The sequence below is a fragment of the Methanomicrobia archaeon genome (genome assembly GCA_011049045.1).
Classification (GTDB): Archaea; Halobacteriota; Syntropharchaeia; order Alkanophagales; family Methanospirareceae; genus JACGMN01.
Genome location: DSCO01000022.1, coordinates 1 through 56,070 on the forward strand (window position 1 = coordinate 1; position 56,070 = coordinate 56,070).

General features: G+C 57.1%; 62 protein-coding genes, 1 tRNA gene and 1 pseudogene (1 of these 64 only partly in view). 30 read left to right on the forward strand and 34 right to left on the reverse strand.

The window, feature by feature from the left end; genetic code table 11:
* Positions 1-55: 55 nt before the first annotated feature.
* From ENN68_01870 to ENN68_01920, 11 genes and pseudogenes are all read right to left on the reverse strand, one after another.
* A complete protein-coding gene (locus tag ENN68_01870; protein ID HDS44838.1) occupies positions 56-1,222 on the reverse strand; it encodes a radical SAM protein in 1,167 nt (388 codons plus the stop codon).
* Positions 1,223-1,225: 3 nt separating this feature from the next.
* A pseudogene (locus ENN68_01875) lies at positions 1,226-2,277 on the reverse strand (FAD-binding protein).
* A gap of 7 nt (positions 2,278-2,284) precedes the next feature.
* A complete protein-coding gene (locus ENN68_01880) occupies positions 2,285-2,926 on the reverse strand; it encodes a glutaredoxin (protein HDS44839.1) in 642 nt (213 codons plus the stop codon).
* Between the two features lie 151 nt (positions 2,927-3,077).
* Entirely contained in the window at positions 3,078-4,184 is a 1,107-nt protein-coding gene (locus ENN68_01885) for a radical SAM protein (GenBank protein HDS44840.1), read from the reverse strand.
* Positions 4,185-4,296: 112 nt separating this feature from the next.
* Positions 4,297-5,106: an ABC transporter substrate-binding protein gene (locus tag ENN68_01890; GenBank protein ID HDS44841.1), complete on the reverse strand. Its 810-nt coding sequence runs from the start codon at positions 5,104-5,106 to the stop codon at positions 4,297-4,299.
* A gap of 71 nt (positions 5,107-5,177) precedes the next feature.
* Positions 5,178-6,257: a dehypoxanthine futalosine cyclase gene (mqnC, locus tag ENN68_01895; protein ID HDS44842.1), complete on the reverse strand. Its 1,080-nt coding sequence runs from the start codon at positions 6,255-6,257 to the stop codon at positions 5,178-5,180.
* Positions 6,238-6,999 carry a futalosine synthase gene (locus tag ENN68_01900; GenBank protein ID HDS44843.1) on the reverse strand — a complete coding sequence of 254 codons (762 nt, stop codon included), beginning with the start codon at positions 6,997-6,999 and terminating at the stop codon, positions 6,238-6,240. Before ENN68_01900 ends, mqnC begins: the two co-directional genes overlap by 20 nt.
* Complete coding sequence (locus ENN68_01905; protein HDS44844.1) at positions 6,986-8,056, reverse strand: CofH family radical SAM protein; 1,071 nt, start codon at positions 8,054-8,056, stop codon at positions 6,986-6,988. Before ENN68_01905 ends, ENN68_01900 begins: the two co-directional genes overlap by 14 nt.
* Positions 8,057-8,216: 160 nt before the next feature.
* Positions 8,217-8,969, reverse strand: a complete 753-nt coding sequence (locus ENN68_01910) for an ABC transporter permease (protein ID HDS44845.1) — start codon at positions 8,967-8,969, stop codon at positions 8,217-8,219.
* The gene (locus tag ENN68_01915; protein HDS44846.1) at positions 8,927-9,667 is read right to left on the reverse strand and encodes an ABC transporter ATP-binding protein; all 741 of its coding nucleotides are present in this window, start codon (positions 9,665-9,667) and stop codon (positions 8,927-8,929) included. The genes ENN68_01910 and ENN68_01915 overlap by 43 nt, the downstream gene beginning before the upstream one ends.
* A gap of 10 nt (positions 9,668-9,677) precedes the next feature.
* On the reverse strand, positions 9,678-10,625 hold the full coding sequence (locus ENN68_01920; GenBank protein ID HDS44847.1) for a thiamine biosynthesis protein: 948 nt from the start codon (positions 10,623-10,625) through the stop codon (positions 9,678-9,680).
* Between the two features lie 73 nt (positions 10,626-10,698).
* On the opposite strand from ENN68_01920, the gene ENN68_01925 reads away from it, so the two are divergent.
* Positions 10,699-11,319, forward strand: coding sequence for a hypothetical protein (locus ENN68_01925; protein HDS44848.1), 621 nt, complete (start codon positions 10,699-10,701; stop codon positions 11,317-11,319).
* Positions 11,320-11,336: 17 nt separating this feature from the next.
* Here ENN68_01925 and ENN68_01930 read toward each other — a convergent pair whose 3' ends face one another.
* The gene (locus ENN68_01930) at positions 11,337-11,897 is read right to left on the reverse strand and encodes an HD domain-containing protein (GenBank protein ID HDS44849.1); all 561 of its coding nucleotides are present in this window, start codon (positions 11,895-11,897) and stop codon (positions 11,337-11,339) included.
* Between the two features lie 62 nt (positions 11,898-11,959).
* Between ENN68_01930 and ENN68_01935 the strand changes: the two genes are divergently transcribed.
* Positions 11,960-12,538: a uracil-DNA glycosylase gene (locus ENN68_01935; protein HDS44850.1), complete on the forward strand. Its 579-nt coding sequence runs from the start codon at positions 11,960-11,962 to the stop codon at positions 12,536-12,538.
* A gap of 124 nt (positions 12,539-12,662) precedes the next feature.
* On the opposite strand, the gene ENN68_01940 is transcribed toward ENN68_01935, so the two are convergent.
* Positions 12,663-14,063 carry a V-type ATP synthase subunit B gene (locus tag ENN68_01940; GenBank protein ID HDS44851.1) on the reverse strand — a complete coding sequence of 467 codons (1,401 nt, stop codon included), beginning with the start codon at positions 14,061-14,063 and terminating at the stop codon, positions 12,663-12,665.
* Positions 14,064-14,104: 41 nt separating this feature from the next.
* A complete protein-coding gene (locus ENN68_01945) occupies positions 14,105-15,886 on the reverse strand; it encodes a V-type ATP synthase subunit A (GenBank protein ID HDS44852.1) in 1,782 nt (593 codons plus the stop codon).
* A 288-nt stretch (positions 15,887-16,174) separates the two neighbouring features.
* On the opposite strand from ENN68_01945, the gene ENN68_01950 reads away from it, so the two are divergent.
* From ENN68_01950 to ENN68_01975, 6 genes are all read left to right on the forward strand, one after another.
* Positions 16,175-16,510 (forward strand): DUF4870 domain-containing protein, encoded by a 336-nt coding sequence (locus tag ENN68_01950; protein HDS44853.1) that lies wholly within the window; start codon positions 16,175-16,177, stop codon positions 16,508-16,510.
* 362 nt (positions 16,511-16,872) lie between these two features.
* Complete coding sequence (locus tag ENN68_01955; GenBank protein ID HDS44854.1) at positions 16,873-18,501, forward strand: methionine--tRNA ligase; 1,629 nt, start codon at positions 16,873-16,875, stop codon at positions 18,499-18,501.
* A 240-nt stretch (positions 18,502-18,741) separates the two neighbouring features.
* A complete protein-coding gene (locus ENN68_01960) occupies positions 18,742-19,233 on the forward strand; it encodes an amino acid-binding protein (GenBank protein ID HDS44855.1) in 492 nt (163 codons plus the stop codon).
* Between the two features lie 52 nt (positions 19,234-19,285).
* Entirely contained in the window at positions 19,286-20,287 is a 1,002-nt protein-coding gene (locus tag ENN68_01965) for a homoserine dehydrogenase (protein HDS44856.1), read from the forward strand.
* Between the two features lie 113 nt (positions 20,288-20,400).
* Positions 20,401-21,198: a hypothetical protein gene (locus ENN68_01970; protein HDS44857.1), complete on the forward strand. Its 798-nt coding sequence runs from the start codon at positions 20,401-20,403 to the stop codon at positions 21,196-21,198.
* Positions 21,199-21,253: 55 nt separating this feature from the next.
* Complete coding sequence (locus tag ENN68_01975; protein ID HDS44858.1) at positions 21,254-21,865, forward strand: Hsp20/alpha crystallin family protein; 612 nt, start codon at positions 21,254-21,256, stop codon at positions 21,863-21,865.
* A gap of 65 nt (positions 21,866-21,930) precedes the next feature.
* Here the strand turns inward: ENN68_01975 and ENN68_01980 are convergent, their stop codons facing one another.
* The 6 genes from ENN68_01980 to ENN68_02005 form a co-directional block, all read right to left on the reverse strand.
* The gene (locus tag ENN68_01980) at positions 21,931-22,686 is read right to left on the reverse strand and encodes an ABC transporter ATP-binding protein (protein ID HDS44859.1); all 756 of its coding nucleotides are present in this window, start codon (positions 22,684-22,686) and stop codon (positions 21,931-21,933) included.
* A 1-nt stretch (position 22,687) separates the two neighbouring features.
* A complete protein-coding gene (locus ENN68_01985) occupies positions 22,688-23,467 on the reverse strand; it encodes an ABC transporter permease (GenBank protein ID HDS44860.1) in 780 nt (259 codons plus the stop codon).
* A 17-nt stretch (positions 23,468-23,484) separates the two neighbouring features.
* Complete coding sequence (locus ENN68_01990) at positions 23,485-24,501, reverse strand: ABC transporter substrate-binding protein (GenBank protein HDS44861.1); 1,017 nt, start codon at positions 24,499-24,501, stop codon at positions 23,485-23,487.
* 160 nt (positions 24,502-24,661) lie between these two features.
* The gene (comD, locus tag ENN68_01995) at positions 24,662-25,801 is read right to left on the reverse strand and encodes a sulfopyruvate decarboxylase subunit alpha (protein HDS44862.1); all 1,140 of its coding nucleotides are present in this window, start codon (positions 25,799-25,801) and stop codon (positions 24,662-24,664) included.
* 136 nt (positions 25,802-25,937) lie between these two features.
* Complete coding sequence (locus ENN68_02000; protein HDS44863.1) at positions 25,938-27,221, reverse strand: cysteate synthase; 1,284 nt, start codon at positions 27,219-27,221, stop codon at positions 25,938-25,940.
* Positions 27,222-27,233: 12 nt separating this feature from the next.
* On the reverse strand, positions 27,234-28,511 hold the full coding sequence (locus ENN68_02005; GenBank protein HDS44864.1) for a methanogenesis marker 16 metalloprotein: 1,278 nt from the start codon (positions 28,509-28,511) through the stop codon (positions 27,234-27,236).
* A 197-nt stretch (positions 28,512-28,708) separates the two neighbouring features.
* On the opposite strand from ENN68_02005, the gene ENN68_02010 reads away from it, so the two are divergent.
* On the forward strand, positions 28,709-29,239 hold the full coding sequence (locus ENN68_02010; protein ID HDS44865.1) for a helix-turn-helix domain-containing protein: 531 nt from the start codon (positions 28,709-28,711) through the stop codon (positions 29,237-29,239).
* 26 nt (positions 29,240-29,265) lie between these two features.
* On the opposite strand, the gene phoU is transcribed toward ENN68_02010, so the two are convergent.
* The 9 genes from phoU to rdgB form a co-directional block, all read right to left on the reverse strand.
* Entirely contained in the window at positions 29,266-29,922 is a 657-nt protein-coding gene (phoU, locus tag ENN68_02015) for a phosphate signaling complex protein PhoU (protein HDS44866.1), read from the reverse strand.
* Positions 29,923-29,930: 8 nt separating this feature from the next.
* Positions 29,931-30,680, reverse strand: a complete 750-nt coding sequence (pstB, locus tag ENN68_02020; protein HDS44867.1) for a phosphate ABC transporter ATP-binding protein — start codon at positions 30,678-30,680, stop codon at positions 29,931-29,933.
* A 34-nt stretch (positions 30,681-30,714) separates the two neighbouring features.
* Positions 30,715-31,566, reverse strand: coding sequence for a phosphate ABC transporter permease PstA (gene pstA / locus ENN68_02025; GenBank protein ID HDS44868.1), 852 nt, complete (start codon positions 31,564-31,566; stop codon positions 30,715-30,717).
* On the reverse strand, positions 31,563-32,438 hold the full coding sequence (gene pstC, locus ENN68_02030; GenBank protein HDS44869.1) for a phosphate ABC transporter permease subunit PstC: 876 nt from the start codon (positions 32,436-32,438) through the stop codon (positions 31,563-31,565). The genes pstA and pstC overlap by 4 nt, the downstream gene beginning before the upstream one ends.
* A 37-nt stretch (positions 32,439-32,475) precedes the next feature.
* Positions 32,476-33,228 carry a metallophosphoesterase gene (locus ENN68_02035; GenBank protein HDS44870.1) on the reverse strand — a complete coding sequence of 251 codons (753 nt, stop codon included), beginning with the start codon at positions 33,226-33,228 and terminating at the stop codon, positions 32,476-32,478.
* A gap of 146 nt (positions 33,229-33,374) precedes the next feature.
* Positions 33,375-34,403, reverse strand: coding sequence for a phosphate ABC transporter substrate-binding protein (locus ENN68_02040; GenBank protein ID HDS44871.1), 1,029 nt, complete (start codon positions 34,401-34,403; stop codon positions 33,375-33,377).
* A gap of 133 nt (positions 34,404-34,536) precedes the next feature.
* A complete protein-coding gene (locus ENN68_02045; GenBank protein HDS44872.1) occupies positions 34,537-35,571 on the reverse strand; it encodes an inorganic phosphate transporter in 1,035 nt (344 codons plus the stop codon).
* 4 nt (positions 35,572-35,575) lie between these two features.
* Positions 35,576-36,382 carry a DUF47 family protein gene (locus ENN68_02050; GenBank protein ID HDS44873.1) on the reverse strand — a complete coding sequence of 269 codons (807 nt, stop codon included), beginning with the start codon at positions 36,380-36,382 and terminating at the stop codon, positions 35,576-35,578.
* 121 nt (positions 36,383-36,503) lie between these two features.
* Positions 36,504-37,079, reverse strand: coding sequence for an RdgB/HAM1 family non-canonical purine NTP pyrophosphatase (gene rdgB, locus ENN68_02055; protein ID HDS44874.1), 576 nt, complete (start codon positions 37,077-37,079; stop codon positions 36,504-36,506).
* Positions 37,080-37,151: 72 nt separating this feature from the next.
* Between rdgB and hypE the strand changes: the two genes are divergently transcribed.
* Positions 37,152-38,240, forward strand: coding sequence for a hydrogenase expression/formation protein HypE (gene hypE, locus ENN68_02060; GenBank protein HDS44875.1), 1,089 nt, complete (start codon positions 37,152-37,154; stop codon positions 38,238-38,240).
* Between the two features lie 99 nt (positions 38,241-38,339).
* Here the strand turns inward: hypE and ENN68_02065 are convergent, their stop codons facing one another.
* On the reverse strand, positions 38,340-39,083 hold the full coding sequence (locus ENN68_02065; protein ID HDS44876.1) for an ATP-binding protein: 744 nt from the start codon (positions 39,081-39,083) through the stop codon (positions 38,340-38,342).
* A gap of 21 nt (positions 39,084-39,104) precedes the next feature.
* On the reverse strand, positions 39,105-39,512 hold the full coding sequence (gene hypA, locus ENN68_02070) for a hydrogenase nickel incorporation protein HypA (protein HDS44877.1): 408 nt from the start codon (positions 39,510-39,512) through the stop codon (positions 39,105-39,107).
* A 555-nt stretch (positions 39,513-40,067) separates the two neighbouring features.
* Between hypA and ENN68_02075 the strand changes: the two genes are divergently transcribed.
* On the forward strand, positions 40,068-41,816 hold the full coding sequence (locus ENN68_02075; GenBank protein ID HDS44878.1) for an aldehyde ferredoxin oxidoreductase: 1,749 nt from the start codon (positions 40,068-40,070) through the stop codon (positions 41,814-41,816).
* A gap of 51 nt (positions 41,817-41,867) precedes the next feature.
* On the opposite strand, the gene ENN68_02080 is transcribed toward ENN68_02075, so the two are convergent.
* A complete protein-coding gene (locus ENN68_02080; protein HDS44879.1) occupies positions 41,868-43,034 on the reverse strand; it encodes an amino acid ABC transporter substrate-binding protein in 1,167 nt (388 codons plus the stop codon).
* Positions 43,035-43,096: 62 nt separating this feature from the next.
* The gene (locus tag ENN68_02085; GenBank protein ID HDS44880.1) at positions 43,097-43,939 is read right to left on the reverse strand and encodes a glutaminyl-peptide cyclotransferase; all 843 of its coding nucleotides are present in this window, start codon (positions 43,937-43,939) and stop codon (positions 43,097-43,099) included.
* A 179-nt stretch (positions 43,940-44,118) separates the two neighbouring features.
* Here ENN68_02085 and ENN68_02090 point away from each other — a divergent pair, with 179 nt between their 5' ends.
* From ENN68_02090 to ENN68_02115, 6 genes are all read left to right on the forward strand, one after another.
* Positions 44,119-44,541: a hypothetical protein gene (locus ENN68_02090; GenBank protein HDS44881.1), complete on the forward strand. Its 423-nt coding sequence runs from the start codon at positions 44,119-44,121 to the stop codon at positions 44,539-44,541.
* A 21-nt stretch (positions 44,542-44,562) separates the two neighbouring features.
* On the forward strand, positions 44,563-45,141 hold the full coding sequence (locus tag ENN68_02095; GenBank protein ID HDS44882.1) for a HEAT repeat domain-containing protein: 579 nt from the start codon (positions 44,563-44,565) through the stop codon (positions 45,139-45,141).
* A 47-nt stretch (positions 45,142-45,188) separates the two neighbouring features.
* Positions 45,189-45,752: an aldolase gene (locus ENN68_02100; GenBank protein ID HDS44883.1), complete on the forward strand. Its 564-nt coding sequence runs from the start codon at positions 45,189-45,191 to the stop codon at positions 45,750-45,752.
* 275 nt (positions 45,753-46,027) lie between these two features.
* Positions 46,028-46,327 carry a hypothetical protein gene (locus ENN68_02105; GenBank protein ID HDS44884.1) on the forward strand — a complete coding sequence of 100 codons (300 nt, stop codon included), beginning with the start codon at positions 46,028-46,030 and terminating at the stop codon, positions 46,325-46,327.
* Between the two features lie 113 nt (positions 46,328-46,440).
* The gene (locus ENN68_02110; GenBank protein ID HDS44885.1) at positions 46,441-48,159 is read left to right on the forward strand and encodes an ABC transporter ATP-binding protein; all 1,719 of its coding nucleotides are present in this window, start codon (positions 46,441-46,443) and stop codon (positions 48,157-48,159) included.
* 128 nt (positions 48,160-48,287) lie between these two features.
* Positions 48,288-48,362: transfer RNA gene (locus tag ENN68_02115), tRNA-Glu, on the forward strand.
* A gap of 54 nt (positions 48,363-48,416) precedes the next feature.
* On the opposite strand, the gene ENN68_02120 is transcribed toward ENN68_02115, so the two are convergent.
* Entirely contained in the window at positions 48,417-48,779 is a 363-nt protein-coding gene (locus ENN68_02120; GenBank protein HDS44886.1) for a hypothetical protein, read from the reverse strand.
* 200 nt (positions 48,780-48,979) lie between these two features.
* Here ENN68_02120 and ENN68_02125 point away from each other — a divergent pair, with 200 nt between their 5' ends.
* The 13 genes from ENN68_02125 to ENN68_02185 all read left to right on the forward strand — a co-directional run.
* Positions 48,980-49,252, forward strand: a complete 273-nt coding sequence (locus tag ENN68_02125; protein ID HDS44887.1) for a hypothetical protein — start codon at positions 48,980-48,982, stop codon at positions 49,250-49,252.
* Positions 49,249-49,539: a hypothetical protein gene (locus tag ENN68_02130; protein HDS44888.1), complete on the forward strand. Its 291-nt coding sequence runs from the start codon at positions 49,249-49,251 to the stop codon at positions 49,537-49,539. The genes ENN68_02125 and ENN68_02130 overlap by 4 nt, the downstream gene beginning before the upstream one ends.
* Positions 49,540-49,697: 158 nt before the next feature.
* Positions 49,698-50,045 (forward strand): hypothetical protein, encoded by a 348-nt coding sequence (locus tag ENN68_02135; GenBank protein ID HDS44889.1) that lies wholly within the window; start codon positions 49,698-49,700, stop codon positions 50,043-50,045.
* A gap of 5 nt (positions 50,046-50,050) precedes the next feature.
* A complete protein-coding gene (locus ENN68_02140; GenBank protein ID HDS44890.1) occupies positions 50,051-50,362 on the forward strand; it encodes a hypothetical protein in 312 nt (103 codons plus the stop codon).
* Between the two features lie 64 nt (positions 50,363-50,426).
* Positions 50,427-51,662, forward strand: a complete 1,236-nt coding sequence (locus tag ENN68_02145) for an ArsR family transcriptional regulator (GenBank protein HDS44891.1) — start codon at positions 50,427-50,429, stop codon at positions 51,660-51,662.
* Positions 51,656-51,871, forward strand: a complete 216-nt coding sequence (locus ENN68_02150) for a hypothetical protein (GenBank protein HDS44892.1) — start codon at positions 51,656-51,658, stop codon at positions 51,869-51,871. The genes ENN68_02145 and ENN68_02150 overlap by 7 nt, the downstream gene beginning before the upstream one ends.
* A 79-nt stretch (positions 51,872-51,950) precedes the next feature.
* Entirely contained in the window at positions 51,951-52,547 is a 597-nt protein-coding gene (locus ENN68_02155; GenBank protein ID HDS44893.1) for an ArsR family transcriptional regulator, read from the forward strand.
* Positions 52,548-52,639: 92 nt separating this feature from the next.
* Positions 52,640-52,864, forward strand: a complete 225-nt coding sequence (locus ENN68_02160; protein HDS44894.1) for a hypothetical protein — start codon at positions 52,640-52,642, stop codon at positions 52,862-52,864.
* Positions 52,865-53,015: 151 nt separating this feature from the next.
* Entirely contained in the window at positions 53,016-53,393 is a 378-nt protein-coding gene (locus ENN68_02165; GenBank protein ID HDS44895.1) for a DUF523 domain-containing protein, read from the forward strand.
* Between the two features lie 117 nt (positions 53,394-53,510).
* Positions 53,511-53,819, forward strand: a complete 309-nt coding sequence (locus ENN68_02170; GenBank protein ID HDS44896.1) for a hypothetical protein — start codon at positions 53,511-53,513, stop codon at positions 53,817-53,819.
* Between the two features lie 10 nt (positions 53,820-53,829).
* Positions 53,830-54,297 carry a DUF2628 domain-containing protein gene (locus tag ENN68_02175; GenBank protein ID HDS44897.1) on the forward strand — a complete coding sequence of 156 codons (468 nt, stop codon included), beginning with the start codon at positions 53,830-53,832 and terminating at the stop codon, positions 54,295-54,297.
* Between the two features lie 86 nt (positions 54,298-54,383).
* Positions 54,384-54,878, forward strand: a complete 495-nt coding sequence (locus ENN68_02180) for a DUF1670 domain-containing protein (GenBank protein HDS44898.1) — start codon at positions 54,384-54,386, stop codon at positions 54,876-54,878.
* A gap of 287 nt (positions 54,879-55,165) precedes the next feature.
* Positions 55,166-56,070, forward strand: the 5' portion of a protein-coding gene (locus tag ENN68_02185) for a prenyltransferase (GenBank protein HDS44899.1). Its footprint extends 28 nt past the window's final position; only the first 905 of its 933 coding nucleotides appear in the window; its start codon is at positions 55,166-55,168; its stop codon lies off the right edge, out of view.

Consider the following 56,070-nt stretch of genomic DNA (forward strand, 5'->3'; position numbering starts at 1 on the left):
AAAAGAAGAGTTTAGGTAATTAAGTAACGCTGTAGCTGATTTTTACCCTACCCTTCTAAACGAGGTCAAAAAACACCGCACCACACAGCGGATCTTCACCCATGTAATCGCCCGAGTTAATATAAGCACGCACGCGACAGCCGCCGCAGAGGTCTCTGAACGTGCAGCTGCCGCACCGGCCCTGTACCTCACGACTTTGCAATCGCGTGAACACCTCAGACGCGAGAATCTCGCGCAGACGCTGCTCCCGCACGTTCCCGGCCTTCACCTCTAACAGCGGGCAGGGCACGACATCGCCGTTCGGCTTGATCGAGAGCATACCGATACCTGCCCTGCAGCCCGGGACTTCGTGGACATAAAACTCAGGCACTGGTCGTCCAGCGTCAGCCATCCGTTTCAACACCACCCAGTACTGGCAGGCCTGCGTCGTGCAGATCTCCAGGTTATCCCGCCGCGTCTGCTCCTCGTACAACTGCTGCACGTTCCGCGCGTATTCCTCAAGTTCGAGTTCCGCATCGGGGATTTCAGCCGCGCCGCGACCCAGGGCGATATAATGGAACAGCCGCGCCTGTCGCGCACCCAACTCTTCCGCGAGATCGAGTATCTGAGTGGTCTCACGCTCGTTCTGCTTCATGATGCACGGATCGATCACGAGCCCCAGTCCGGCAGCTTTGCACGCTCTTGCGCCCTTAACCGTGCGCTCGAAGACGCCCTGGCCTCGTATGGAATCATGCGTCTGCTGCATGCCGTCGATCGCGATAATAACCTCCGCAATGCCCGCGTCCTTGAGGCGCTTCGCAACCGCGTCAGTGAGCGCGATACCGTTCGAGGCAAGCACGAGACTCAGCCCACGTTCCGTGCCATACCCGATGATCTCGAACACGTCTGAGCGCACCAGCGGCTCGCCACCGCCCAGCGTGACCCGTACGTTATCGCTAAAGGTCGCCACGATATCGTCAATCAGTGCAAACGCCTCGTCGGTGCTGAGTTCGTCAGGCAGTGGGGAGGCGGCATCATAGTAGCAGTGCTTGCATCGCAGGTTGCAGGCGCGTGTGACGTTCCAGTTGATGTTGAATTTCGGCATCCTCGTGCTCTCTCGCTTGTTCACTCCGCACTGAAGTGAAGTGAAGTAAGAACCGGCAAGGATAAATAAACCCGCGCGTTTGATCAGTTTTAGTGCAGGCGACTGGATTGAGCTGTCCCTATGGACGTAATCGCGCATCGGTCAGTCTTTGTGCACCCTGACAAGGTAGCGGTACGCACTCAACGCGGCTTTCGCGCCCTCGCCGGCAGCCACAATGATCTGCTTCTCGGGCGCATTGGTCACGTCGCCGGCGGCAAAGATGCCCGGGACATTCGTCTTACACTCACAGTCCACTTCTATCTCCTTACGCTCGTTAAGCCGCAGGATTGGTAATAATTGAAAATGGCATAAAGGCGGTGGTGGTCCACTTCTATCTCCTTACGCTCGTTAAGCCGCAGGAGCTCCCGGGCGAAATCGCTATTGGGCATAGCGCCGATCTCGACGAAGACGCCGCCCAGCGGCAGATCAACCACCTTACCTTCCGCCAAATGACGAAGCACGAGACCCTCCACACGATTCGTGCCTCTGATCTCATCGACCGCGTAGCCCGAGCAGAATTCAACCTTACCCGTTTTTTTCGCCCGATCCACCAGCACCGGATCCGCCTTCACCCTGCCACGAACGATACTGTAAACCGTGTGTGCGTAGCTGGAGAGTTCATTAACTGCAGTGAGCGCGGGATTGCCGCTACCGATCACGGCCACATCCTTATCACGAAAGAGTGGCGCATCACAGGTTGCACAGTAGCTCACGCCCCGTCCGATCAGCGTTTTTTCCCCCGGCACGTTCAACGCACGTGCTCGACGACCCGATGCAATGATCACCGCTTTACTCGTGTATCGCTTACCACCTGAGGTGCGAATGGCGAACTGCAGGTCCTCAGCAACCAGGTTCGTAACTTCATCACCGAGAGCGAAGGCGATCGGGAACTGTCGTACCTGCTCCTCAAATTTCTGCATCAATTCCGCACCGGAGACGTACTGAAACCCCATGTAGGTCTCCACGCCCGCAGCGAGCAGTGTCTGCCCTCCCACGTCCCTGCTAACTACCAGTGTCTCGAGCTTCTTCCGGGCTCCATAAACCGCAGCAGTCAGTCCTGCGGGACCAGCACCGATAATGAGCAGGTCGTAGCACTGTTCCTCATCCACCTTTTTCTCTGCTCGCGGCTCAGGATCAAGTTCTTCAACTACCATTTCATCGCTACACTCCCGCCTTCATGACGTGCGCTAGAAATTCTGCTTCCGACACCGCGCCCACAAAGGCTTCCCGCTCATTGATGATCACCTTGGGCACCACGAAGATCCGGTATTTCAGACTCAACTGCGGGAACTCCGCCGCTTCCACCACGTCGGTCGTAACAAGCTCGCTTTCTATCGCCATCTGCTGCGCCGTCTGCACCGCCTCGACACAGTACGGACAGGGCGGGGTGACGAAGACCTGCAGGTGAACCGGTTTGGTCAACGTTTTGAGTTGTTCACACGTCGAAGTCGTCAGCATCGAATCGCCCAGGGACACCAGCCGCAGTGCTTCGAGCAGTGCCGCGAATTCATAACCGCTTGGCAGGCCGAAGAATCGGATACCGTAGTCTTTCTGCCCTTCTACTACCGTCGCTGGCACCTTATCGATCCGGTAATCGTCTCGTTTCGCTGTGTCCACGGCCACATCGTAGAACTCGACATATACCTGGTCAGAGGTTAGGGCAAGCTCCTCCATTAACGCACGAGTCTCTTCACCGGTCGGTGAACCGGAATCGTGCGTAAATACGACCAGATTCACGGGCGCGGTCAGCCCCTGTAACTTCTCACGCACCCGCTGCGTGACCTCTCCGGATAATACTGGCATCGTGCTATATACACCTCAGTGATTTCACGTGTCTTCGCCATAAAGGGGGCGTTTTATACTATAATCCGGTCAACCGTAAACCAGTTTTTTTCCTCGCTCCCTGCTCAATACGGTGGGCTGTCTTACCATTTTAGCGTCCTGAACGGTTTATTCAGGCAGAAGGATCTCTAGTGCCACCTACCAGCGGACAGAGGGGATCCTCGCCCAGCACGTCACCGGTGAGCGCGTATGCACGTGACCGACACCCGCCGCAGATGGTCTTATACCTGCAGCTCGCACACGCACCCTTCAAAGCGCGTGCCCGCATCGCCTTGAACATCTCGGCATGCTCGATGATCTCCAAAAAGCTCCGCTCCTTTACGTTGCCCGCGGCGACGGGAAGATACGCACAGGGCGTAACATCACCATTGGGGAAGATATGGAACCGCGTGATACCCGCGGTGCAGCCGGTGAAGTGCAGACCGTCTCCACGCTCCATCAGCCCACGGTCCGTCAGGTACGCCCAGTATTGCGGGTTACAGATCGGTTTCAGCCAGGTCTTTGCATCCTTCTGGAGTGTGATCATGTCCTCGAAGAGCTGCCCGTTCTCCGCCGTGGTGAGGCACACGTCGGCAATCTGCTTGCCGCGGCCGACGGCGACCAGATAAATGAGATAGACGCGCCACTGCTCCAACTCATCGGCGAGCTTGATGATCTTCGGGAGCTCGTGGTAATTCGTCCGTGAAACGGTGGTGAAGAACTGCGTGGCCACGCCTTCTGCTTCACAGGCCTTCATGCCCCGCATCGTCGCTTTGAACGCGCCTTCCACGCCCCGGAAATCATCATGCGTGCTCCCGATCGCATCGACGCTCATCGCTGCACGCTCCAGTCCCGCCTTACGCAACTTCCGGGCCACCGCCCTCGTGATCAGCGTCCCGTTCGTCGCCATCACGATCTGCATATCGAATGATGATGCGTATTCGATGAGCTCGAAGATATCCTCGCGCAGCAGTGGCTCGCCACCGGTGAACCCGAACTTGACCGGCCCGAGCCTCGCAGCGTCCTCGATGAGCGCGAACCCCTGCTCGGTACTCAGCTCTTCAGGATCCTCCTCACTGATCGAGCAATGCTTGCACTTGAGATTGCACCGCTTCGTCACGGCCCAGATGATCTCGCCGGGTAAATAACTGAAACAGCCCGTGCCAACCGCGTCATTCGCGAAGATCTCGTTCTTATGGGCTTGTAGCCACGACTTCAGCTCCTCGTCTGACATGTACATCCATCCATTCCTTTCCGCTCAGGCAATAAAAAACCTGTTCGTATCTGTTCATATCAGCCCCTGTCTATGCATGCGCTCGTGCCGCTGAAGGTAGCTAGCCCGTCAAGCACCGTCACGGAAAAAGGATGTCCAGGGGCGGTGGCGTGAAAAAGCCGCGCAGCTCCGCCAGCCGGTAGAGTTCCGCGTGCGCCCGCACGACGGTTTCGGGCATGTCATAGGTGTATTCATTGACATACATCAAGGCGAACTGCTTCACGAGCGCCGCGTCCGCACCCCGTGCATACGTCATCGCGTGCTGCATCGCCTCCTCGACATGTTCCAGCGCGTATCGCACACTCGCACGCATGGCGGCCAGAAACGCCTGCTGGGTCTCTTCGGGGAGCTCCCGCTTGATGACGTTGATCCCGAGCGGCAGCGGCAGCCCTGTTCGCCCGTACCACCACGCCCACAGGTCAAGAACCTTCGCCAGCCCGTGCTGCGCATAGGTGATCTGCCCCTCATGGATCAGGAGGCCGGCATCGACCTCGCCCCGCGTTACTGCCGGTATGATCTGGTCAAATCGCATCTCCACTGGCTGGAACTCCGCGAGCGCTAACTTCAGTAACAGGTTCGCGGTGGTATACCGTCCGGGCACGGCTATACGCTTCCCCGCAAGAGCTTGCTCCGATCGTGCGACCACTACCGGGCCGTAGCCATCACCCACGCTCGCGCCCGTTGCTAAGATCCGGTACTTCTTGTGCAGAAAGGCGTAGGCGTGCGATGAGAGCGCGGTGACGTCCAGTTCACCCGCAAAAGCGCGCTTGTTCAGCGTTTCTATGTCCTCGACCAGCTGCTCTATCTCCAGTCTCGTCTGGATTCTCCCCTGGAAGAGTCCGTAAAACATGAATGCATCGTCTGCATCGGGCGTATGTGCAACGATCATGAATGAGAAATGAGGGAGCGAGCTAAAGAACGTTCTGAATACCGACGAAGCACGCTGAGCTTGCTCAGCAGTCAAGCAACCAGCTCGTACAGCGTATTCCGCTGCGCTACGGGTCTGCCCACCGACGTCACCGCCCTCCGGATGGCCGCTACGGTCGCCGGTGTGTGTTCCTTTCCCGCTGCCGTGACCACGTTCTCCTCAAGGATCGTGCCCCCAAAGTCGTTCGCACCGAAGAAGAGCGCGAGCTTGTCGACCTCAAAGTCCTGCGTGAGCCACGAAGCCTGGATATTTCGAATGGGATGGAGCACAATGCGCGAGATCGCCAGGACCTGCAAATAGCGCGTTACTGAAACCGGCTGCTTCACCCGCTCGTAAAGGGCCGTGTGCTGTGGCTGGAAGGTCCAGGGAATGAATGCCGTGAAGCCGCCCGTTCTCGTCTGCAGATCCCGTATCGTGAAGAGGTGCTCAATGATCTCAGGGTCACGCTCTATGTGACCGAACATCATAGTTGCAGTTGTGCGCATGCCGATGCTATGCGCGCTCTCCATCACCGTGAGCCAGTCGTGCGCGCTGAGCTTACCCGGACTGAGTTCGTTACGTACACGGTCACAGAGGATCTCCGCGCCACCGCCCGGGAGCGAATCGAGTCCCGCAGCTCTGAGCCGTGCGAGCGTCTCCGTTATGCTCAATCCTTCATGCCGCGCGATGAAGGCGATCTCAGGCGGGGAAAGGCTGTGAAGTTGAACGCTCGGGAAATGCCGTTTTATTTCAGTGAACAACTCTTCGAACCATGCCATGCCGAGTTCCGGGTTGAGGCCGCCTTGCATCAGGATTTGTGTTCCGCCAGCGCGGACGGTCTCGGCGACCTTCCGCAGTATTTCAGCGGTGCTCAAGACGTAGCTCTCTTCGTCATGTTTGGCGTAAAAGGCGCAGAATTTACACCGCGCCACGCAGCGATTGGTATAACTGATGTTCCGGTCAACCACGAACGTTACGAGCTCGCCGCAGCGCTCGTGCCTGATCCGGTCTGCTATGCCGCCCAGAACCGGCAAGGGCAGCTCAAAGAGCAGCTCCGCGTCCTCAAAGCTCAAATCCTCGCCTGCCAGGTTCCGTGCACCATAGCGCTCCCAGTCAGAGTATCCCGTATTCATGGCACTTCTCCTCGAAGCGAGCAAGCCCCCGGCGCTCTCGCTCGCCCATCTGGTAGGTGAGCGCGTTAAAATAGCACTCGAGGAACTCTTCGGGCAACCCGAACTGCTCATGCGCCGCTCCAATAATCACGTCCACGTGTTCCTTCCCCCACACGACGGATTCCTGAAGGGCTGCGCTCACCCCGGCCATATCACGCCCTTTCCGCGCTACCGCTATACCGAAGACCATGGGCAAGCCGGTTACATCCAGCCATGCCTCTCCCAGATCCATGACCACCCGGTATCGCTGCCGCGCCCTGATCGCAGCGTCACCAATGACGAGCGCGTACGGACAGTGCTCCAGTAATGCCGTGGCGGTACTTTCGTTCACGGGCACAATCTGGTGTCTGAGCCCGCGTTCTTGAAGAATGATCTCCAGCAGCTTGGCTGAGGTGGTGGTCTGGTTCGTCACCGCGATAGAGCCGCCATTCTCTCCTAATGGCGCGCCTTTCGAGACCAGAATGACGCTCCAAACACTTCGCGCAGCCGCGATACAGAACTCATAGCGCTGCAGGGTCGCCTTGTTCTTGAGGTAGTAGACCGAAGGGACCGGGCTGAAATCAATCTCCCCGCGTTCGAGCATACCAGCGAGCGTCTTCGGCATCGCTCGAATGACGCGGAACCCGTCCTGTTCAAGCCGGTAATAGGGTAAATAGCTGTTCAGAAGGCTAAACTTGCCGATTCGCTCGCTATCGCTCGTCATCTGAATGCACCTGTAGTATGTGATAATAAGTATCCCGTTCAGCGGGTATTTTATGTGCACCGCGCACAAGGGCCAGAATGGTCTCCTTCGGAAGCCTGAGTGGCGTATGAGCGCCAGCTGCATGCGTAACCCGCTCCTCCATTATCGTGCCGTCCAGATCGTTCGCTCCATACTGCAATGCAACCTGGGCAAGCTTCTCGCCGAGCGCAACCCAGTACGCTCTGATACTCTTGAAATTCCGCAGCACGATACGGGCAATCGCAATGGTTCTCAGCACATCGATTGGATCCGTGCGGTCTTCGACGAGCCCCCGTGCCCTGAGTTCCGTGTTCTCCGGATGGAAGAGGAGCGGAACAAAGGAGATAAAACCGCCGGTCTTTTGTTGCAACGCCCAGAGTTTATAAAGATGAACTGCACGGTCTTTTGGCGTTTCCAGATGTCCAAAGAGCATGGTGGCATTACTCCTGAGTCCGATGCGGTGCGCGCGCTCCATAATGCGGAGCCATTCGCCGGCCGCCACCTTCTCAGGGCAGATTGCTGCTCGCAGGGTGTCGTCAAGGATCTCCGCGCCACCGCCGGGCAATGCGTCTAGGCCCGCGTCCCTGAGCCGATGGAGCACCTCGTCCACACTCATTCGCTCAAGCTGCGCCAGGTAGTAAATCTCCGTCGCCGTCAGCGCCTTGATGACGACGCGGGGAAATCGCCTCTTTATGCGCGTGAACAGTTCCTCAAAGTACGCCACGTTCAGTTCCGGATTGAGCCCGCCCACGATATGAAGCTCCGTAGCGCCCAGTGTAACGGCTTCTGCTGCTTTCGCCAGTACCTCATCACCACTCATCTGATACGCGTCTGCATCACCTGCAGCGCGATAAAAGGCACAGAGCGGGCAGCGTGCTGTGCAGATATTCGTGTAGTTGATATGACGATTCACCACGTAGGTAACGAGGTTTCCGTTTCCGCGATTGATCGCATCAGCACGCGCTCCGAGCTCATGGAGATCACGGTCGAAGAGCGCCGCAATTGCAGCCGGGTTCCAGTCTTCGCTCGGAGCTATCATTTAACCTCACTTTTGTTTGGATTACGCAGGTGGACTTTACTTTTCACGTTTATAAACGTATCCTTTTATGGTCCTATCCGGTTACGAATATGACCTGTCGTTCTGCAGGATCGCTCTGAATAGGTGGGTGATGACGGTCCACGGCCCGTTGAGGCGCTCATTATACGTAGACCCACCGGCAGACCTTCTTCTCCACGCGGTCTATCACCAGGTAAATACCAAATCCGAGCAGCGCCATGCTGACGATCGCCGCGTACAGGTCCGGGTAATTTGCACGACCCCACGCGTCCATAATCAGGTATCCCAGCCCCCTGGTCGTGGCAAACGATTCCACGAAGAAGAGCACGGCGATCGCCGTGCCCACACTGATCCGCGTGGCGGTAAGGATCTTGGGGATGCAGATCGGGACGATGACGTGTCGATAAATCTCCTTCTTGCTCGCGCCTAGACTGAGCATGGGATAGATATAATTCCTGCTGATACTTCGGGATGCGTCCCGTGTGGTCACCAGGATCTGGAAGAAGACGATGATCTCGATCATGATGATCTTCGATAGATCGCCGATACCGAAGAAGAGGATGACCACTGGAAGCAGGACGATATGCGGAATGGGATAGAGCATATAGATAAGAGGCGTGACGAGTGAATCCACCTGCTTCTCGTAGCTGAGGAGCCCGATCGGCACGGCAAGCGAGAACGCCAGAGCGATCCCGCAGGCAATCCTGTAGGTGCTGATGAGCAGATTCGAGAGCAAATCGGTTCTGAGGATCTTGAGGAAGGCGAAGAAGACCGTCAGCGGTGTTGGTAACGCGATCGAGTCCAGCATAACCGAGAGTAAATGCCAGATCCCGTAGATCACGGCCGCGATGACTAGATAGCTCCACCATCGAGGCTCTGCCGTACTTCCTTGCATTTCGCGAAGAATACCTCTTGTGTTCTGTACTCGATGCTTCCCTTCTGGGGATTCTCGATCGTTTTAACGATGGTGCCCGGTCGCGGGGAGAGTACGACGATCTTTTGCCCGAAAAACACCGCCTCCTCTATACTGTGGGTGACGAGCAGCATGGTCATTCGCTTCTGCTGCCAGAGCTGCAGGAGCACATTCTGCATATTCTCACGCGTCAATGCGTCCAGCGAGGACAACGGCTCATCCATGAGCAGGATCTTCGGCTTCAAGGCCAGCATGCGCGCGAAGGCGACGCGTTGCTGCATCCCGCCCGACAATTGTTTGGGATAGTTCTTCTCGAACCCGTGCAATCCGAGGTCCTTGAGGAGCGATGAGACGATCTCCTGCTGCTCCTTCTTCTGCACACCACGGAGCTCCAGGCCCAGCGAAACGTTCTCGTGCACCGTCTTCCAGGGGAAGAGCCCGTAGTCCTGGAAGATAAGCGCCAGCTCCTTCGATGGGCCGGTGACCTCATGGCTGTTTATCAGCGCCTTACCCGCACTTGGCCGCAGGATACCGGCGAAGATCAGCAGGAGCGTCGTTTTACCGCAGCCCGAGGGTCCAATGACCGAGCAGCACTCGCCGCAGGGTATATCGAAGGTGATCCTGTGCACCGCTTCCGTTCCGTCCGGGTAGATCTTGGTAAGTTCCTTCGCTGCAATCATCCACCGGTAGTTAATAAATTACCTCGTCGTAAGAAATAGCTTCAGTCACCAGGCCTTTGCTCCGCATCCAGCTCAGCACGTCCTCGAAATTATCGCGTGGATAGGGTGCCGCCTGCATATAGGTGGCCATCTGGTAAGTCTCAGCAATCTCCTTGGGCACCTGAGCCGTTTTTACGAGCAGCTCACGGTAGTTCTCCGGATTTGCATTGATCCGGTCCACCGCTTCATCGAACGCAGCGAGGAATTGCACGACGCTCTCCGGGTGCTCGTCGATGAATGCGCCCCTGAACACGATCACCGTGTAGCCGATCGTCTGGTCGTGCATCGCGTCCGAGATGACCAGGTGCGCACCCCGGTACAGGGCATAGCTCGCCAGCGGTTCTGCCAGGGTCGCCGCTTCATACTTGTTATCGAGCAGCAGCTGCATTCTGATCGGCACTTTCTTCTCCTCGATCTTGAGTGTCTGAACATCACCAAGCAAATTATCAGTTATCCAATCAATAACGGTGTTGCTGGAAATGGCAACCTGCTTCCCGGCTAAATCTTCTACCGCGCGTATCTCCGAGTTAGGGCTGGCGAGGATAGCGAACCGCATCTTCCCGGGTGTCTCATGGAGCTCGCGACTGACGATCCGGGCGTCATAACCGGCGTTCCGCAGCACGAGCACACCCACCGGATCGTTCTGTCCCGCGTCGATTCTTCCGGCGATGAGTGCACTGTCACGCTCCAGTGCGCTCTGGAACGGCACAACTTCGACATCCAGGCCGTGCTCGCGAAAGATCCCTTCCTGCGCCGCGACGTAATAGGGCAGCGTTGCTTCGTCCGGCATGGCGCCCACTTTCAGGGCGAGCAGTGCATCACCCGCGCCCTCTTTCGGTTGCTCGAGGCAGCCAAGCGATCCAGCACCAGCGAGGAGCACAACAGCGATCAGTATCACGGTCCCTCTCTTTACTGGCATGTTTCGGCCTTTCTTCTGGGGCTATATAAACATATCCTTTTTTATTCATATCCATCCCTGACTATAACAGGTCATGAAACCCGCCAAGCATGAATACGAACGCATCCTCGAATTTCTCATCAAAAACGGCTCAGCCAGCAAATATGGGATCGCAAAAGAGACCGCTATTCCCTATCCCACCGTGTTGCGGAAACTTCCCGTGATGGCGCGCGCGCATCTCGTCCAGAAGATCGGGGTGGGGAAGCGCGGCGCGGAGATCTATGTGGCAACGCCGAAAGGGACGCTCATCGCGTACTTCAGTGGCCGGGTAGCAATCGCAGAACTCTTTCTGGCACTACCCGGGATCATGAGACACGTGCAGATCTCATTTGATGATCTCCCTGCGGTGAAGAACCCGCTGGGGTTTCTTATTGGTGGCTTGCCCTTCACGCTCGCGAATCTGGAGGACTTGAAGCCCGAGGAGGCCGTGAGTATCCTGGGCGCGATTCTGATCTGGCGGCACGACGAGTGGTATCACGAGATTGGCGAGCGCGAGCTGGTGCAGTTGCTGTCATGGGACGAGAACTACCAGCTCTTGCGGTTCCTCGTTGCGGGCTCCGTGAACACGCTCAGCAGGATGAGCGAGCAGGCGCAGCAATTGAGCGCGCGCGCAAGCGTTTTCTTGTCGAAGCTGGATGAGCTTGCGGATCAATAACCGCACGAACGAGCGCGCTACACGCCCAAATCATCACTGAGCGGGAGCAACGCGTCGAGTGCGAGCGCGAAGAAGTCGTTCCGCTCAAGACCCAGCTCCTGACAGATCAATATATGCGACCGGCTTACCGTGCGTGCGAACGATTTATCCTTGAATTTCTTTGTCAGCGATTTCGGGCGCACGTCCACCAATTTGCGCGAGGGCATCATTAACGCGGTTGGCAGAATGAGTCCTGAGACGGCGTCCGCAGCAACCAGGGCCTTCGCCATCGCGCTCTCCGGTTCATAGCCCGTCATCTTATTGTGCGCCCTGATCGCGTCCAGACACGCATCCGGCAGTTTCCCGGTGAGCATCTCAGCGGTCATGAGCCCGTGCTGCTCGAACTCGTCTTTCGTGCGCTCGTAATCCAGATCGTGCAGCAAGCCAACAAGCGTCCATTGCTCTTTCTCTTCCTCCGTGACGCCCAGCTTTGCCGCGAGCGCCGACATGATCGCAGCAACGGCGAGCATGTGCTTCCGTAACGCATCGGTCTCCACTTCCTGTTCCAGTAACTCCTGAGCAGCTTCTACTGAAATCATGGTGCTTCTTCTCACGGTCTTTAGTATGAGAATAGAAAGAAAACAGCTAAAAAAGAGTGGTGATCATGGCTAGAGAAGCGGAAATGAATCGTATCGCGGAGCGCATCCTGAACTGTACCCGCTGCGAGCTGTGGCGAACCCGTACCAGGCCGGTGGTCGGTGAGGGCTCGCTCGTCGCGCGAATCATGCTCGTCGGTGAGGCCCCCGGCTACTCTGAAGATCAGCAGGGCAGGCCCTTCGTCGGCAAGGCCGGGAAGGTGCTCGATGAGCTCCTTGACTCGATTGGTCTCACTCGCGACGACGTATACATCGCGAACATCCTGAAATGCCGCCCGCCACAGAACCGGAACCCGCAGCTCGAGGAGATACGGGCCTGCACACCATATCTGGATGCGCAGCTTGAGCTCGTTAATCCTGCGATCATCGCGACACTCGGCAATTTCTCGCTGGCGTATATCTTCGACAAGTTCGGCCTGCCGAAGGAGCGCATAGGCAAGATCCACGGAACGGTCTTCACGGTGAGCACGATCGCCGGCGTTAAGCGGATCGTGCCCCTCTACCATCCCGCGGTCGCGACCTACAATGCCAGCATGCTTGCCACGCTAAGAGCTGATTTTACCGTGCTGACCAGGTATCTTTGAGTGTGGTCAACAGTTTCATCGCTTCTGTATGATTTCTCGCAAACGATTCCGTCGAGGATCTCAATAAGGCGTTATAACCCTCTTTGCCCTTCGCTTCGCCTGCCGGGTTCTTCTACCCATCGAGCTACGCTTTCGCCCGGTAGTTCGGATGGTACTTCTTGATGATGTGCTCGTCGATTCGCTTCAGCTCGCCTTCGGGCAGTGTGGAAAGCAAGTCCCAGCCCAGGTCAAGCGTCTCTTCGATGCTCCGGTCCTCGTTCCTGCTCTGTGTCACGAACCGTTTCTCAAATTCGTCCGCGAACTCCAGGAACCGCCGATCACGCGTCGTCAACGCTTCCTCACCGACGACCGCAACGAGATCTCGCATGTCTCGCCCTTCCGCATAGCCCGCGTAGAGCTGGTTAGACACGCCCGAGTGATCATCACGCGTTCGCCCCTCGCCGATACCCTCGTTCATCAGCCTCGAGAGTGAGGGCAGCACATCCACGGGCGGATAAATACCGCGTCGGTGCAGGTTGCGCGAGAGCACGAACTGACCCTCAGTAATATACCCGGTCAGATCGGGGATCGGGTGCGTGATATCGTCATCCGGCATGCTCAGGATCGGGATCTGGGTGATCGAGCCCTTGCGACCTCTGATTCGCCCTGCGCGCTCGTAATTCGTTGAGAGGTCGGTGTACATGTAGCCCGGATACCCGCGCCGGCCCGGCACCTCCTCGCGTGCCGCAGAGATCTCGCGCAGCGCCTCACAGTAGTTCGTCATGTCCGTGAGAATAACGAGGATGTGCATGTCGTATTCATACGCGAGGAATTCCGCGGTGGTCAGGGCCATACGGGGTGTGATCGTCCGCTCGATTGCCGGGTCGTCTGCGAGGTTGAGGAACGCCACGATCCGCTCGATCGCACCGGTGCGCTCGAAATCCTGCATGAAGAACGAGGCTTCCTCGTGCGTGATACCCATGGCGGCAAATACCACGGAGAACGGCTCGCTCGTCGTCAGCACCTTCGCCTGGCGCGCGATCTGCGCAGCCAGTGCATTATGCGGCATGCCCGCGCCGGAGAAGATCGGCAGCTTCTGCCCGCGCACGAGCGTGTTCATCCCGTCGATCGTCGAGATCCCTGTCTGGATGAACTCACGCGGGTAATCTCGGGTCGTGGGATTGATGGAAGCGCCGATGACCGAGAGCCGCTCTTCAGGAATGACCTCCGGCCCGCCATCCCGTGGCCGGCCCAGCCCATCAAAGAACCGACCCACCATGTCTTGCGAGACGCTCACCCGCATGATGTCTCCGGTGAATCGTACCCGCGTCTTTGCGGTGTCGATCCCGGACGTGCCTTCGAAGACCTGCACCACGGCGAGCCCCGTGCTCGATTCCAGGACCTGTCCCATCTTCTCTTCACCGGTGGGCGTAACGATCCGCACGACCTCGCCGTAGGAAACGCCCTCAACGTTCTCGACCACAATCAACGGCCCTGCCGCTTCTCGTATCGTTGTATATTCACGTGCAGAGGTATCTATCGCCATGTCATTTCCTCCTTATTTATAGCCTGCTTCTGGCCGCTCGCTCACGCAGCCTCAGCCTCCCGCATCTTGACCGCTTCAAATTCACCCTTCATGTCGCGCATGAGCGTATCGTAGGTCGTCCGGAACTGGTCACTCGGGATATATTTCATGCGCGCTATCGCGTCCTTGATCTTCATCCCCTCGATCTTCTCGATCCCGATTCCGGCCTCGATCAGCTCGTTCGTGAAGCTGTACCAGCGCAGTACGATCTTGGCCATCAAATACTGCTTCTCAAGGGAGCAGAACGAATCGATATCATGGTACGCGTTCTGCTGCAGGAAATCCTCACGGATCATTCGGGCGACCTCCAGCGTCCCCCGCTCGCGGGGCGGTAACGCGTCCGCACCGACGAGCTGCACGATCTCCTGCAGCTCCGATTCCTTCTGCAGCAGCGCCATCATCTCCTCCTGCTGCTCCATGAAATCGGGTGTCTCCGGCTTGTTGTACCAGGTACGGAGTTCATTGAGATAGAGTGAATAGCTCCTGAGCCAGCTGATCGCCGGGAAGTGCCGCCGATCTGCCAGCGTGGAATCAAGCGCCCAGAAAACGCCGACCACCCGCAGCGTGTTCTGCGTCACCGGCTCTGAGAAGTCACCACCCGGTGGCGAGACCGCACCGACAACAGTAACCGAGCCAATACGGTTCTCAGCACGCGAGCAGAGCGTCCTGACGCGGCCTGCGCGCTCGTAGAAATCGGCCAGGCGTGTCGCCAGATACGCAGGATACCCTTCCTCACCCGGCATCTCTTCCAACCGGCCAGAGATCTCGCGCAGTGCCTCTGCCCAGCGTGAGGTCGAATCAGCTTGAATCGCGGCATCATAGCCCATATCGCGATAGTACTCGGCGAGCGTAATGCCGGTATAAATCGACGCTTCGCGCGCAGCCACGGGCATGTTCGAGGTGTTCGCAATGAGCGTAGACCGCTCCATCAGCTTCTCACCGCTGTAAGGATCGATCAGCTTCGGGAAGTCCTCGAGTACCTCGGTCATCTCGTTCCCGCGCTCGCCGCAGCCGATATACACAATCACCTGCGCGTCTGCCCAGCGAGCCAGCTGATGCTGCATAACCGTCTTGCCAGTCCCGAACCCGCCGGGAATCGCACCCGTGCCGCCCTTCGCGATCGGGAAGAAGGTATCATTGATCCGCTGCCCGGTCAATAAGGGCACCTCGGGGTCCAGCTTCTCCTTATACGGTCGCCCCTTTCGCACCGGCCACTTCTGCAGCATGCTCAACTCCACGTCCTCACCCTCGGTCTGGATTCGCGCAATCACCTGATCAACCGTGAACTCACCCGCTTTCAACTCCACCAATTTGCCCTTCACACGCGGCGGCACGAGTATCTTATGCGTGATGACCTTCGTCTCCGGCACCGCGCCCAGGATATCGCCACCAACGACTTCTGCGCCTTCCGCCATGCTCGGCGTGAACTGCCACTTCCGCTCGCGATCGAGTGAATCGACCGTGATACCGCGTGTGATGTAATCGCCCGCCTTCTTCGCTATTTCCTCCAACGGACGCTGCACGCCATCATAAAAATTCTTCAAAATACCCGGACCAAGTTCAACCGATAACGGTGACTTGGTCCTGATGACCGGTTCACCGGGCTTCAAACCCGTGGTATCCTCATAAACTTGAATATAAGCGCGGGCGCCATCCAAGCGAATCGTCTCGCCCATCAAGCCCTCCTCGCCCACCTTAATCACTTCGTACATCTCGCAGCCGCGCATCTTATCACCAATAACCAGCGGACCTGCAATCCGATCTATCACTCCCTCTTCGCCCATCTTCTCCTTCTCCTTTTCTGCGCTACACTACACTACTTCGGCTCGCCTCAACAAAAAGGGTTACTATAGTCTCTCCTTGTACCGCAGGGAACGGCAGGTAGAAAAAGGTACGCAGAAGTATTAATACTATACCGTGACTGACTGCGGAAGCTCGATCACCTGCGGTGCTCAGCAGGGTGCCTGGCATGTAGAAACTACTTTCCGCCGTTGGAGCGGGAAGGCACGGGTTATATAAAGCCCCTCGGCATGAGGTATGTATAAGTATAACGATACGGAGGTCTGAAACACATGGTGAAAACATCTCTGGGGCTGGAAGAGAATGTCGCGGGCGCGCTCTGCTATATTCTGGGCTGGATCAGCGGTATTGTCTTCTTCCTGCTGGAGAAAGAGAACCGATTCGTGCGATTTCACGCGATGCAATCGGTTGCGACGTTTCTACCGCTGACCCTCATTATCTGGATTATACCGGCGCTCTTCTTATGGGTTCCCGTCGTCAGCTGGGCGCTCTTATCCCTTATCAGGATCCTGATCCTGATACTGTGGCTGGTCTTGATGATCAAGGCCTATCAGGGAGAGCGATACAAGTTACCGATCGTTGGCGATTTCGCAGAGAAGCAAATCTGATTCACGGTGGCGCGCAAAGGGCATAATCAGTACGTGCTCTGTACGTCGTTGGTGTCAGCGATCCTTTTCATGGTCTTCATCAACGACGGCAGTGCTGACCCCGGCGGAGACGGTGGCGCGGCACGGCCAACCACTCCGGCTGAGACGATAAGAGCTGCGGAAACAGGCGAAGAGGGAGAAACACCGGAGAGCGTAGTCACTGCTGCTCTCCCGCCCGTTTGGTTTTAGCTTCTTCTTTCTCTTTTCCCGCTCACTTCATACAGCTATTACAGGTACTGCCGAAGGCGCGGATCAAAAGTATTATTATGCCGCTCTTCTTTCTTGATATGGTAGCTTGCACTATCATTCATTCGGAGTCCACTATGCAGAACCCTCTGGAGCGACCGGTCCTGGTTACGTCCGCATTGCCCTATGTTAATGGCTACTGTCACATCGGGCATCTGAGGACCTATGTCCCCGCGGACATCTATGTACGCATGCTCAGGAAGTTGGGTGCAGACGTAACGTTTATCAGCGGGTCTGATACCCACGGTACGCCCATCGTTCTGAGCGCAGAGGCGCAGGGCATCACACCCGAGGAGGTCGTTGCGAAGTATCATGAGCATTTCCGGTCGGTCTTCACCGAGCTTCATATCGGGTTCGACTATTACGGGCAGACGGATTCAGCCACGAACCATCAACGCACCCTGGACATCGTTACGCGGTTGATTGATAACGGGTACGTGTACCTGGAAACGGTCAAGCAGGCGTATTGCAGTAGCTGCGGGCGATTCTTGCCCGATCGTTATGTGGAAGGAACGTGCCCGTACTGCGGCGAGAGCGCACGCGGCGACGAGTGTGACCAGGGCTGTGGCAAGCATCTGGAGCCCGGTGAGATCTTAGAGCCGCATTGCAAGATCTGCGGCTGTGCAGCGGCTTTCAAGGATCAGGAGCATTACTACTTCAAGCTCTCATCCTTTAAGGCGTTTCTTCTCGGCTATCTGGAAAACCTGGATGGCACGCTGAACGCGCGGAACTATGCGCGTGAATGGGTGAAGAAGGAGCTGGCTGATTGGTGTATCACGCGGAACCTGGACTGGGGCGTGAAGTTCCCGGGCCGTGAGGATCTCGTGGTTTACGTCTGGGTCGACGCGCCGATCGGCTATATCGCCTTCACGGAAGAGCTGCTGAAGGCGCGTGATACGGGCGAGCACGCATGGGAACGGTACTGGAAGGAGCACGATGCGCGGATCGTGCATTTCATCGGCACGGACATCGTGTATCATCACTGCATCTTCTGGCCCGCGATGCTGAAAGGCGCGGGCTATTCCCTACCCGCTGCGGTCGTCGCCTCGGGCATGGTGACGATCAACGGCAAAGCGTTCTCGAAGACGCGCGGTAATGTCGTCTGGGTCTCCGAGTTCCTGGAGCGGTTCCATCCTGACACGCTGCGGTACTTTCTGGTGGCGCAGTCGAGCCACACCAAGGAGCTGGATTTCTCCTGGGAGTCATTCGCCTTGCGTGTGAACAAGGAGCTGGTAGCGATCCTCGGTAATCTGGTGAACCGTATTCTCTCATTTACGCACCGGAACTTCGGCGTTATACCCGCGGGCACTATCCGGGAAGAGGTCATCGAGGAGATCGAGAAGACGAAGCTGGAAGTGCTGCGTGCGCTGGAGGAGTACGAGTTCAAGAAGCTCGTAGACGCGGTAATGAAGCTCGCGGACTTTGGGAACAGCTATTTCCAGCGCGAGGAGCCCTGGCACTTGATCAAGACGGGCGATCAGGGTAGGGCGCGTGTGGGTGAGATCATCAAGAACGTATTGCAGCTCGTAAAAGCGATCTGCATCTTACTGGAGCCGGTGATGCCGGCGAAGATGGACGAGGTGTGGCAGCAGCTCGGCATGGCCGGTGATCTGCATGCGGTGCAACTGGATGAATTGACCGTGCCCGTGGAGAGCGGGAAGCAGGTGGCGAAGCCGAGGATATTGTTCGAGAAGGTGGAAGTCTAGCCTAGCCTAGCCTAGCCTAGCCTAGCCTAACCTAACGAACGCTGATCTTATCTTATTGGCGGGCGGGTATACTGTCTGGGCCCGAAATGCAGAGCATAAGTGCTCATTGCGTTACCGGAGCTGCTACCGTTTGGCTGAGCGCGAGCGCCCCCGTCGGGTACCGCTTCACGAGCGCATAGCAGCCTTTTATTACCGCCGACCTTATCATTCAGTATCCGGGGTAGGTAGAGGTGCACGCTTATGAAGATCTCCATGGATATTGAATTACAGGATATTCCGGGCCAGCTAGTCCGAGCCTTACAGCCCATTTCGGACTCCGGAGGGAATATCGTCAGCGTTGTGCATCACCATGATAAAATGACCCCCTCCGGACGCATACCGGTGCAGCTCGTTGTTGAGCTGGACGAGCAGCGATTAGAGCGGCTCGTTACTGCGCTCGTGGACCGTGGCGTGACCGTCGTACGAACCGGTGAGGAGCGGTTGAAGGAGTCCATGGTCGTGCTCCTCATCGGGCATATTGTTCATTCTGACCTTCGGGAAACGATCGACAGGATTGATCGCACGGGCTTTGCCGAGGTGGTCGCGCTCTCACTCTCTATGCCGAGTGTGCATGAGGAATCGTCCGCGTCCGTGACGATCAGCGCAATTGGAGAGCATGAGCTGCGGGAAGCATTGCACATTTTAGAGCGGACCGCGCGGGAGAAAGGGATCATGGTTATCGCACCTATTTAAGGTGCGTGCGTGGTGAGATGAGGGAATAGATGCTATGAGCATGCAGAGTAACGTGAAAACGGTACGGATCTCGATCATCGGCTTTGGCTACGTCGGTGCTGGATTAGCGGAGGTGATTCGGCGGAAGCGAGCGGAGCTAACGGGCACCTACGGTCTGGATTTGAGGATTGTCGGAATTGCGGATTTAAACGGCATTTTTATCGATGAGCACGGCCTTGACGAGTCCGATTTATTAAAGCTGCGGAGCGGAGCGAAGGAGTGGGAGCGCCCGGCGGGGATGACGACGCTCAAGCTCATCAAGGAGCTGGATCATGAGGTGATGGTCGAGACTACACCCACGAACGTTGAAACCGGCCAGCCAGGCCTGTTGCATATCAGTACTGCACTGGAGTCTGGCAGGCACGTGGTCACCTCGAATAAGGGGCCGCTCGCGCTGGAATACTCACGCCTCACGGATCTTGCGGCAGCACAGGCTCGCGCACTCAAATATGAAGCGACGGTCGGCGGCGCGATGCCGCTTATCTCGCTGATACGGGATAATCTTGCGGGAAACGGCGTGCTTTCGATCCAGGGCATTCTGAACGGCACGTGCAACTATATTCTCACCCGAATGGCCGAGGAGGGGCTGCCGTACGAGCATGTGCTCAAAGAGGCGCAGGAGCTTGGGTACGCTGAAGCGGACCCGTCGAGCGATGTTAAAGGGGTCGATACCGCGGTTAAGCTCGTCATCCTCGCCAATTCCGTCTTTGGCATGAATGCGACCTATAAGGACGTGGAGGTAACCGGGATCACGGCAATCACACCTGACGCGCTGAAGCTCGCGGATGATGCGGGCTATGTGATCAAACTGATTGGCGAGGTGGGACGAGCAGGTTGCTTGAAAGTGCGGCCGCGACTGGTGCCCAAGGACGATCCGCTCAACGTCAGTGGCACGCTGAACGTGGCTACGATCAAGACGGATCTCGCAGGCGATATCACGATCATTGGCAAAGGCGCGGGCCCGATAGAGGCAGCGAGTGCCATTCTCGCTGATATCATCAGCATCTACCGGTAAGATAGATCGCGGGTGGGCGCATCGCATACATATATCCATCCCGATCACCGCGCGCGCCCGTCAAGGACACGTACGTAGGTAGCATTGAGCAGTAAAGAGGAGTTGAGAGCCTCATGGTAAACGAAAAGGGCAGCATCGTGATTTCCCTCACCCCGTCGGAGTCGCGGCGGCTCATTGCGAAAGGGGTTGCGAATCTGGACGTGGTGCAGCGTGCACTGGAGCATGGCACGATCGTTATCGGACTGGGAACAACCAATGCGTACGTCGCCGAGGAGCTTTTGCGTTACGCGTCTGGAGCAGAGGCGGTGCTCGAGAAGCAGCGCTATGCGGCCGGTGTGATCACGGCTGAGGGCCTGTGCGTCGTACCGAAAGAAGCGCGAATACAGGAGATCATCCTGCGAAACGGCACGGTAAGCGGGGAACGTATCAGCGACGCGATCGAGACGCTAAGGGCAGATGACGTCTTCATCAAGGGCGCCAATGCGCTGGATGCGACGGGCACGGCGGGCATACTCATGGCCAATCGGTTAGGGGGCACGATCGGCGCGGCGCTCGGGTCCGTGATGGCGCGTGGCGTGCAGTTTATCATTCCCGTAGGGCTCGAGAAGACGATCCCCTATTCCATTGCCGATGCGGCGAAGCGTGTCGGGATCGACCGGTGCGCGAGCGCATTGGGCTGGCCGGTGGGCTTGATGCCCGTGCACGGCCGGGTGATCACCGAGCTGGATGCCTTGAAGATCCTGGGTGCGGACGATGCCTTTCCCATCGCTGCCGGTGGCATCAATGGTGGCGAAGGCTCCGTCGTTATCTGCTGCGAGGGTGATCCCGCAACACTGGACGCGGTGATGACGCTCGTGCGTCAACTCAAGGGTGAGGCACCGGTACGGGTGGTGAGCACGGACTGTCTGTAGCGGTAGACAGAGCGAGCTGAGAAATCTTATAAGCGCAAATACGCTACCATAAACTATGGATAAGCGGAATCGCCCTTCGATCTTCGACCTGGTCGAGCGGTATATGGAACGCGTGCTTGAGGAGATGAGCAAGCTGCCCGCGCCCACCGAAGAGGAGCTTGCGCGCATGATGAGACGGGGCCCACATGAGCTTGACGAGTGGTTCCGCGACCCCTTCGAAGAGATGCTGCGGGAGCTGGAGTCTGAGCGGCCGGAGGAGCTCCATAAACGTCACGGACCGTTCATTTACGGGTTCTCCTACACCCGGGAGCCGGGAAAGGAACCGGCCTTCAAGGAGTTTGGGAACAGTAAATCAGCTAACGGACGCTTGGAGCCCGCGTTGAACGGTGAGCGTGAGCCGCTGGTGGACGTCATTGAAGAGGCTGATGCGTACGAAATCGTGGCGGAATTGCCCGGTGTTGAGCGGGGGGAAATCAAGTTACACGCCACCGAGGATGCGCTTGAGATCAGAACGGTGGGTGAGGTGCACTTCTATAAGGAAGTCCCCTTCGAGACCTGTGTCAAGCCAGAGACCGCCACGGCGACCTACCGGAACGGGGTGCTCAGCGTCCGGATAGCGAAACGCGGTGACGCGAGGAAGAAGAAGACGCCGATCCCGCTCGAATAAGCCGCACCGTAGCAGGGGCCGTGACCGTGTGGTAACCACTCAAGATCGGCGGTAAATCCATCTCCTCACTTTACGGGTGCCGGCGACCCGAGGAGCATGAGGAGCTGCTCACGTAACGCATTCACCTGCCAGCTCGTTCGCTTTCGCGGACGCTCGATATCAACAGCGAGTACGTCGAGGATGCGGCCCGGCCGCGAAGACAGTACCACCACGCGATCCGCGAGATAGACCGCTTCGTCCACGCTGTGGGTCACGAACAGTATCGTCTTCTTCGTCCGTTTCCAGATCTCGAGCAGCTCTACCTGGAGCAAGTTCCGGGTCTGTGCGTCCACGGAGCCGAAGGGCTCGTCCATCAGTAAGATCGCGGGCTCGGTCGCTAACGCGCGCGCGATCGCGACACGCTGCTTCATGCCGCCGGAGAGCTGGGAGGGGAAGCTGTGCTCGAAGCCCGTGAGCCCTACGAGCTCGATGTAGCGCTCTGCAGTCCTCTTTATGTCGCGTTTGCCCTGTATCTTCAGCCCGAATTCCACATTCTTCAAGACCGTGCGCCAGGGAAAGAGCGAGAACTCCTGAAACACCATCCCCCTATCCGGCGAGGGGCCCAGCACCGGTTTTCCATCAAGAATGATCTCGCCGCTCGTCGGAGTGTCCAGACCCGCGATCATGCGCAGCAAGGTGGTTTTCCCGCAGCCTGAGGGCCCGACGATGCAGAGAAATTCGCTCGGCTTCACCTCGAGATTGATCTGCTCCAGTGCCTCGCGCGATCCGTTCTCCGCGTCAAAAGTCCGCGTTACGTTGCGCAGTACGAGCTGATGACCCATCTTACTTCACTATCCCCTTCTTCCATCTGAAGAGCCGCTCCTCCACGAAGTACCTGAACATGCGGTCCAAAACCAGTGCCAGGAGCCCCAGCACGAGCATGTATGCGATCACATAATCCATCTGGTGGAGGAAGTAAAATTTCTGGAATAGCCGGTAGCCCAGCCCGCTATCCCCCACACCGAACATCTCAGCCGCGACCACGCACATCCAGCCCACACCCATACCCACGCGGGTGCCGGTGGCGATCGAGGGAAGCGCGTAGGGCAAGGCGACATGGCGTATCAGTTTCCTGTCCCCGATACAGCCCAGGACCATACCGGTCTCTACGAGGACACGGGGCACGTCCCGGAAGCCCGAGTAGCTGTCAATGAGGATCGGGAAGAAGGCGCCGATGAAGATGATAAAACCGGCCGCATAATCGTTCAGCCCGATCCACACGATGGCCAGCGGTATCCATGCAAGCGGTGGGATGGGCCGCACGATCTCGATAATGGGGTCCACGGCCTTGAATACCGGCCGGAACCAGCCCATCGCGATCGCCAGTGGCAGTGCCAGCGCAAAGGCTAACGTCAGCCCGATAGCGAAATGGTAGAGGCTGGTGAGCAGATCGGGAACCAGGAGATTTCGGAGCGTATAAATGGCGCTCATAACGGCTGAGAAGCGCGGTAAGAATAACGGATCCTTGACGACGTATCCGGCGGTCACCTCCCAGAGGAGGAGAACCAGGATGAGCGGTAGCAGCGAGAGTCCGTTCTCGCGTATCACTGCCGTTAGCTTCATGCTCCGTCTATCTATCTCTAACGAGTCAGTTCGTCGTACAAGCGGGTATCGAAGATATCGGTCTCTCCGAGCACCGTCAGTCCCATGCCCTCGTAGCGCGCCCGGTTCAAGTCGAAAATGATGTCCGCGTAGGCGAGTGTCGAGTCCACCAGGAGGTGCGGGTCGTGCGTCCAGTGCATATCGCTGACGGCCAGCGAGTCTTTGATCGTCGCCACGTTTGCTCCCATCCACTTCGCGTAGATCTCCGCAGCCTCTTCGGGATGCGCGATCTCGTAGTCCGTCGCCCGGATATGCGTCGTGATGATCTGCGAGACGATCTCCGGATGATCGCGCAGCATCTTACCGCTCGCGACCAGGCAGCAGCAGGCGTGATCAGGCCACATCGTGCCGGACCACTCGACGATCACGCCGTTGCCCTCTGCCACAATGATCGTCGGCGTTGGACTCGGCAGGAATACCGCATCGACCGTTCTGGCACCGATCGCCGTAGCCGCGTCGCTTGGCCCCATTGCCTTCAGATCCACTTCAGTATTTGGATCTATCCCGTTATCCAAGAGCCATCTCGAGAGCACGGTATGCTGAATTGAGCCGGGCGGGAACGTCCCGATCCTCAGTCCCCGCAGCGATTCCGGGCCGGTGTAACTGTCCGCAAGCTCGGGACGGAGCACCAGTGCGGAGCCCTGGGTCTGAACGCCGGCGATGATCTTCGCATCCAGGCCCTCGTATATCGCTGAGATCGGCGGTGCGGCCCCGACATAGGCGAACTGGAGCTCGCCGGCGAGCATGGCGTGCATCTCCGGAGGTCCCGACGGGAACTCCTTCAGGACAACCTTGGTGATACCGAACTGAGCCAGGTCCTCTTCCCACCAGCCCTGCTCAGCCGCAACTAACGCGGCGATCTGATGCGTGCTCGGCTGATAGCCGATCGTGATGGTCGTGAGCTCTCCAGCTCGCCGATCAAGACAGCCGAGTACCATCACCGCCATTACAACCGCACCCAAGGCCAATAAGCATATCACAAATCTTCGTTCCACATCACTTCACTCCTACTTTTTTAATCTATGCCTCACTAACTACGTTCTTGCCCTTGCTTGTTAAGTGGACGGTTGGGTATTAAAAGCATTACTTTTTTGGGTACAAATCTACCCGTTTGTAGAATTAACCAGTAACGGTCGCCGTACCTGCGGGTGGAAATTACCTTAAACGGCACGACTGACTGAGCGCGGCCATGAAGCGCCGCTTCAGCGCCGGGGCCCCTAAGGGGATGTTTCCGACGTCGGCATTGCCGGGCTTAACGGTAACGTGGAGAAATCGCGGACCTCGAGTTTCGTATACCCCCTCCAGCAGGGATCGCAACTCTGCTTCTGTCGTTGCCCGCTGGACCGTCTCGATGCCCGCGCTGAACGCCATCAGGTCCATATCCATGTACGGTGCAGGTTGGTCGCCGGTGCTACCCCAGGTGCCATTATCCAGACACACAACGGTCAGATTCTCCAGCCGCAACTCGGCGATGAGCGGCAAAATGGTGCTCATCTGGAGACTGCCATTGCCATCCAGCACCAGCGTCTCCCGTCGTGTCTTCAACGCGACACCCAGCCCGATCGGAGAGGCCTGGCCCAGGCTGCCGAGCATGTAAAAATGCAACTCGCGATCTTTAGCAGCATACAGCTCCTTGCTCGGCACGCCTATGTTCGCAATCACCGCTTCTTCGCGCAGATACTCGGTGATTATGCGTATCGCCCCGTATCTGCTCAGCTCAGGCCTTCTCCGGTCGCGGGTATACTTAAGGACGCACGGCTTATCGTATTGCGGAACGGTAGTTACCGGTATCCGTTCATCAGGGTCCCAGGTCCGCGGCGAGATGAGCGCGATATGCGGGCGTTCATTCTCGAACGCGTCTTGAATAACAGCCTCTACTGATCCCAGCTGTGTGGCATCCTCTATGATCGTGTGTTTCAGATCCAGCGCAGCCAATAGTTTCGGCAGTGCAGTTCCCAGGGGAACCTGCGCCTCGATGCGCTCGTTGTACACACCGCGCCAGCTGGCCAGTATCGGTAACGGCAGCTCATACGTAACCGTGAGCGACATGAGGGCATTGAGTACTGTACCCAGGCCCGTGCTCTGGATGATCATGAGCGGCTTGCCACCTGCGAGATACGCGCCTGCCGAGATCCCAACGCCGTTCTCTTCACGGTTCAAGCCGACATGGCAGAGTGCTTGATCGTGCGCTACAAGCTGCAAAAGCGCACTGAATTTCTCACAGGGCAGCGTCGAGACCACGTCTATCTTGTTCCGCTTCACTATCTCCAGGACGGCGCGTGCGGGTTCGGGCATGGGTGCTCTTAGCGGTAATGAAACCTATAAGCGTCACTGCTATTGAGGCTTATGGCGGTAGTAGTAGGTATCCTGAATTCGAGTGCGCTTAGCTTTTCCTGGCATGTACGACGCTGCGAGCGAAGGGTGTTATGTTCTACAAAGCCCGAACAAACTCCCGGAGCTCTCTTTCTACGTCATCCAACCTCCATTCAGCGGGCTGGAGCGCCATCCGCTTTTCTATGTGATAGAGCGTGCAATCCTGCTTCACCCGTTTATAGCCGCCGCCGGTGATATTCAGCAAAATCCTGTCCTCCCGCTTGACCACACCCTCCGCAACAGCTTTCAGTAAGGATGCAACCGCCACGGCTGCTGCAGGATCCAGATCGATCCCCTCCTCAGCCTCGAATAACCGTTCCGCTTCCCGTGCCTCGGCGTTCGTTATTCCGTACGTCATCCCCGCAGTGTTCGAGAGCATATCATACACGCCACCGGTAATGGCATACGGCGGATTCCGCGTGGAGAGCACGTCCGCGTACAGCTGCCGAATCGCCTGCTCGGCATCTTTCATATCCAGTTCCGCGATGAGCTCCGCTCGACCAGCCTGCCAGGCACTGACCATAGGCGCGAACGGGAGATTCTGCGCGATCACGATCCTCGGCATTCGCGCACCAAAGCGGCCATCTACAATCAGCCGGTCGAACGCTTCCCACGCGGCGATCGCGCCCGCGCCACTGCCCACCGCCTGGAAATAAAACGCTGGCAGACCGCGCATCGCGAATGCGGCTTCGAGCTCGACCACGCCCATGCCGTCCCTTCGCGCTACGTTCTTCACACCGCCCTCCTCGACGAGTCCCTCCAACTTCGCTAGCTGCTTGCCGACGGCAATGGCATCTGAGTAATCGCCGTCCACCGCGATCAGGAAGATGTGCGCGTGGTTTCCTGTGGTCGTCCACATCCGCGTGAGGGAACTGCTTGGGACGACTGCGAGCACGGGCATGCCCGTTGCAGAAGAGACCGCAGCAAATGCTCGTGATGTATTCCCGGCTGAGGCCACAGTCACGATCTTCCCGCCCGCGCGCTCTTTCACACGCTGTACCGTCGGCAGCGCCTCCAACTCCTTGAACGTGCAGGTCTTCAGGTACGCCCCGCGCTCAGGCCAGTAGCCGCTGAAACTGATATATAACTCGTTCAAGCCGAGCTCCTGTCCGAAGGCCCCGCTTTTGTACGTAATCGGACTCGCATTCGTCGGTACCGCCTCGTCCACGGGCAGCCAGTCGATATAGTTGAACATCCCCAGCCCGGACCGTTTACGTATCTGCTTCCTGCGGTAAACCGTACGTAACAGCGACTCGTGACCTTCCGGGCACGTATTCGTATAGCGATCCACAACGACTTCGCCACCTGCCACACATTTCAACTGATATTTCTCTGCTTCCATGTTCAGTTCATGTCACCTCGATTCGCAGTAACTACCCGGTAAGCGTGCCACCGGTTCAGTAAGCGTGAACGTCCCGTCAGTGATCTTTTGCTTCAGCAATACGGCCAATTTTACCGCCCGTTTTCGGTCCGACTGCCGCAAGGTAACGGGAATCTCCTTTCCAGCAACGGTAACAACGCCGAGATGACCGCGAAAAGCGCCCCCGGCGCATAGTTGCACGCATGCACCGCAGTTGCAACAGACCCCCTCGTCTCGTTCTTTCGTCCGGGCATCAAACGCCTCGGTCGGGCACCGGTTCGCGACCTCGCACTGATCGCATTCGAGACAGCGCGATCGCTCGAACCGCACGGAACGGTCACGCCAGACGTCCGCATAGGTTATCTTACCGACCGGCAGTCTTGTGTGAACGTCCAGGACGTCAAGCGGTATCGCCTCATCGAGCGTCTTTACCCTCTCCAGCAGCTGCGGGTTCACGATCGGAATGGGCACGGCCCATGCGGTCCTTATCTCCGGCCCCGCGGCAGTGCGAAAGCCGCCGAGGTACTCAGGCAGCATCCCGTGCATATCCGCACTACCCATCAAATTCGGCTTCGCCGCAGTACTCCGGGTACCCTGACCGAGAACAAAACCCTCTGCACCGTTCATCAAGATCTTCGTGCCCATACCGATGGTCTCCATGAGCGGATCCTTCTCCAGCGGGTTCAACTCGCCACAGCCCGAGAACGTCAGCTCTCGGAACGGCCCTTTCAAGGCGCGCACTGAGAATATCGAAGCGACGGCGTCCGCCTGTGCATTGACAAATGCGAAATAGTTCTTAAAGGCATTCCGCGTGCTGCAGAGTCGTGCAACCGGTATTTGAGCAAGATCCGTTCTCGTTTCGAGCGTCCGGCCATCTGCGGTCTCTACCACAACCGCTATCTCCTCCTGTGCAACCAGTGCTCGGAACAGATGCCCACCACCGTAGCTGCTATCCCTTCGAGACGTCCCGTAGACGATAAGGTCAACGATACCAAGCCGTTCGTTGGGGCAAGGCCCGACAAAGGCCGGTACACCATTCAGGGTAACCGTTGTGGCACGCTCGAATTCGCCGTGTGCTGCAACGGGGATCGAAAGAACCGCATACGTCCCGCTCATGACGCCACAGGTGGCCGAGGTAACAACGTCAACATCTTCGAACCGTATCTCCTCACCGCTCCGCACACGGCTGCAGAGCTCCTCAGCGGTCATCACGACCGCTTTGTCACGCTTTAGGTTCTCCCGTATTTCCGCTAGTGTCCTTCGCTTCTCCATACGATCGTTTTTGGTCTGCGCCCGTTGTGCGCTCACCGTATATGCTATTGCACCCGTCGCGCTAAAAATCACCGTGCGGCAGGCACGAGCGTACCGGCACCCGCGCGTTATCGTTTCGGACACGCAAATGCCCAGTTGTATCGTATCGTGGCAAGGATAGATATACGTGTGCCGTCAAGTTATACTATACGGCAGACATGACCGCTGCAGATGAGCTGCTTACCGAGCTCTTTGTCCAGGATCAGGCACTCTCTACCGCATTGACCAGGGCGATCAAGCAGAAGCTGGGCCTGAGCGTCGGCGAATTCAGTGCGCACTCAGGCATTCCGGCCAGCACGCTCTACAAGATCCTCTCCGGTGCGCGTGATCCGAACTTGCGTACCTTCCGCAGGATCCTGAACACGATCAGAGCGATCGAGGGCGTAGAAGCGAAGACGAAGCAGAAATTCATCGCGATCGTGGGTACCCGGAGCGTCCTGGACGAGATCGAGCAGATGAGCATCTCGGTGGACACCCGGACCATTGATATCAAGGAGTACGCTGTCACGGGCATCGAGGAGGCGATCATCAGTGCGATCCAGGCGGAACGCGACGGTGCGGCCGCGCTGGTCTGCGCACCGATCGTGAGCTCCACGATCGAGAAAGTGCTGACCATACCCGTGGCCACGATCAGGCCGAAATCCAGTATCACGCGTGCGCTCGAGCTGGTAGCGCGGAAGATCAGTTGACCGCGACGAACGGTGGTTGTACTCCGTCACTCCAACTTTTTCCGCTCACCCGTCACCATATAAATGATGCGCGAAGCGATATTGCAGGCATGGTCCGCGATCCGCTCCTGGTGCAGTGCGATGAAGATCAGATGGCTCGCGCTCGTTATCGCACGCGGGTTCTCGATCATGATCGCGACCAGCTCGCGCCGTATCTGACCAAAGAGCCCGTCGACCAGGTCATCGCGTTCCGAGAAATCCTGTAACTGCTCGATCTTCTGCGTTTCGAATGCCGCGAGGCAATCGGTGAGCATGCCCTGCGTGATCTCAGAGATCCGCGGGATATCGATCAGCGGTTTCGCATACGGCTCATCCGCGATTTGTACGACGATCTCGGCGATATCGCCCGCGAGGTCGCTGATCCGATCTAAGTCCGTGATGATCTTCAGGCAGGTACCGATCAGTCTGAGATCACCAGCCATGGGCTGCTGCAGCGCCAGCAGCCGCATACACTGATTCTCAATCTCAAATTCTATTTTATCAATGACGCTGTTCGCTTCGAGCAGGTTCGATGCCAGGGTCTTATCATGGTTGACCAGCGCGGCGATCGCGTTCTTTGCTGCGATCTGCGAGAGCTCGCCCATCTTGAGCGTATCTTTTTTGAGCTTCTCCAACGCATCCAGATACTCCTTTCTGACTTTCATCTATCTATCTAGCCATACCTCCCGGTAATATAATCCTCAGTGCGCTTATCATCCGGCCGCTCGAAGATCCGCGAGGTCTTTCCGCACTCGAGCAGCTCGCCCATATAGAAGAACGCGGTGTAATCAGAGACACGAGCGGCCTGCTGCATGTTGTGCGTGACGATCACAATGGTATATTCTTGCTTCAATTCTTGCAAGAGCTCTTCGATACGCGCGGTCGAGATCGGATCCAGAGCCGAGCAGGGCTCGTCCAGGAGGATGATCTCGGGGTTGACCGCCAGGGCGCGTGCGATACAGAGCCGCTGCTGCTGCCCGCCGGAGAAGCCCAATGCGTTCTCGTCCAACCGATCCGCGACCTCGTCCCAGAGCGCAGCCTTCTTCAGGCTCTCCTCCACCACGCTGTCCATGTTCCTCTTCTGGCCGTGGATCCGCGGGCCGTAGGCGATATTATCGTAGATGCTCATCGGAAACGGGTTGGGCTGCTGGAAGACCATGCCCACCTTCTTCCGCAACTGGATCACATCCTCCTTCGGATCATAGATGTTCCGCCCGTCGACGAGGACCTTGCCCGTCGTCTTCGCGCCTTTCAGCTCGTTCATACGGTTCAGTGCTCTGAGGAACGTGGTCTTACCACAGCCCGAGGGGCCGATGAGCGCGGTGATCATGTTCGCCTCGATCTTCATCTGCACGTTCTTCAAACCGTGCACTGAGCCGTTCCGATAATAGACATTCAGGTCGATCGTCTCGATTTTGCTCATTTCTCCCTTCTTCTTTTCCGTTCTTGCCTTCCTTCTACCTCCCCCCGCCCATCTTCTTCACGTACCGGTTCCTGAGCACGAGCGCAAAGACACTGATCGCTAAAAAGAGCGCGATGAGCACGAGTGAGGCGCCGAATGCGCGCGAGAGCGCTTCCGACGTATGGCCCTGGGTGGCCAGCATGTAGACATACACGGGTAGCGAGGCCACGGGATCGCGTAACGACCGGGGGAGGAATGATTCCAGGCCCGAGCCCGCGGTTAAGAGCACGACCGCAGTCTCCCCGATCGCCTTGCCCATGCCCAGGAGTATCCCCGTGATGATCCCGGGGTATGCGCTCTTCAGGACAACATGCCAAATGGTCTTCCATTTCGTCACGCCGAGCGCCAGTGACGCTTCTCGATACGCCTGCGGCACGGTCTTTATCGCTTCTTCGCTCGCGCGCACCGTCCACGGCAGGATCATGAACCCGAGTGCCAGCCCGCCGGCGAGCAGGGAAACGCCGATGCCCAGGTAGTAGACGAGGAACGCCAGCCCGAAGAGCCCGATCACGATAGAGGGTACACCGGCCAGGCATTCCACAAAGAAGCGCACGCTGCTGGTGATCATGTTGTCAGGTGCGTACTCCGCGAGGTAGATCGCGGACGCTAAGCCCAGGGGTACGGCAAAGAGGAGGCAGACCCCGACCAGGCAGAGTGAGCCGATGATCTGGGGAAAGATGCCGCCGTATTCAAACCGGTAAGGAGCTTCACGCAAGAACTCGGGACTGATTGCCCCGATCCCATTGAGGAAGATATAGAGCACGACGATGAAGAGCACGAAGACGGAGATAAGCGCCGTTGCGCTCAATCCGGCCTTCACCAGTTTTTCTTCCGTTTCTATTCTCATCTGGTCTTCCTCATACCTTTCCGGATGATCGCGGTGGTGATCAGATTGAGGATCGCGACGATGAAGAAGAGGACCGCGCCGAGCGCGAAGAGCGCATGCTGGTGCATCGAACCCCAATCAACATAGGCATGCTCGATCACGATCGTAGAGGTGAGCACGCGCACCGAGTCCAGCACGCTCGTGGGTATACCGGGGATATTCGGGTTACCGATCACCATGAGGACCGCCATGGTCTCGCCGATCGCGTTCCCCATGCCGAGCATCAGTGAGGCCAGGATGCCGGACTTCGCATGGGGCAGGATCACCTTTCTGATGGTCTGTAATTGGGTCGCGCCGAGCCCGAGCGAAGCTTCCTTATAAGCCTTCGGCACTGCACGGATCGCGTCCTCAGAGATGCTGATAACGTGTGGGAGCGTCATCACCGCGAGGATCAACCAACCCGCGAGGATACACTCGCCGTAGCCTCCGAGGTTGTCCCTGATCGCGACCACGAGCACCATCAAGCCGAAGAACCCGAGCACGATCGAGGGTATGCCCACCAGCATCTCGACGCTCGGCTTGATGATATTCCGCATCCATTCAGGCGCGAATTCCGCCAGATAGATCGCGGTCGGTATCCCGATAAGCGCGGCGATGCCCAGAGCGCCGATACCCACGATGAAGGTGCTCACCACCGTCGGCACGATCCCAAAGAGGCCACGGGAAGGCCACCAGGTCATCCCGAAGAAGAACTCGGTGCCCAGCGCGAGGGCCGGAAAGCCCTCCTTAAAGATAAAAAAGATGATAAAAAGCACGATAAGGATAGAAGAGAGCGCGCAGGCGAAGAGCACTTTCTCGATTAGCCACTCGAGCGCGCTCCCGTTGAGCGTCATAAATCTCCTGCGCGGGATCTGCTCCTGCGCACCCATCTTACGTGCCCTCCTCCTTGTGTCGCGTCGAAAAGACCAGCTCCTGTTCGCCACGAGCAGAGATCCGGAAGATCTCGAGCACGCCCTTTTTCCGGTCGTCGTCCAGCTCGATGAGGTTGAATGATTGCGGGATCTGCCATTTCACCCGATTCGAGCATGCCGTGCCCGCATTGGCGATGACCATCCCGTTCAGGTTCCATACCCAGGGCACGTGCCGGTGCCCACAGAGGACAAGATCCACGTGACAGCGCATCAATATGTCGAGCATATCGCCCGCGTCAGTGAGGATGTTCCGTTCACGACCGGTCTTCGGCACGGGTAGCACGTGGTGATGGAGTGCAACCACGGTGAGGTCGTCCGGGTGGTGGGTGAGACACTGCTCGAGCCATTCGTACTTATCCCGGCCCACATGGCCATCATCGAGGTCCGGCTGGGTGGAATCGAGCCCTACAAGGGTCACACCACAGTGACGCTCGACCTTCGACCGCGGTCCGAAGCTCGCTTCAAACCCCAGATAGCCCACGTTCCGCACGTCATGATTCCCGGGGATAACCACTGAGATGTCGCACGCAATACGCTCGATGAACCTGCGCGCGCGCTCGAATTCGTGCGGATAGCCCGCATCGGTCAGATCACCGGTAACAACCAGGATTTCAGGCGCGAGTGCATGCAGCTTCGCGATCACGTTCTCCGCCACTTCAGGCAGGAAATGGGCCTCCGCAGCATGGATATCCGAGATGTGCGCAATCTTCATGGTTCCATCTCCTCTTTCTCCGTTACTCGCTTCACTTACTCTACACGGTTATCAAAAAAATAGCAAAAATAGGGGGTGAAAAAAAAAGCACCTCTATCCTTCACGGCATCCTCTTTTTCGGTTTTCTTTCTCCAGTTCGGCACGCTTTACGCACGCTTCATACGGCGGTGTGCAAGATACGTTACGGCCAGCAGTCCCGCAACGGCGGCTATCGTCTCGAAGCCGGGCGCTTCCGGCGTCGGCGTTGGTGCCGCTGTTGCCGGTGCGAACGGTGTTGTGCTCGGAGCGGGCGTCGGTGTTGGCGTAGCAGCCCCACGCACCTTGATGTAGCCCATATCCTCGACGACCGCTTGCCCTTCACTGCTCAGCACGAACTCAAGAAACGCCTGCGCAAGCACGTCCGGCTCGCCCTTCGTGATGAGATACAGACTCCGCTGGATCGGATAGTCCCCCGCGACAACGTTCTCGACGGTTGCCGCAATGCCGCCGATGCCAAGCGCCTTCATTGAAGCGTCGACGTAACCGAGTGAGAGATACCCGATGCTCCTGGCGTCGCTTTTGAGGGTTGCCCGTACCTCGCCGTTCGAGGACTTCACCGATGCCCGAGCCGCAATGTCCAGGGCAAGGGGTGCCATCACATACGTCTCGAAGGTCTCGCGCGTCCCGGAACCTTCTTCCCGCGTGATCACCCGGATCTCAGCATCAGCGCCGCCCACGTCTTTCCAGTTCGTGATCTGACCGCTGAAGATCCGCGCCACCTGTTCCAGTGTCAGGTCGCTGACCGCGTTGCTGGGATGCACGACGACAGCCACGCTGTCCGTGCCGATGGCCACCGGCTTCAGATCGGGATACTGCACCAGCTCCGCGGGCTTGATGTCTCGTGATGCCGCGCCGATATCGATCTCGCCCGCGCCGACGGCCTTAACGCCGTGACCGGATCCGCCGCCGGAGACGGAGATCCGCAGGTCACGATTCGCGTCCATGAGCAGCCGCGCACACTCCTGGTTGATGGGGAGCAGGGTGGTCGAGCCGGCGATGGTGAGCGAACCGGCGAGCCCGGTGGGGATCGCGGCGTCGATCGCGGGCATGAGCCCGGCACCCAGCGCCAGAAGGACGAGTGCCGCAAGTGCTATCGCCTTCGTTTTTCTCATCTGCGTTATCACCTCTTTTTTCATTCTTTGTATCACCTGGATACATATTAAATCGCAGGGATATATAAATATCTCCTAAAGACTGTACAAAAAGTATAAATATAAATAGAAAAACGGGCACGAACCCCCGCCGCGCTTGTTCCTTCATTCCTCCCCGTTATAGAAGAGCATCAAGCAGCCCGTAGGCGAGGCCGCCGATGAGTGCAGCCAGGGGGAGGGTGATCACCCACGCGGTTACCATGCGGCCAACTTCGGGCCACCGGATCCGGCTCAGACTCTGGAAGAACGATCCCCCGATCACTGAGGAACCCATGACGTGCGTCGTGCTCACCGGCATGCCCGCTAAACTCACGGCGAACAGGGCGAGTCCGGCACCCGCTTCTGCCGAGAACCCGTGCCGCGGCTCCAGCTTCGTCAAGCGCATGCCCATTGTTTGGATCACCCGCGAGCCCATGAGCAGTGTGCCGAGCGCCATGATGACGCCACAGGCGATTCGCACCCACCAGGGCACGGGAAACGGCTCTCCGGGCGGTGCGGCGAGGAACCCCGCGGCGATCAGAGCAGCACTGATCACGCCCATCGCATTCTGCGTATCGTTCATGCCGTGGCTGAAGGACATGAAGGACGCGGAGATGGGCTGGAGCTTGCGAAAGAATCGCGCCACTACGGGTGTCGGAGTGCCTTTAAAGGCGAGAAAGAGCACCCAGCTGACCACCGCAAAGATCAGCGCCCCGGCAACAAAGCCCGCAAAGGGGCCGAGCGCGATCGCAAGGAAGACCTTCTCCGTGAGGATCTCCCATCTGATCACGCGCGTGCCACCCGCGACAAGGCCCGCACCCATGATCGCGCCGACCAGCGCATGCGTCACGCTGATCGGTATCCCGCTCATGGTACAGAGATAGGTCCAGATGATCGCGCCGAGTAAGCCGCAGATGAGCACGAGGAAGAAGACCTCCGTGGCCAGGTCGGTGATCGAGACGATCCCTTTCCCGATCGTCTGCGCCACCGCGGTGAACGCGAACGCGCCAATGAGGTTGAAGACACTCGCGAGCATTAACGCCTTGAGCGGGGTCAACGCTTTCGTTGCGATCACCGTGGCGATCGCATTCGCGCTGTCGTTCGCACCATTCAGGAAGTTGTAGAGCAGCGCAAGGAATATGATGATACTGACATACGCGACTGCCGAGGCCATCAGATCAGATGCCGCCTTTCAAGCGGAAGGTCTCCAGGATATTCGCCACGTCCTCGCAGTTATCCATAGTATCTTCCAGGATATCCACGATCTCCTTGATCAGCAGCCGCTCGAGCACCTCGTTCGAACTCTCCGTCGGCGTGGTCATCAGGCGTTTGACCCATTTGCGATTTACCCGGTCCGCAATATTCTCCAATTCATTGATGCGTATGCAGCACTCCTCCAGCGTTACTTCACTGCGTCGGATGGACCGTAAACAGCACACGGCCTTCTTTATCTCGTTCGCGGTCTTCAGAATGATGGGCGCGAACTCACTCACGGGTTCGGGAATGCTCGGGTGCGGTGTAAATGCCAATCGCGCAACGGCCTTCTCCACGCCGTCGATCACGTTGTCAAGATTATGCGCGAAATAGCGGATGTCGCCCTTCTCCTCCGTGACCCGCGTGTGATCATGAAAGAGCCCCTGAATGATCTGGTGCACAATAGCGTCACCTTCCTGCTCAATGATCTTGAGCCGCTCGCGGACTTCCATGAGGTTGGACCTGCGCGCGTCATGGCTCAGTGAAAGGGATCCCTCCGGTTGAGCGTCAGCACTCAAATCCAGCATCAGTTGTGCGGCTTCCACCGCGGTATCCGCGAGCTCCTCGAAGAGTGAGAAGAATTTCTTCTCGTGCGGGAGGAAGACAGACATGCTGTGCAAGACGGAACCGAGCAGCAAGTAGTGAGCCAGAAGGGTGGCGGCAGGGCTACGAGTTTCGGCTTGCCGGGCGATTAGTGCGGCAAACCGCTTCCGCGCTTCACCTCGTGTCATCCCTCGCAGTAACAAAAGCGTGGGGGGTATTTAAGCCTTTCGAAATTCCTATATATAGCGTATATAGAATACGTAATATATACCGCTTACTCCGTTTTTTCTCTGCGACCGGCTCACGGTGCTACGCGATATGGGCCAGGAACTTCATGAATGCGCGGCTCCGGTGCGAGCGCTCATTCTTCTCTGCGCGGCTCATCTCGGCGAAGGTCTTACCGCTGATCTCGAAGAGCGGGTCATAGCCGAAGCCGTTCGTGCCTCTCGCCGTTTCCGCTATACGACCGTTAACGGCACCGACGAAGAGCAGCGGCGTCGCGGTTCGTGATGCACAGTAAGCGACCACGGTCTTAAAGGTTGCGGTGCGGGCTTCACCCGTTTGGCCCGCCATCAACCGCACGATCCCCTCGTTCCCGATCGTCCGGAATACGAATGCGGAAAAAGGGCCGGGGAAGCCGTTCAAGACGGGTATGTGGAGTCCGGAATCTTCGAGGAAGAAGGGCCGCTTGATCGTGATCCGGTTCTGGATGTAGGTCGCACTCTCCCGCGCCACCTCCTCGAGGGTATCGAGCTGCAGCTCGGGATAGTCGTAATCGAGATGCTCGATCGTGATCGCTCGCGATTCGGCTGCCGCCAGCTCCTGTATCTCCTGCACCTTGTGCGCATTGGCGGTAATGAAGAGCACCTTTCTTCTCTTGCCCATGGCTATTCACTGCTTTGCTTAATATGCTCCCGCGATAAAGATATACCCAGAGCAGCGCCCCCCAACGAGCACATGACCATTGGCAGCAGTATCAAACTTGAGCACGGTGCAGGTGGCGAGGGGATGCACGAGTTGCTCAAGCTCGTGCTCAGCTATTTCAACTTCTCGTTCACGGCGAACAGCGGTGACGGCGGTATAAGGAGCATGATCGAGGTGCCGTTACAGGCGCTGGACGATTCCGCAGTGGTTGCTGATATCGTCTTTACGACCGATTCGCACACCGTGAAGCCGCTCTTCTTCCCGGGCGGTGATATCGGGTCTCTTGCGGTCGCCGGTACGGTGAACGACATCTCGGTCATGGGTGCGCAACCGCTTGGGCTCTCGGTCGCCTTCGTGATCGAGGAGGGGTTCCCGATGCACGACTTCGAGCGGGTGTTAGCGAGCATGAAGCATACGTGCGAGGCGGCTGAGGTCGCGGTCGTCACGGGCGATACGAAAGTAGTGGAGCGGGGGGCGGTGGAGCAGCTGGTGGTGAACACCTCCGCGATCGGCCGGCGAACGGCCGCGCTGGAGCGCAATCTCGCGGAGGTACGGAAGTACCGTGCGCTCAACAGCAACTGGTTACTCGATTCGAATCTGCGCGCGGGCGATAGGATAATCGTCTCCGGGTATGTCGGTGATCATGGCGTCGCGCTGCTCTCGTTCCGTGAAGGTTTCGAGTTCGATACCGCGTTGGAATCTGATATCGCGCCCCTGAACAAGCCGATCCAGACGATCCTGGAGGTCGGGGGTATCGTAGCGATGAAGGATCCCACGCGCGGCGGGCTCGCGAATCTGCTCAACGAGTTCAGTGCGAAATCGAACGTCGGCATTCTGATCGAGGAGGCATCGATTCCCGTGCGGAAATCGGTGCGGAGCGCCTGCGAGCTCCTGGGAATCGATCCGCTGGAGGTTGGGAACGAGGGGAAGCTGGTGCTCGGCGTGGTCAAGGAGCAGGCGGAAGCGGTGCTGGCAGCACTGCGAGAAACAGAGCAAGGTCGAGATGCCGCGATCATCGGCACGGCGACCGCCGCTGTGAAGGGCGTGGTGATGAAGACCCGGGTGGGTGGTATGCGGATCGTGGAGACGCCCCTTGGTGATCCCGTGCCCCGGATCTGTTGAGGGTACGCTCTACCGTGCTGCTTTTCGGTAATGAATGGTGCACAGGTAGATCCTCGTGCGTTGCTTCGTTGGCCTCAGGCCAGGCGAAACAAACAGAACTCAGCTCTGGCTCAGTTTGAACCGCGGATCGTGTATGACGATCTCGGTGAGTCGCGCGGCCATGGTGCTCTTACCTAACGCGTTCGCATCACCGATCATATCCTCGAGCTCCATATCGAACTCGATCGCGCCCAGGAGCGGCACGTTGTATGCGCTCAGCTCGTCCCGCACGAGTGCGGACTCCCGCATCTTCATGTTCTCGATGACGCCGATGAGCGGCTTTTGCAGCTCCTGGAGCAGCTGAATGACCTTCTTCACCGTGACCAGGGCGACCTTCGAGCCGGTGGTGAGGATCAGGAACTCGGCGCGCTTCAGCCACCGGATGACGTCCATAGCAGCATCGCCGATGCCGGGTGGCATATCAACGATGAGAAAATCAAGGGCGCCCCACCGGGTAATGGCGAGCAATTCCAGCATCGCGTTCGTGATATCCTCACCACGCAGCGGTGCGGGCTCATCACCCGTGAAATAGCAGATGCTCATGAACGAGATGCCGTGCACCCGGGGCGGCATAATGCCGTACTCCTCCTCCGGGAAGACGCCGTCAATGCCCAGGATCACGTGTGCGGAAGGCGCGGACATGTCCAGATCGAGCAGTCCGACCTTGTAGCCCCGCTGAGCAAGGGTCAGTGCGAGCACCGATGAGGTCAGGCTCTTCCCAATACCGCCTTTGCCACCGGTTACCGCGATGATCCGCGCTATGCCCGCTAACCGCCGGTCAACCACGCTCACTCGCGGATCCATCGTCATGCCTCCTCGTTCAACTTATTTCAGCCCTTTTATCCGCTGGATCGTTACACCGCGACCCTGCACGACCTCAAAGTCAGGGCTCTTACAGCTCGGGCAGCGCATATACGCGTGCGCCACTTCCGGTGCAAAATGGATCGCTTCGCCCTCTGCTTCGTTCAGGTCCGATCTCTGATAGTGCCATTCGGTACCGCAGACCCGGCAGGTGAAGATCGCCGGCTCGTCTTCCAGCTTCACCTGCGCGTTCTGCAGCAGCGTCCCGTGCAGTTTCATGATCTCGTCCAGCGCAAAGGTGAACGGGTCGAGCTCTATCTGCTGCAGCTCACCGATCCGCACGGTGATCTCCGTGATCTCGGTCATCCCTTCTTTCCGTGCATCTGCAACGGCAGCCTCAATGACCGCCTCTGCCAGCGCCCATTCGTGCATCGTTCAGAGCCCTTCTGGTGGTTAGTACTGTAGCCCAGAGAGTTAAGTAGCTCGATTCTGTATCGCGGCGAGCGCACTGGTAGCAATAGCAATGCGGGATACCAGCTCCAGTAGTAGTTATACGGACGAACTCACGATCTATCCTGCGGTCTTCGCGAAGGCGGCCCCGGGAGCGAAAGTTAACCCTCGGGTTTATCTTTGTGCGGTGTCGGTCCACACTTGCAATCCTTGGGTGGTTTGTCGCAGGAGCTGCAATTACCCTTATTGTTCAAAGGCGCCCCGCAGGTGTAACAATAGTACCAAATTGCCATGTTCTTTATCGGAAAGTGATTGGCGCACCTGCTATTTAAACGTTACGATCACGATCACGCCCGAGCAGCACTCTTCGGCGCTCTTCCGCGACCGGGCTATTCAAGCTCGGATCGAGAAGCGTCAAGCGATACCGCTTTCATCCCCAAAAGGTTGGATAAGCCGTCGAGTGTTTTTGAGCGCGTTTTATCTCCCGGGCAACGATAACACCTATTTCACTTGCGGTTGAATCTAACTAACGATAACATGAGTCCCGGATACGGCTGGCAGGGCCGAATCATGCGCATTGACCTCTCAACCGGTGCAGTACAGACCGTCGTGCCCGACGATTCAGTGCTCACCGCGTTTCTCGGCGGTCGCGGGCTCGGTGCTAGATTCGTGTACGATGCGGGCCGTGCTGATGCGCTTTCGCCGGCGAATCCGCTGGTCTTTGCCGCGGGGCCGTTGACGGGCACCAGAACACCGGCCTCGGGTCGCGTCTCCCTCGCCACGAAATCGCCCTTAACCGGGACGATCTTCGATTCGAACTGTGGTGGCTCATTCGGACCTGCGTTGAAGCGCGCGGGGTATGATGCGGTTGTTATTACCGGGCGCTCGCCCGAGCCGGTGGTACTGGTGATAGAAGACGATCGCGTGGACCTGCAGCCTGCGGGAGCGCTCTGGGGCACGAACGTGAAGGAGACCACGCGTCTGCTCTCGCTCCGGGGTAGTGTCGCCTGTATCGGTAAAGCGGGCGAGCGGCAGGTGCTCTTAGCAGCCATTATTGCGGATAAGAAACACGCGTTTGGTCGTGGCGGCGTGGGTGCGGTCATGGGCTCAAAGAACCTGAAAGCAGTCGTTGTTAACGGCACCGGCAGCGTGGACGTCTGTGACGCTGATGAATTCGAACGGCAGAAGCAAACGATCAACCGGCTCCTGGTGGCGAGCCCGACGATTACCAAGGGCCTCGCGGTCTTCGGTACGCCCTTCCTGGTCAAGATCACGAGCTGGATGAAGATCCTGCCAGTGGCGAATTTCCGCGCGCTCGACCACCAGGCATTCGATCCCCGCCCCTTCTTTGCCACGATGATCGAGCGGCGGTATTCGCCCCGCAGAGCCGCCTGCTATTCCTGCCCCATTGCCTGCAAGCGCGAAGATGGCACGGGTACTGAACTGCCGGAATACGAGACCATCGGGCTGATGGGCGCGAATATCCAGAATCCTGATTACGACGCGATCGTTGAGGCGAACCGGCTCTGTAATGACTACGGCCTGGATACCATCTCGGTCGCCGGCGTTCTGGGCTGTTACGCGGAGTTACGAAACGCAGGTATTGCAGGACACGAACTGGTAGCGCTCACCGCGCAGATCGGTGAGCAAGCGGGTATAGGCGCGCGATTGGGGCGCGGTACGAAACGGTTCGCGGCCTCAGAAGGTCGTCCTGAGGCAGCGATGCAGGTAAAGGGGCTTGAGCTCCCTGCGTACGATCCGCGGGGCGTGAAAGGGCTGGGATTCAGCTACGCCACCTCTAATCGAGGCGGATGCCATACGCGAGCGTACCTCGTCGCGCCGGAGATCCTGAGGAAGCCGAAAGCGATTGACCCGTATACGCTAGCGGGCAAGGCGGGGCACGCAAAGATCTTCCAGGACCGCTTCGCCGCGGTTGATTCGCTCGTGGTCTGCAAATTCGCGTTCTTCGGTGCCGGTGAGGAGGAGTACGCGAATATCGTGAGTGCTGTGACCGGCGTGAAGTTCACCTCGGAAGACCTCATGCAGATTGGCGAGCGGATCTGGAACCTGGAGCGGCTGTATAATCTGCGTGAAGGGTTTACCGATGCGGATGATACGCTGCCCGAGCGGTTCTTTACCGTACCGGCGAATGGGCGCATCGTTGATCGCGCGGAGTTCCTGAAGACACGCACCGAATACTATCGCCTGCGTGGCTGGGACGATAATGGCGTGCCCACTGAACGGACGCTGAACCGATTGGGACTGGCAGAGCTGGAACGCTCATGACGACTCAGCGCGCGGATCTGCGCACTCAATCAAGCACACCGAAGTTCAGCGCTACGGCGCGGGCACCTGCTCCGGCACGACCGTCTCAGAGTACGTGAATGTTCCGTTCATCACGGACACGATCGTCACGCCCTTTGTCGGTATTCTACTCCCTGGCTCGTAGCTGATCGAGCCGGTAACGCCTTCCCAGTCCTTCGTTGCCGCGAGTGCCCCCAGGATCGCCGCGGGGTCGTCCGAGCCGGCGCGATCGATCGCGTCGGCCAGGAGCATCACGGTGTCGTACCCCAGTGCGGCGAATGCGTTTTCCGGCTCAACGCCGTATTCCGTACGGTACGCAGCGATAAACGCTCTGGCACGATCAGTGCCCGTGTCTTCGTCGAGCAGCGCGTGTGTCGTGAAATAAACCTCGCTCGTCTCCGCGCCCGCGATCCGCACCAGTTCCGGCGTATCGTACGCATCGCCACCGAAGATCGGCTGTGTGATCCCCGCGTCCCGGAACTGTTTCACAATCCTGCCGATCTCATCGGGCCCGGATGCGATATAGAGCAGCTCAGGCGCGGGGTTTAGCGCTTTTAATGCCGCGATCTGCGCTGAAAAGTTCAGGGTGCCGCCCGTGAAGGAATCTTCCCGCAGAATGGTACCACCCAGTTCGGTATATCGTGCCCTGAAATACGCGGCTAAGAGGCGCGTGTATTCCCTGTCCTCGCCTACCAGCAGGTACGCGGTCTTCAAGCCCCGGTACTCACAGGCATATTCCGCACCCGCCGCGGCTTGCACATTATCACCGAAGCAGGCGAGGAAGAGATACTCCGGCACGGCCCCGGGCAGTTTCGGCGAGGTGGCGCCCGACGTGATGAAGACGGTTTTCGCGTCGGCCGCAATCGGCGCGGCGGCGAGCACCATGTCGGTATCGCTGAACCCGATGATCGCGCAGACCTGATCCGTGTCGATCAGGCGATGGGCGCACTCCGCAATGGTGCGGGGGTCAGTCTTTCCGTCATAGAGTACCAGCAGAAGCTCGCGGCCATGTATGCCACCCCGCGCATTCAGCTCCTTTACCGCGAGCTGCGCGCCATTGGCCGAGGGTGTATCAAGCGAGGATTGCGCGCCCGCCAGGTTGTAGATCGCGCCGATTTTTACGGGTATGTCTGCGTCTACTTCGCCGTCACGTGCAAATCGCTTGCCGATCAGCTCGATGCTGACGACCGCAACGACCATCAGTACGAGAAAGACCACAATCCCGAGCAGTAATTGGTTGCGATAGGTCTTCTCCATGGGACTCACTCATCTTTTCCGTTACCTGCAGGTAGATAAATAGCCTTTGGCGTTGTGACCTCGGGTATCTTGCCCTCGAGCGTGATCTCGAAGAGCTTCGGCCAGTACTTGCCGGTGACGAAGAGCCGATCGGTTGATTCGTCGTATGCAATCCCGTTGAGCACATCAACGGGCTGCAATCGATCCTCCGCGCTCAGGAGCCCGGTGAGGTCTATCCAGCCTACTACCTGACCGCTTTCCGGCGCGATCATCACGATGCGATTGCTCGGCCACACGTTCGCGTAGATGGTGCCCCTGACGAATTCGAGCTCGTTGAGCTGCGGTACCGGTCTGTCGTCGTTATCACGGACCTCAAGCTGCTTGACCTCCCTGAAGGTCTCGGGATCCAGGAAATGGAGCGTCGCCGTGCCGTCACTCATGATCAGGTACCGGTCGTCGTGCGTGAGCCCCCAGCCCTCGGTGAGGTAGGAGAACGTGCGCCGGAGCTGAAACGTCTCTTTATCATAGACGAAGCCGATCCGTGATTGGTAGGTGAGCTGAATAAGAGTATCGTTCCAGAGGGTAATGCCCTCCCCGAAGTACTCCGCGGGCAGTTGATGTTCTTGAATGCTTTCCCCGGTTTCCGGAACGACCTTTCGCAGTCGCGATTCACCGCGCCTACCGGTACCTTCATAGAAGTACCCGTTCTCGTAAACGAGGCCTTCAGTGAAGGCTGCGGGATCGTGCGGGTAAATGCTAACGATCCGGTAGCCATACTGAACCGGTAATTCCCGGGACGGTGCGGCGGGTGCAGGCGCCGATGAATCCAGCTCCACGCAGCCGCCCGCGAGCGCGACCGTCAGGCTGATGAGGCCAACTACCCCGAGTGCGTATCTCGTCTCGGTCTTCAGTTCCACGGGACATCAATCAGGCTTATAGCCGTACGCAGTAGTAACGCTTTCGCTCTCCAGACGGACTATGCGAACAATTATCAAGGACGATCGCACTAGTAATATTCGTAGTGATGAGTGTGAATCGGGCGTGAACTATGCAGTCGCTCAGCATTGATCTTAACATGGCGGTACGCCGGAAATTGATCTGGTGCTTCTACTGGACGAGCCGAAAGGCGATACGGACTGAAGGATGTGCACCGTTTCTCATTAAAAGGATCCTCTCCGGTGAGACCACGATCAATCCTGAGCCCGGGTACGCGCTTACGTTGACGGATGAGCTCTTACAGCGTGTTGAAGACGATTTAAAGGCTGGGAAGCGCGTTTCGTTCACCATCAAGCAGGGTGCGGAAATGTTCGAGCTCGTATTCCAGAACCACCTCTTTTCGGTTGCGGCACATCGAAATAGCGAGCTTGCGGAGGAGATCATCGAGAGCCTTCAGGATGATCTGATGCAGGGGCAGCCGAATTTCTGCACCGCCTTTGTTAAGCGGCTGCGCGTTGATCTGTATGTACGATGATTGATGAACTAAGGAGGGGCAATGGCTCAGAACGAGGAGAATAACCGTTTGGATGACGACTCGACGACCCGTAAAGGCACAAAAACGCGCGAGCAGCGTGTTGGCGAGCTGATGCGGGCCTTGACCGATGAGGACTGGGATGTGCGGCGGCGGGCGGCCTATGCGCTCGGCAACCTCGGCGAGGCCGCGGTCCGGCCACTCATTCGCGCGCTCACGAACGACCGGTGGGACGTTCGTCGTAAAGCTGCATGGGCGCTCGGTAATATCGGCGATCCCCGGGCAGTTGCACCGCTACTGCACGCGCTAAAAGACGATTGTGGTGACGTGCGTGAGCAAGTTGCATGGGCGCTTGGCGCGCTCAGAGATTTAACGGCGCTCGAGCCGCTTATTCATGCGCTCTCCGACCCCGATTCGAGTGTACGACACCAGGCAGCGCGGTCGCTTGCCGTGTTCGCGGTCTTGAACGAGCATCGGGTGACTGCGGCACTGGAGGATTACGAATCACGCCTGACGGATGACGGCCGTGAGCATTTCCGGCAGTATCGGGAACTGTATGAGCAGGCACGTCAAAAGGCACGGCTCAGCGAGCGTCAAGGCTGAAAAGGCTTTTCGATACGTCCATTGTAGCATAGAGCAAAGCAAGCGCGATGGAGGAGCTGATCAAGTACGGGAAGAAGATCGTGGCAGCCGGGCTTGCGCACGCGCATTTCGGTAACGTGAGCAAACGCGTGGGCGACCAGATGCTCATCAGCACGACCGGGAGCATGCTCGACGAGCTGGACGGGCAGATTGTGACCGTCCCGGTGGATCCGGCGACACCCGACGAGCTCGATGTTATCGCATCAACCGAGGTCAATGTCCACCGTGCGATTTACCGGACGACCTCTGCGCTCGCCATTCTTCACGGGCACTCGAATTACGCGGTCGCGATCTCGATGCTGTTCGAGCCGGGCGAGCAGCTCGTGCCTGATGATTCCGAGAGCCTCTACGTGCTGCATGAGATTCCGATCGTGCGGGGCGGTGTTGGGTCCGCGGAATTGGCACGGAACGCTTCGGACGCGCTCCGCGATCACAAAGGGATCATTGTCCAGGGTCATGGCGTATTCGCACGCGGTGCCACGGTCGATGAAGCGTTCGTTGTTCTCAGCTCGGTTGAGCACGCCTGTATGGTGATGTACCTGGTCTACCTGGCGAAGCGACTCCGGGGTTAGGTCGTCGGTGAATTACGGCCGTCGTTATTGAAGAGCACAGAGACCTGCTTCAGTTCCCGGCAGTTAGTTCGCGGACAATTCACGCACATCATCAGCGGTGCTGGTGTACCGGTACCTCCGTTTCCCGGGTGGCCGGAACTAGGCGAATCCCGATCCCGCGGTAACGGGCGCTTCGGCGGGCTCCTGCACGAACGTGAGCTCGTCTCGATCCCATCGGTCCAGAGCGCGGCAAAGCTCCGCAGTCTCGTTGGTTGAAGCGTGCAGGAGCTTGAAAGATGATCACGTCCGCGCACAGTGCCTTCCGGATCTCGCTGGTCTTCGCCCCTGCTCTGAAGACCTGCTCCGCTGGCCGGAAGGACCCGTACCGGTCAAGAATGATCGCGCTCTGTCTGCAAGCTCAAGCCCTGCTTTCCGGTACGTGCGTGATCAGCGGCCAGGCCTTCACCGTGCATTCGAACGCGGGTGGCGTTTCGGTGGCCGGTAAGTGGTCTGCGGCACTTCGAGCAGCCGGAGCGAGGTACACACCGCCGCCTGCACGCGTGCGAACCCGCAGATTCATACCCGCCCGTATCTGAATCATGGCACCATGAGCACCCGGGATCAATTCGATGAATTAATTAATACTTTATCAAGAACAGTTATACTAACTTTAAGCAGCAGTAAAGTACGAAGCGGAGATAGATGAAAGATGGGGGCATTATTACGTGTTCAAGGGCTTTGTAAGCGATATACGCTATCCAATGTTGAAAAGGAGTTGGTAGCACTCGACAATGTCTCGTTCGAGCTCAAGAAAGGCGAGACAGTGGGCATCATCGGCCGGAGTGGCGCGGGCAAGACGACGCTGCTCCGCATGCTTCGCGGTTATGAACGATTCGACGAGGGGTTCATCGAGTTGAACGGCATCTGTGTAACGCCTGATTCTGAGTACGCCGATTTCCGGAAGCTTCGAGATAAGACCGCGTTCCATCTCCAGCGCTCGTTCGCACTCTACAACATCTCAGTGATCGATAATGTGATCAAGCGGCTGCGCGCGAAGCAGACGGGTCTCGAGGAGGTCCCCTCGCTCGAGGACGAGTACGAGGAGCTGAAGCAGGAGGCGTTCAAGATCCTTGATCTTGTCGGTCTCCGAGATAAATGGAATCACCTCTTCACCATCCTGAGTGGCGGTGACAAGCAGCGCGTGTTGCTTGCGCGTCAGCTGGCAAAAGAGCCTTCGTTATTACTGCTCGACGAGCCGGGCACGATGTCCGACCCCCTCACGCGCAAATATCTGCTCGATAGTGTGAAACGGGTGAAAGAACGGACAAATCTGGGTATATTGCTCGTCTCGCATATGCCTGATGTGCACCGGTATCTCTGCGATCGTGTGCTCATGCTGGATCACGGCCACATCGTAGCTGATGGCGAGCCGGAACGGATCATCAGGAAGTTTCTGGAGTCGCTCGAGCCCGTCAAACCCCTGGCGCCCATCGCGGATGAACGACACACCATGGTCTGGCTCGACCATGTCTGGAAACGGTACGATATGGTCACGAGCCATACGCTCATGCGCACCATTGAGATGCAGGATGTGTCCGTCAAGATCCCCCGAGGCGATATCGTCGGTATAGTAGGGCCGTCGGCGATGGGGAAGACGGTATTCATGCGGCTCCTGGGCGGTTTTGAGAGCCCTGACCGGGGGCATATCCTTATACGGATCGGTCGCGTCGATTTTGCGAACATTGCGGAATACGGGAGGCGCTCGATCGAAGCCCGGAGCAAGCTGGGCATCGTCCATCAGGAGTTCGCCCTGCCGCCGCATCAGCTCGTGCAGGACCTCTTCGCGCAGCGGATCGGGCTGAAGAAGTTCGAGATGATCAAAGAGGCACTGGAGAAGGCGAAGGAGTACCAGATCAGCGATGTAACACTCGATGTGCTCCTCCGACTGGCGGATATGCCGGAGGAGGAAGCGCGGGCGCGGCTCAAGGAGATCGGACTCGATGAGAACATTCTGGAGGCACTCTTCCCGAAATTGCCCGCGACCGAGGCGTTCACAGCCGCGCAGCAGTATCTGCAGGCGATGAACCTCCCGGACGAGATCTTTGGACGGTACATCTCAGAGACGAGCATGGGTGAGGAGATACGGCTTGCCATCGCGTCGCTGCTGGCCTCGAACTGCGAGATCCTGCTTCTTGATGAGCCCTTTGGCGATATTGACCCGATATCGCTCCGGATCGTGACCAATGCGTTGAAGGATTTAAACCGTGAGTTCGCGACCACGATCCTCGTGGTGAGCCACCAGCTCGAGGTCATCCGCGAGTTGACGCATGAAGCGATCCTCATCGATGAAGGCCGGGTGATCATGCGCGGCGATCCGAACGAGGTCTGCGATGCGTTCCTCGACCGCCGGTTCAAAGAGCTGGTCTGAGTGAGAACCGCGCGTTCCCGTCAGGATCCCGCACCCTGCGAACTCGAGACGATGACCGCCTGAAGGTGTAAAAGAACTATATCTTATATAACGTCAGGACGGTTATCTTCTTGAAGATTGATGCAGCAGCTCCGCTGGTGTAGTTCGGCCAAGCATAAGGGCCTCTCGAGCCCTTGACCGGGGTTCAAATCCCCGGCGGAGCATCTAACCAAAGGTTCAAAGCCCCCACTTTTAGACTGCTCCACAACCCGCACATTTCACTCGCGATTCAAATGTTCTTCCAGGCCCTGCCTCAGCCGCGTCCTGAATTCCGGCTTCTTCATCAGCGCCAACAAGACGGATACCATATCGAATCCCTCCTCCTCGGATCTTCTTATCTCATCGAGCAACAACAGCTGCCGATTCGCATATTCGCGCGCGTATTCTTCCGCCGCGAGTCCGCGATGGAGATAATAGCTGATCGCCTGCGAGCGACTGTCCCAGAGACCCTCTTCCACCTCTTTATCGAGCCGTTGCTTCGTCCGTGAAGTAAGGCAGATCGAAAACGTATCCTTAATGTCCCCAGCTTTTTTTCTCTTAGATTCGGCGCGTCCGCCCCGCGCCTCCCCGCCTTCTACCATTTGGTTTCACCTCACCGATACCATTCTTTATCTTTGTTTATAAATATTGCTATTCAACAGATAAAAAGTATTTCGTTCATGTGTAACAATACCATTTGTCCATACAAACACCATTTGTCTATTAGTTTTATATACTCGCCCCGCGCTAGATAATTCCTGTTGGGGTTCGGCTAACCCAAACAAAAAGGAGGCATGTTGCCATGGAAGACAAACCGAAAGAAACGGAAGTAATGGGACACCCTGGCATTGTAGGAATTGAGCTAGATGAGGGGCACATATCTCGTTCTACCCCAGAACACACCCACTCCCCGTCTAAGAAACCTCTAAGTCTGGAATCGCGGCAGGAATTGAAACAATTTGTTGAGAAATGGCGACTGTTCATCGACGATCCTTCGCTTTTGGATCAGCCGATGCGCATGGTTGCAGAGTTCTTCAGAGAAGTTGCGATCGAGGAGGGGCTGATCGGTGAATGAAAGACATCGTCGTGCAAAAGTCGCTGCGGTGCTCGGTGATCAGGGACACGGTGACGACCAAAGACGGTGGGGTCACCGAAGAGCGCACCGTGAGGCTCGAGAACGACATTTTCGCCATCACACTAAGAGGGCAGCCCGACAAGCTGCCCTTCACCGAGGGCGAAGAGTACAGCGCCGAATTCCGCACGCCGCAGATGCAGCTACCCTTTCTTGACGAGACGACCGCCGAGAGCGTGCAGCCGGCGGACGCGAACGGCACGGACGGTGATATGGAAAGCGGTGAGTGACACGAACACGGCGGTGGGGTACGGGCCTACTCCAAAGCGGACTCGTTTCACCTCCTCTTTTAGCTTCCCGCTGAGTTATCGCCCCCATAACTCCAGGGTTCTAAAGTCCGCGGAGAAATAGGTCCGGCCCCAGATTCCCGTTCGCATGGACCGGCGGTGTGATCACAGCCCTCAATGCCGATGAAGAACACGAGATCGCGGCACGCCGTCATCGCTGCGCGCTCTGCGGCGAATCAAAGCAGCTGACGCATAAGAGGATCTCCGGCGGCGTGCCCTCTTTTATTTGCAACGAGTGCGCGCAGGACTACGTGCAGCGCGCACAACGCGTGCAAACGCGGCACGAGTCTCCTAAAAAGCTCCTCATCGAAGTCTCTGCTCGCGTCGCAACAGTAACGTTCAACGGTATCGTCGAGGACCTCAAACGCCTGGTCGATGAGTACCTGGACGAAGAGGGCTTCGCTGACGATATAGATATCCGGCTGATCAGGTCCGGGGTGAGTGAGTGAGTAACATGATCCTCATAGCGTATTCTGCACTCACGCTGCGTGAGGCCTGTTATGTCTGTAAGACCGTCGGCGGTCATTTCGATGCCGACCGTCAAGCGGTCATGCTGCAGGAAGAGGACGAGAGCGATGTACGTCTATACCATGCGTCGGAGGCGTCTTGCGACGAAGCAGATAGAACGCTAACCTGCAAAATCTGCGGTCAGGTACTAAAGGGCGCATCCGAGCAGGCCGCAGTAAACGAACTCGGGTGGAAGAAGCGCGAACTCTCATGGATATGTCCGCACTGCGTATGGGAGCACAAGCTTCAAGAAGCATGAAAGACTCCCAACGAAGTCGGGCTGGCTGGTGAGTGGGAACGAAAATAGCTTAGCTGCTGCTTCCATGAGTGACGGTTTCGAACTCGCAAAAAAAGAAGTACAAAAACAAGACCCCTCTTCACCAGACCCTAGCTTGAATTTTAACTTGTTGTCAGTACAACGCCCGAGACCAGCTCTAATTGGTCCAGGGCCCTTTAGCTTCGATATCGCAGAAAAGAAGTTAAAAAACAAGACCCCCCTTTTTCCGCACAAGACCCCGAAGTTAAATTTTAACTTGTCCCTGCTACAGCAGCTCTCCCGCGGCCGACGCCCCGCTCAGATCGCACGTGAGCTCGGCATCTCGAAGCCCGCGCTGCAGTACCATCTGAACCAGCTCAAGGCCGCAGGGCTCATTTCAAAGCTCGGCTACGGGTGCTGGGAAGTTAACGATACAGCCCCGATTAACCCCCAGAAAAGAAGTACGAAAACAACCCAAGTCACTCTCGACAAGACCCACAAGTTAAAATTTTCGGAGATGCCTGATTCCGTCCGCGGGCACGCATTTGTGTTCGTACTGAAGGTGCCGCCGGGACTGCTGAACTGGAACAACCGGCGGCGTGAAGAATATCTCAAGAGGCACGGGATCGCATACCAGCCGCTCAGGATCGCAGGTGGCGGGCAACGCATCTGGGTGGGCGGCCGGAAGGTCTGGCTGACTACCAGCTCGATCGTCATCTACGAGAAGAGTTCGTTCTTCGCGGCAACGGCGAAAGACGCGAAGCATCATGCGCTCTTCTCATTCATCGCAGTCGTGAAGAAACTCGAACGAACACTCCATGCGGACTTCACGTTCAAACTCGGGAAAGAATACCGGTTCAAGGTGTCAAGGCAGCACTATGCGCTCGTGCAGAACGCACTCGCAGAGCAGTACGACCACGAGGGCAAGCGACTGCAGGTGCGCGAGCCGGACGCTGGCAAGTTGTGGTTTGTGATTGATAACTCGTTCAACCTGCACGAGGCGGAGACGGTGCACCCGCGCACCGCGGACTCGGACAACGCGAAGGTGCAGAACTTCTTCAACTCACTGAAAGCGTGCCCGGTGACCACGGACGTGCTCGTCACCGCGATCGCGGGCGTCACGCAGAACCAGGTCCTCTTCGCGGAGAATATCACCAATCACATCCAGGCGGTTCGGGAGCTCGGGCAGGGTGTGCGGGAGATGAACCAGCTGCTCGCAAAGCTCGAGGTCACGCAACGCGACGCGCGCGCATCGCAGGCTGAGCGGATGCAGACGCGCGAGGTGAAGAAGAAGAAGTGGTAGTGATCATCCCGCGTCGTAAAACCATTCGCATGATGCGAAACGCAAACCACGAAGCGTGCTGGCCCGAGATACAGAAGAAGGCACGGCGCGTCAGAACGGTCGTTGACGACACAGGCGCGCGCTTCGTCGTTTACCGCATCTCAGGCAAAGAGCTCATGCAGGTGATGATCAAGCATCGCACCACAATACTCGCCCCGCGTGACGATTAAACATTCCGCTACCACGCCCATTCCGAAGGTTGCGGTTTGCATGTGCAAGTTTTATATAGTATTCAAACTGTTCTCGTGATTGGGGCATGAATATGGTAAGAAAACCGATGAAGGTAAGCTTCTGGAAGACGCTCACATCTTCACACATCCTGTAAGGCACCGGATCGTGGAGCTGCTCGCGAAAAGGCCGATGCACATCGATGCGCTAAGCAGAGCGTTAGATGAAAAGAGGGGGCTCGTCGCCTATCATCTTGATACCTTGCAAGAGCACGGATTCGTGAAGAGCGAGTACGGTATCTTCCTTTTACAAGAGCTAGAGCAAATCGTAACGGCACTGAGGGTGTACAGGGTGACCGATAAGGTGGTGGAGGTGAAGGTGAAAAGAAAAAGGAGACAAAATTTAAAAGCCAGATCCATCCGGGACGCCATCACCAGCATTGGGTGCGGGACCTCTGGGTTCTCCAGGTTTGTCTTCATTTACCCAACCACCATCCCAGCCAGGACCATCTTGCACGCCATCACCAGCATTGGGTGCGGGACCTCGTGTTTCACTAGCAATTACACCCGGAGAAAGGATGGTTGCCACAACTATTGCAGTCAAAAATATAACCAGTATCTTTTTCATGTACTCATCACCGCCTATCTCGTTTTGCACCTACATGTGCAAAATGAATAGGGGCAAACCACCTTAAAAGGTTTTAAGGTCTTATTCGGTTTAATCTTCCTCCTTTTTATGTACAACTCACAGAGCTGCTTGCGGAGCGGCCGATGCCTATCGATGCTCTGAGCCGTGCCTTAGATGAAAAGAGGATGCTCGTCGCGTACCATCTCTCTACGTTGCAAGAGCGCGGATTCGTGAAGAGCGAGTACGGTATCTTCCTTCTGCAAGAGCCAGAGCAGAGAGTCACGGCGCTGCGGGTGTACCGGGTGACCGATAAGGTGGTGGAGGTAAAAAGAAGCTATCCGCTTCCCCTGTTCCGCGCTCAGATATGAAGAGCGATAAAAAAAGGTGTTACGAGGTGCTATTTGGTATAGGATATATCGAAGCGGTTTTAATGTTTATGGCGATCATATACATGAAATCCCGATCAAAATAGGCAATTTGTAGGCTACTTATACCTATTTTTAGGTAAAGGAGATTAGCATGATGAGCGAAGAAAAAGCTGAATACGTACTTGTATCGCTCTGTTTGTTGGGGGTACCATGCAGATTTCATGGCAAGCGGGAAGTTATGGGGCACCGGATCGGGCGCCCATCCCTTATCGCTAGGCTCGAAAAGCGGTATCGACTGCTTCCACTTTGTCCGGAGCAGCTTGGGGGGCTTACTACACCGAGACCAGCGGCGGAAGTCATAAGCAGCGGACGGGTGCGAGCGAAGGACGGTGCGGACGTCACCGAGCAGTACGAACGAGGCACCGAGATCGTACTTGAGATCGTGGAGCGGTACGGCATAAAGCGGGCGTGGCTACTCAAGGATAGCCCGGCATGTGGTCGCGGCTACGGGATCGTGCAGGAAAGATAAGTACCTGCTAAAGAGGTACTTACCAGAAGTACACAACCTTTTATAAATGGAAATAGTATTCTCTTTTGTTGAGATGGGGGTGGAGTTAAAAAGGCAAGGAAGCTGACTGCATCATCGATGAAGAAAGGGATGAAGGTGTGGGGTGTGGTGGCGGTTTTGATGGTTCTTGGGAGTTTGCTCGTTGGCGTTGTGAGCGCAGGCGAAGTCCCATTTTCGCCATATTATCCTGAACCAAGATCTAACAAACAGTGGTATCTTAATCAAAATGATGGCTATCTTCCAGAAAGCACTACAACAAATTGTGGTCCTGCTGCAGCTGCGATGGTAATAAATTATTTTACAGGTAAGAAGCTGAGTCTCCAATACCGGGATTTAAAGCACTACTCGCCATCGCAGGAGTATTCGGCGTGGCATTCTTCGTTTTGAAAAGACGGAAATGAATGAGAATGGGATAGGTGAAGAGGAATACAGGGCTTTTATTGGAAAAAAAGCCGATTATTATACCAAAAAATGGTCAGCTATGGATGTTCGGCAAAGTAAGTGGTCTTGGAATTGGGGTGCTTTTATCTTCAGAGAATTATGGTTTGCTTATAGGAAGATGTATATTTTTGCTTTGATCCTTTTTATTTTTCTTGGTTTAATAGTTGTTGTATCCTCAATATATTTACAAATCGAAGATGAAGATATGGCTAACTTTGTGAAAGGTGTAAAAATATTATATTGGGCTATTGTTGCCGTCTATGCGAACTACTTGTATCACAAACACGCAGACAAGAAGATTATTGATTTTAAAAGCACAAGTACCGGTGAATTGGCTACATCAGAATTAGCTAAACGCGGAGGGACCTCCTTAATTGCTCCCGTTATTTTTATAGTTTTTGAAGGCATCCTATTTTTTATATAGAATGAAAGCCACAAAATTATTGATAAGAGTAATGCTTTGAGCGTTGAGGAAGTGCTAAAAAAGGCTCGTGCAAGACACAGCATGACCTGTTGGATCGCAGGATTCTCCGGCTCACTGGCGAGGCATTCGGTCAAGGAGCCTTACTGACGCAGGCAGACCTAGCGATCCTCTTGAACGAGAGCACGAAAACTGTTGCGCGGCATATCAAGGACCTGGAGACTCATGGCCACGTCGTGCCAACGAGAGGCAGCTGGAAGGACATCGGTCCCGGGGTGAGTCACAAGAAACGCATACTGGAGCTTTACCTCAAAGGCGATGAATACACGGAGCTAGAGCGGAAGACCAAGCACAGTGGCGAAGCGATAATGCGGTACGTGAAAGACTTCGCCCGGGTCCTGGTTCTTACCGAGGAAGAGTACTCAGCGGCAGAGCTCAGGATCGTAACCGGGCTATCGGACAGGATAATTCGAGAGTACCAGGAGCTTATTGAGCAGTATTCAGGTCACGAGTACCGTGAGCGGTTAGAGCACCTGAGAGCGATCTTCAAAAAAAGGCGACGATCGGCGACCCCCGGGAGCTAGGGGTCTCAGGCACCTCAGGGAGGTGGTCTCCATGAACGTTCCCGCGATGATCGAAGCGAAGGTGGCGAACTCCTTGAAAGGTGTGCTCATAGACCTCATCCAGCGCGAGTACCAGTTCATCGCCGGTGAGATAATATCCAGGAGATGTTCGCCAATGATGTCTTTTTCACTATTATGTACAGCTCACAGAGCTGCTTGCGGATCCGGTACATTTAAATATCGTCCGAACCTCATCTCTACGTGGTCTGATACAGACCGCCAACGCACCTGCCAAACCGCAACCTACCATGACCCTCAAGGAAAAAGCGATTGCGTGGTTCAGGCTCACTCGACTCCCCCTCTATTCCCTGGCCTTTATCGCCTATAGCATGGGTGCGGCCGCGGCGCACGCGACCTATCAGCAATTTGATGGGGCGGTCTATGCGCTCGGCGGTCTGGGGCTCATATTGATTATGCTGAATGCGGTGATCCTCAATGAGTACGTGGATTACCCCTCCGATTGTCTCAATAAGAACCGAGGCGCGTTCAATGCGGGTTCAGGCGTGCTGGTAGAGGGTAAACTCGGATTTTCTGAGGTAAAGGCGGGTTTCGTCCTCATACTCTGTGCAATCCCCGTTTGTGCCTATGTGCTCATCCAGTTAGCAACGGAAGTCTCGGCAACTTCCGTTCTCGCATTGGTATTTATTGGTATCTTCTTTGGCTGGGGATATTCCGCGCCACCGCTTAAATTCAGCTATCGCGGTCTCGGCGAACTTGTCAATAGTTTGATGCACGGCCCCGCGATTGTGCTTGCCGGGTTCGTACTTCAGACCGGAATGTGGACGAGCTCATTGCCCTGGCTCTTGGGCACCCCGCTCTTTTTCGCTACACTTGCTGCAGCGATTTTGGCTGATCTTCCTGATTACCGATCCGATGCTGAGATCTCCCGAAAGACCGTTCCCGTCATCATTGGACCACGATTGACGGCACTACTCGCGTCCGGGTTCATTGCGCTTGCCGTTATTGCTGGTTTAGCGCTCTGGTATGTTGAACTCATTAAATATCCACTTGGACTGCTGATTCTTATTGTTGTCCCCAATGCAGTGATTCAAGAACGCGCAGTAATCACAATGATTAAAAAAGCTGATTATGATCGCCACATGACGGATATTATGAAATATGCGGATTTACAAATGCTTCTGTTTGGACTCTT

Excerpts from the sequence above, each read along its gene's own strand:
- pstB (HDS44867.1), bottom strand. The coding sequence starts at position 30,680 with ATGAGCAAAATCGAGACGATCGACCTGAATGTCTATTATCGGAACGGC.
- ENN68_01905 (HDS44844.1), bottom strand. The coding sequence starts at position 8,056 with ATGATAGCTCCGAGCGAAGACTGGAACCCGGCTGCAATTGCGGCGCTC.
- ENN68_02145 (HDS44891.1), top strand. The coding sequence starts at position 50,427 with ATGAGTGACGGTTTCGAACTCGCAAAAAAAGAAGTACAAAAACAAGAC.
- ENN68_01980 (HDS44859.1), bottom strand. The coding sequence starts at position 22,686 with ATGGGTCATCAGCTCGTACTGCGCAACGTAACGCGGACTTTTGACGCG.
- pstC (HDS44869.1), bottom strand. The coding sequence starts at position 32,438 with ATGACGCTCAACGGGAGCGCGCTCGAGTGGCTAATCGAGAAAGTGCTC.
- pstA (HDS44868.1), bottom strand. The coding sequence starts at position 31,566 with ATGAGAATAGAAACGGAAGAAAAACTGGTGAAGGCCGGATTGAGCGCA.
- ENN68_01890 (HDS44841.1), bottom strand. The coding sequence starts at position 5,106 with ATGATCGTTGCACATACGCCCGATGCAGACGATGCATTCATGTTTTAC.
- ENN68_02080 (HDS44879.1), bottom strand. The coding sequence starts at position 43,034 with ATGGTCGTTGCGGTCGTCAGCATCGAGCTGATCGGCAAGCGATTTGCA.
- ENN68_01945 (HDS44852.1), bottom strand. The coding sequence starts at position 15,886 with ATGGGCGAAGAGGGAGTGATAGATCGGATTGCAGGTCCGCTGGTTATT.
- ENN68_01920 (HDS44847.1), bottom strand. The coding sequence starts at position 10,625 with ATGCCAGTAAAGAGAGGGACCGTGATACTGATCGCTGTTGTGCTCCTC.
- mqnC (HDS44842.1), bottom strand. The coding sequence starts at position 6,257 with ATGAATACGGGATACTCTGACTGGGAGCGCTATGGTGCACGGAACCTG.
- ENN68_01960 (HDS44855.1), top strand. The coding sequence starts at position 18,742 with ATGAAGATCTCCATGGATATTGAATTACAGGATATTCCGGGCCAGCTA.
- ENN68_01950 (HDS44853.1), top strand. The coding sequence starts at position 16,175 with ATGGTGAAAACATCTCTGGGGCTGGAAGAGAATGTCGCGGGCGCGCTC.
- ENN68_02095 (HDS44882.1), top strand. The coding sequence starts at position 44,563 with ATGGCTCAGAACGAGGAGAATAACCGTTTGGATGACGACTCGACGACC.
- ENN68_02105 (HDS44884.1), top strand. The coding sequence starts at position 46,028 with ATGATCACGTCCGCGCACAGTGCCTTCCGGATCTCGCTGGTCTTCGCC.
- ENN68_01985 (HDS44860.1), bottom strand. The coding sequence starts at position 23,467 with ATGAAGCTAACGGCAGTGATACGCGAGAACGGACTCTCGCTGCTACCG.
- ENN68_02160 (HDS44894.1), top strand. The coding sequence starts at position 52,640 with ATGCCTATCGATGCTCTGAGCCGTGCCTTAGATGAAAAGAGGATGCTC.
- ENN68_01940 (HDS44851.1), bottom strand. The coding sequence starts at position 14,063 with ATGGCGATAGATACCTCTGCACGTGAATATACAACGATACGAGAAGCG.
- ENN68_02165 (HDS44895.1), top strand. The coding sequence starts at position 53,016 with ATGATGAGCGAAGAAAAAGCTGAATACGTACTTGTATCGCTCTGTTTG.
- ENN68_02120 (HDS44886.1), bottom strand. The coding sequence starts at position 48,779 with ATGGTAGAAGGCGGGGAGGCGCGGGGCGGACGCGCCGAATCTAAGAGA.
- hypA (HDS44877.1), bottom strand. The coding sequence starts at position 39,512 with ATGCACGAATGGGCGCTGGCAGAGGCGGTCATTGAGGCTGCCGTTGCA.
- ENN68_02065 (HDS44876.1), bottom strand. The coding sequence starts at position 39,083 with ATGGATCCGCGAGTGAGCGTGGTTGACCGGCGGTTAGCGGGCATAGCG.
- ENN68_02170 (HDS44896.1), top strand. The coding sequence starts at position 53,511 with ATGAAGAAAGGGATGAAGGTGTGGGGTGTGGTGGCGGTTTTGATGGTT.
- ENN68_02040 (HDS44871.1), bottom strand. The coding sequence starts at position 34,403 with ATGAAAAAAGAGGTGATAACGCAGATGAGAAAAACGAAGGCGATAGCA.
- ENN68_02110 (HDS44885.1), top strand. The coding sequence starts at position 46,441 with ATGGGGGCATTATTACGTGTTCAAGGGCTTTGTAAGCGATATACGCTA.
- ENN68_01955 (HDS44854.1), top strand. The coding sequence starts at position 16,873 with ATGCAGAACCCTCTGGAGCGACCGGTCCTGGTTACGTCCGCATTGCCC.
- ENN68_02130 (HDS44888.1), top strand. The coding sequence starts at position 49,249 with ATGAAAGACATCGTCGTGCAAAAGTCGCTGCGGTGCTCGGTGATCAGG.
- ENN68_02175 (HDS44897.1), top strand. The coding sequence starts at position 53,830 with ATGAATGAGAATGGGATAGGTGAAGAGGAATACAGGGCTTTTATTGGA.
- hypE (HDS44875.1), top strand. The coding sequence starts at position 37,152 with ATGACCATTGGCAGCAGTATCAAACTTGAGCACGGTGCAGGTGGCGAG.
- ENN68_02005 (HDS44864.1), bottom strand. The coding sequence starts at position 28,511 with ATGGAGAAGCGAAGGACACTAGCGGAAATACGGGAGAACCTAAAGCGT.
- ENN68_01975 (HDS44858.1), top strand. The coding sequence starts at position 21,254 with ATGGATAAGCGGAATCGCCCTTCGATCTTCGACCTGGTCGAGCGGTAT.
- ENN68_01915 (HDS44846.1), bottom strand. The coding sequence starts at position 9,667 with ATGATTGCAGCGAAGGAACTTACCAAGATCTACCCGGACGGAACGGAA.
- ENN68_02100 (HDS44883.1), top strand. The coding sequence starts at position 45,189 with ATGGAGGAGCTGATCAAGTACGGGAAGAAGATCGTGGCAGCCGGGCTT.
- ENN68_01910 (HDS44845.1), bottom strand. The coding sequence starts at position 8,969 with ATGCAAGGAAGTACGGCAGAGCCTCGATGGTGGAGCTATCTAGTCATC.
- ENN68_01970 (HDS44857.1), top strand. The coding sequence starts at position 20,401 with ATGGTAAACGAAAAGGGCAGCATCGTGATTTCCCTCACCCCGTCGGAG.
- phoU (HDS44866.1), bottom strand. The coding sequence starts at position 29,922 with ATGAAAGTCAGAAAGGAGTATCTGGATGCGTTGGAGAAGCTCAAAAAA.
- ENN68_01870 (HDS44838.1), bottom strand. The coding sequence starts at position 1,222 with ATGCGCGATTACGTCCATAGGGACAGCTCAATCCAGTCGCCTGCACTA.
- ENN68_01880 (HDS44839.1), bottom strand. The coding sequence starts at position 2,926 with ATGCCAGTATTATCCGGAGAGGTCACGCAGCGGGTGCGTGAGAAGTTA.
- ENN68_01885 (HDS44840.1), bottom strand. The coding sequence starts at position 4,184 with ATGTACATGTCAGACGAGGAGCTGAAGTCGTGGCTACAAGCCCATAAG.
- ENN68_02010 (HDS44865.1), top strand. The coding sequence starts at position 28,709 with ATGACCGCTGCAGATGAGCTGCTTACCGAGCTCTTTGTCCAGGATCAG.
- rdgB (HDS44874.1), bottom strand. The coding sequence starts at position 37,079 with ATGGGCAAGAGAAGAAAGGTGCTCTTCATTACCGCCAATGCGCACAAG.
- ENN68_02045 (HDS44872.1), bottom strand. The coding sequence starts at position 35,571 with ATGGCCTCGGCAGTCGCGTATGTCAGTATCATCATATTCCTTGCGCTG.
- ENN68_02090 (HDS44881.1), top strand. The coding sequence starts at position 44,119 with ATGCAGTCGCTCAGCATTGATCTTAACATGGCGGTACGCCGGAAATTG.
- ENN68_01925 (HDS44848.1), top strand. The coding sequence starts at position 10,699 with ATGAAACCCGCCAAGCATGAATACGAACGCATCCTCGAATTTCTCATC.
- ENN68_02050 (HDS44873.1), bottom strand. The coding sequence starts at position 36,382 with ATGACACGAGGTGAAGCGCGGAAGCGGTTTGCCGCACTAATCGCCCGG.
- comD (HDS44862.1), bottom strand. The coding sequence starts at position 25,801 with ATGCCCGAACCCGCACGCGCCGTCCTGGAGATAGTGAAGCGGAACAAG.
- ENN68_01900 (HDS44843.1), bottom strand. The coding sequence starts at position 6,999 with ATGACGAGCGATAGCGAGCGAATCGGCAAGTTTAGCCTTCTGAACAGC.
- ENN68_02125 (HDS44887.1), top strand. The coding sequence starts at position 48,980 with ATGGAAGACAAACCGAAAGAAACGGAAGTAATGGGACACCCTGGCATT.
- ENN68_02140 (HDS44890.1), top strand. The coding sequence starts at position 50,051 with ATGATCCTCATAGCGTATTCTGCACTCACGCTGCGTGAGGCCTGTTAT.
- ENN68_02035 (HDS44870.1), bottom strand. The coding sequence starts at position 33,228 with ATGAAGATTGCGCACATCTCGGATATCCATGCTGCGGAGGCCCATTTC.
- ENN68_01930 (HDS44849.1), bottom strand. The coding sequence starts at position 11,897 with ATGATTTCAGTAGAAGCTGCTCAGGAGTTACTGGAACAGGAAGTGGAG.
- ENN68_02000 (HDS44863.1), bottom strand. The coding sequence starts at position 27,221 with ATGGAAGCAGAGAAATATCAGTTGAAATGTGTGGCAGGTGGCGAAGTC.
- ENN68_02075 (HDS44878.1), top strand. The coding sequence starts at position 40,068 with ATGAGTCCCGGATACGGCTGGCAGGGCCGAATCATGCGCATTGACCTC.